Source organism: Pseudomonas sp. p99-361, from assembly GCF_003935475.1.
Taxonomy (GTDB): Bacteria; Pseudomonadota; Gammaproteobacteria; order Pseudomonadales; family Pseudomonadaceae; genus Aquipseudomonas; species Aquipseudomonas juntendi.
Map to the genome: position 1 here is coordinate 6390 of NZ_RHQO01000027.1, position 56810 is coordinate 63199.

Sequence of the window (56810 nt, forward strand, 5' to 3'; positions counted from 1 at the left end):
CACATAGCTCAGTTGGTTAGAGCACCACCTTGACATGGTGGGGGTCGTTGGTTCGAGTCCAATTGTGCCTACCAAATCGAAGAAGGGGTGATCCGCAAGGGTCACCCCTTTTTTCATTGGTTTTTCCGGCGGTTGGCTGCAACACCGGGAAACTGCGAAAGTTTTTGATTTTTCTGAAAAAAACGCTTTACAGGTGCGCACTTGATCACTAAGATGCGCACCACACGACAGGCACATAGCTCAGTTGGTTAGAGCACCACCTTGACATGGTGGGGGTCGTTGGTTCGAGTCCAATTGTGCCTACCAAATTCCAGAAAGGGTGATCAGCAATGATCGCCCTTTTTGCGTGTGCGCGTGAAGCAGCCTGTAACCTTTGGTCACGCTTCGGCCAGCGCGCAGCATGCTAGAATCCGCCCCTTCGAAACGGGAGGTACATGCGTGCGTAAACTGGCTGTAGTAATGGCAGTGCTCGCCCTGGCGGGCTGTGAGAACGAGGTCGAGGGCGTGCACAAGCAGGTGGCTGAACACTTGCACAACCCCAAAACGGCCAAGTTCGGCAACGTGCGGATCGACACCCAGGGCACCATCTGCGGCCAGGTCCGTGGCAAGGACGATGCCGGGCAGTACGAGGCCTACCGCAGCTACGTGGCGTTCAAGCGCGATGGCCAGTACGACATTATCGTGGACGAGACCGGCAACAACCTGCGTATCCGCGAACTGTGCGGCGGTGCCGACCTGCAGCGTCGCGCCGAAGCGCTGGCCGACCAGCCGGCACCCGAAGGCTGGGATGTGGAGGTGGTGCAGGGCGCCAACATGGGCGCGCTCAGCGACATGACGGCCCGCCTGATCGAAAAGGGCATCCCGTCGTCGGTGGAATACCGCGATGGCAAGCCGGTGGTGCTGATGGGGCCGTTCCCTACTCGCGAAGAGGCGCAGGCCCGTCGCGATGAAGTCATGGCCAAATTGGGCACCGACTCGGTGGTCATCCAGCACGGCGCAGCGCGCTGACCTGCGCGGCCAACCCGCTCCCAAGGCGCATGATAGGCACCTTGCGCCCAGCATTGGCTATGCTTGGGTAGGGAGAGGCTGAAATGGGGGGGCGCCTGATGTCGACACTGGAGCGGGCCATAGCCGTGGCCGCCAGGGCGCATGAAGGGCAATACGACAAGGGTGGGGCGGCGTATATCCTTCACCCTTTGCGTGTGATGCTGCGGGTTGCCACACCGGAACAGCGCATTGTTGCGGTGCTCCACGATGTGATCGAGGATACCCCGCTGACCCTCTCCGACCTGGCGCGGGAGGGCTTCGCGCTGAAAATTCTCGCAGCCCTGCTGGCGCTCAGCCGGCGTGAAGGCGAAGCTTATCAGGACTTTGTCGTGCGCCTGGGCGACGACCCGCTTGCGCGCACGGTCAAACTGGCTGACCTGGCCGACAACAGTGACCTTTCGCGTATTCCCTGCCCAGGCCCTGCCGACCTGGCGCGGCTGGCGCGCTATCGCGAGGCCAGCGCTTACCTGCAGGCACTTCGTTAGTTCAGCCGCAAGCCTTGAGGTTGACTTGGCATAAGATGCAGATTCAAGCATTCTGAACCGCCATACTCCGTGACCTCGACATAGCCCATGAGCAAGCCAGTGTTCCCCCAGCCCTTTCTAGCGATTGGCTGCTCCCAATGTCGTGACCTCGCTAGCCTGGGTTTCGACATTACCATGGCGTTCCAGCCCATAATCCATGTGCCTTCAGGCAGGCCGTTCGCCTACGAGGCACTGGTTCGCGGTGTGAACGGTGAAAGCGCTGCGCAAATTTTGGCCAAGGTAACTCCCGACAACCTGTACCGCTTTGATCAGGCCTGCCGCGTGAAGGCCATCGAGCAAGCGGCTGGTCTGGGCTTGGGGCGCCAGAAAGACTGTAAATTGAGCATCAATTTTCTGCCCAATGCCGTCTACCGTGCCAGCACCTGCATCCGGGCTACCTTGGAGGCCACAGTCACATTCGACTTCCCCGCCAATCTGCTGATGTTCGAAGTGACCGAAGGCGAGCGGATCGAGGACACCGAGCACTTGAAGTCGATCTTCAAGGAGTACGAGCGACAGGGCTTCACCACTGCAATAGATGATTTTGGCTCGGGTTACTCAGGGCTGAATCTGCTCGCAGAATTTCAGCCGGCTGTGCTCAAGCTGGATATGGCTCTCACTCGGGGAGTCAACCAGGATGTGGTTCGCCAAGCCATCGTCGCCGGTATCGTATTGGTGGCCGAGCGGTTGGGCATTACGCTGATTGCCGAGGGGATCGAGACTGACGAAGAGTGCCAAGCACTGGCGGCGCTGGGAATTGATTTGATGCAAGGGTATCTATTCGCTCGGCCGCAGGTGAATGGTTTGCCGTTGTTTGAGCGGCTGTCTTGACCTTGACCTGATGGTGCTCCCCTGGGCGGCACAGCAGGCGCAGGCCGGTAGCAGCGAAAAGTGCAGCGCTCATGCCTGGTCAGTCTTCCTTCGGCACCGTCCAGAAAATCTGCACGCCGCCATCGTCACGGTGGGCAAGGGTGACGTTGTCGTTCTCGGCAATTTCCCCGAGCAGGGTTTCCCAGTCGTCCGGGCTTTCCTGTTCCAGGCGGAAGATCAGCGCGGCGCGGCTGCGTTGGGCGGTGGGGCTGTTGATTATCTTCTGGATGCGAACACCCAGCTGAACGTAGCTGCTTGGGGTGGCGGAGGCGGTGCTGGACACAGGAATATCCTTGTTGTGCTGTATGTGCGTACAGTATTTCAGCGTAAGCAATTTCGCAACAGCTTGTCAGGGAAAATCCGGCGAGGCTGGCCAGAGGGTTCGCACTGTCGGTGCGGGTCTGGTGTAATGGCGGTCATTTTCGGAAGCTGCGCATGTATCGATTTCTTTCTCGTTTTCCTACCTCTACAGGCCTGGTCCTGCTGATTGCCGGCGACTTTGGTGCGCTTGACGATGCCTGGGCCGATGCCCCCACCGCCGTGGTGATCGAGCCGCTGGTGGTGAGCGGTGCCTACCTGCCCACCCGTACGTTCGACCTGCCGTTCTCGGTCGATACTATCGACTTGTCCCGTGGCACTGACGGCCAGTTGGGCGTCAACCTGTCGGAAGTGCTGGGCAAGGTGCCAGGGCTGGTGGTGCAGAACCGCCAGAACTACGCCCAGGACCTGCAGGTTTCTTCGCGAGGCTACGGCGCCCGCTCGGCCTTCGGGGTGCGGGGCATCAAGCTGATCAGCGATGGGATCCCGGCCAGTACTCCCGACGGTCAAGGGCAAGCGGCCACGCTCAACCTGGATGTGGCCGAGCGCATCGAGGTGTTGCGCGGCCCGGCCGCCACCCTGTACGGCAGCAACGCCGGTGGGGTTATCCAGATGTTCAGCCGCGACGGCCAGGGCCCTGCCCAGATAGGTGCCGAAACCACCTTCGGCAGCGACGGTTTCAACAAGAACCACCTGAGCGCCGAGGGCGGTAACGACACGGCCGGTTTCCTGCTGGATGCGTCGCGCATGGACACCGACGGCTACCGTGACCACAGCGCGGCGCGCCGTGACCAGACCTTCGCCAAGGTCCATTTCAAGCCGGATAGCGAATCGCGCCTGGCACTGTTCTACAGCAGCCTGGAACAGAACGGCACCCAGGACCCTCTGGGGCAGACCTGGGAAGCCTACAAGCACGACCCGCGCTCCAGCGCGGCAGTGGCGCAAACCTATGACACGCGCAAGAGCATCGACCACCAGCAGTTGGGCATGAACTATGAGCGCTACGTAGGTGACGCCACGTTGCAGCTGAACCTGTACGCCGGGCAGCGCCGGGTGGTGCAGTACCTGTCCATTCCCAAGACGGTGGTCTCGAACAGCCAGCGCGGGGGTGGCGTGGTCGACTTCGATCGGCAGTTCCAGGGCGGTACGCTGCGCTGGATCCAGCCGGTTGCCCAGGTGCCCGGCAATCTCACCCTGACCCTTGGCGCCGATTACGACCAGAGCAAGGATGACCGCCGTGGCTACCAGAACTTCAGCGCTGACCAGTTGGGTGTGAAAGGCGAGTTGCGACGTGACGAGCAGGACACCGCCACCAGCCTGGACCCTTACCTTCAGGCGCACTGGGAAATCGGTAACTGGACCAGCGAGCTGGGCTTGCGCTACAGCAGCATGAACATGCGCGTCGATGACCATTACCTGGCCAACGGTGACGCCAGCGGCTCCAAACGGTATCAGCAAGCCACCCCTTCGCTGTCTGTGATGTACGCCTTCACCCCTGATTTGCGTGGTTACGTGAGTGTCGGCAAAGGCTTCGAAACCCCCACGCAGGCCGAGATGGCCTATGCACCGGGAGCGGACGAACGCTTCAACTTCGGGCTCGAGCCTGCCACCAGCATGCAGTATGAAACGGGCCTGAAGTACCGGCTGAGCGAGCGCACGCGGCTGGACGCCGCCGTCTACCAGATCCAGACCGAAGACGAAATTGTCGTGGACCGTGCGACGGACGGCCGAACCAGCTATCGCAATGCCGGGCGTACCCTTCGGCGTGGCTTCGAGGCCCGCCTGCAGCAGGATTGGAACGACCAGTGGCAGGCCACTGTGGTGTACACCCGCACCGACGCGCGCTATGCCGAAAACGTCAGCCAGGCCATCGCACGTGGCAACCGCCTGCCAGGTGTGCCCCAGGACAACCTGTATGGCGAGGTGCTGTGGAAGCCGGTGGCGGCGGTCAGCATGGGCCTGGAAGGGCAGTATCGCAGCAAGGTGTATGTCGACGACAGCAACGCTGCCAAGGCGGCGCCGGCCTATGCCGTGTTCAATTGGCGTACGCGCTTCGAGCAGCATGTCGGCCCGTGGACATTCCACCAGCTGGTGCGCCTGGACAACCTGTTCGACCGGCAATATGTAGGGTCGGTGATCGTCGGCGACAGCAACGGGCGTTACTACGAGGCCGCGCCTGGGCGCTCATGGTACGCGGGGGCGGGTTTGGCGTACCGGTTCCAGTGACGGGCTACAGGGGCCGGGTGGCGCCTGCAGCGGCTGCCCAGCCACCGCTGGCAGTGCCGGTAGCGGTAGAATCAGCACCTGATCATACGCTTCAGAGGTAGATGCGGTGGAATTGCAGCAGGGCTTCGTCCTGACCCGGCATTGGCATGACACGCCCGAAGGGACCTGCGTGGAATTCTGGCTGGCTACCGATCAGGGGCCCCGGCAATTACGCCTTGCCCCTCAGGACTCGGTGGCTTTCATACCGCTGGCGCAGGCTGAACATGCCCGGGTGTTGTTGGCCAAAGAGCCAGGTGTACAGCTCAAGCCCTTGCAGTTGAAGGATTTCGAGCAGCGCCCGGTCATGGGGCTGTATTGCCGCCAGCACCGGCAGCTGATGCAACTGGAGCAACGCCTGCGCAACGCCGGCATCGACGTGTTCGAAGCCGACATTCGCCCGCCCGAACGCTACCTGATGGAGCGCTTCATCACCGCCCCCGTGCAGTTCACTGGCAAGCCTGATGCACAGGGCGTGCTCTGCGAAGCTCAGCTCAGGCCGCTGGCAGGTTACCGCCCACCGCTGCGCCTGGTGTCGCTGGACATCGAAACCAGCGAGCGTGGGGAGTTGTACAGCATTGCCCTGGAGGGCTGTGGCCAGCGCCAGGTGTACATGCTTGGCAAACCCAACGGCGACCCGGCGGGGGTGGACTTCGATCTGCACTACTGCGCCGACCGCGCCGAGCTGCTGGTGTGCCTGAACCAGTGGATGGCGCTGCACGACCCCGACGCGATTATTGGCTGGAACCTGATCCAGTTCGACCTGCGCGTGCTGCATGAGCACGCCAAGGCGTTGCAGGTAGCGCTGGCCTTGGGGCGCAGAGGCGCAGCCATGACCTTGCGAAGCCAGGGCGGCGGTGGCCACGTATTCGCCGACGCCCCGGGGCGCTTGTTGATCGATGGCATCGAGGCGCTGCGCTCGGCCACCTGGAGTTTCCCATCGTTCAGCCTCGAAAACGTCGCCCAGACGCTGCTCGGCGAAGGCAAAGCCATCGACACACCCTACCAGCGCATGGACGAAATCAACCGGCGCTTCGCCGAAGACAAACCGGCCCTGGCGCGGTACAACCTGAAGGACTGTGAGCTGGTGACGCGGATCTTCGCCCACACCCGCCTGCTCGAGTTCCTGCTGGAACGCTCATCGGTTACCGGCCTGGCGGTGGACCGCAGCGGCGGGTCGGTCGCCGCGTTTTGCCACTTGTACATTCCGCATATGCACCGCCTGGGGTACGTGGCGCCCAACCTGGGCAGCCGGCCGGACGAAGCCAGCCCCGGCGGCTTCGTCATGGACTCGCGCCCAGGTTTGTACGACTCGGTACTGGTCCTGGATTACAAAAGCCTGTACCCCTCGATCATTCGCACCTTCCTGATCGATCCGGTGGGCCTGGTGGAAGGTTTGCACCGTCCTGACGATGAGCACTCGGTGGAGGGTTTCCGTGGCGGGCGCTTTTCCCGCAGCCAGCATTGCCTGCCGGCCATCGTCGAGCGTGTGTGGCAGGGCAGGGAGGCGGCCAAACGCGAGGCTAACTCGCCGTTGTCCCAGGCACTGAAGATCATCATGAACGCGTTCTACGGTGTGCTGGGTTCCAGCGGTTGCCGCTTCTTCGACCCCCGGCTGGCCTCGTCCATCACCTTGCGTGGGCACCAGATCATGCACCAGACCCGGGCGCTGATCGAGGCCCGGGGTTTCGACGTGATCTATGGCGATACCGACTCCACCTTCGTCTGGCTCAAGGGTGCCCATGCCGAGGAAGACGCGGTGCGCATCGGTCGCGAGCTGGTGGCCGAGGTCAACCAGTGGTGGCAAACGCACCTGCGCGAAAGCATGGACCTGGATTGCGCCCTCGAGCTTCAGTTCGAGGTGCATTACCGGCGTTTCCTGATGCCCACCATCCGTGGTACCGACGAGGGCAGCAAGAAACGCTACGCCGGGCTCAGGCAGCGGGCTGATGGCACAGAAGAAATGGTGTTCAAGGGCCTGGAATCGGTGCGCACCGACTGGTCACCGCTGGCCCGGCAGTTTCAGCAGGAACTCTACGCACGCGTGTTTCGTGGTGAGCCGTACCGTGATTACCTGTGTGACTATGTACAGCGCACGCTGGCGGGTGAGAACGACGAGCTGCTGGTCTATCGCAAGCGCTTGCGGCGACCCCTGGCCGACTATCAGCGCAATGTCCCGCCCCATGTGCGTGCCGCACGCCTGGCCGACGACTACAACAAGCGCCTGGGCCGCCCGCTGCAATACCAGCGCGGCGGCTGGATCAGCTATGTGATCACCACCGCAGGCCCAGAGCCGCTGGAAAACCTGCAAGCCCCCATCGACCATGATCATTACATCAGCCGGCAGTTGCAGCCGGTGGCTGATGCCATCCTGCCTTTTGTCGGCGACGACTTCGCGCGGCTGATCGACCATCAACTGCTGCTGTTCTGAACGGGTAGTAGATAGCTAGCCGTCGGCATGCCCTGAACCTGCACAAACTCTAGCCTCAACGCCATCGCGGAGGCACAGATGCAGGGCAAATCCACTTCACCTTCGAATGCGGTCGACGCGCTTGCCATCGCGCAAGCCTGCCAGGACCATTACATTGCACAGCGGCTGCCGGCATGGATGGCGAAGCTGACGGTGGCCGACTACCGGCTGCTGAGCCAGGCACTGTCGCAGTTGCTGGCTTGCCGGGAAGGGCTGACGCAAGCCCTGGCACAGGTGCGCAACCTGGATGATTTCAGCCGGCCTTTGCTGCAGCAGGCGCTGGCCCGGTTTGGCACCCTGGATGCCGACCGCGTGTGCCTGCGGCAATGGTATTACTTCACGTCGCCGACCATCAGTTATGTGACCGGTCGGCTGCCAGTCGCCGACAGCGATTACTACGATACGCCGCTGCTGGAGGCAGCGCTGGGCAACTTCACCGAGGCCGAGCAGCATGATCAGCCCCGCAAGAATTGCCTGGTGGATGCGCTGGGCGCCACGCGTACTGAGCTATCGGCAACGGCCTTCGTCAGGCTGTGCCGCACGCTGGACCTTGGCCAGCAGTACCAGGCGCACCTGGCGGGTGTTTTTCAGCCAAGCGTGCGTGAGCTGCTGGTTAGCCGCCAACGCTATGGCATGCTGGCCGATGCGCTTGCGGCCCGCGCACAGGGCGTGTTGAGCGCGGCCCAGCTGCACTGGGTGGTGCAACTGTGCATGCATGACACGCTTGGCACCCTCGCGGGATCGCCGGTCAGCGTCCGCCGGCTGGAACTGTTTGGTTGCCGCATGCAGCAGATCGTGGTGCTGGATGTCATTGCCGAGGGGACGTTCTACAACACCAGCAAGTACGTCCTGGTGTATGTACCTGGCGACCCCGCAGGCCCCTGGAGCGTGTGCAACGACCTGGAACACTACGCCCGCCGGGTGCTTGGCAAGCGTTTGCGCAAGAACGACTACCGGCGTTTCTTCAGCCGCTTCGTGCGCCGTCGCGACAGCCAGCGGTTTTTCTCTGCCGTGGGTGAGCGGCTCGACGATGTCACCCACTGGGCGACCCGCAGCCTTGATGAACAGACGCATGCCTATGGTTTACCGCTGTTCGATGCCCTGGCTGATGACTGGATTGGCCAGGTCAAGGATGACGCGGCGATCATCGCCCCGCCAGTGGCGATGCTCGATCGCCAGGCTCAGGCCGAGCATGCCCGCCGTTTACAGGCTGAAGGGCAAACCCTGCTCGGCATCGCAGGGCTTTTCGTGCCCGCAATTGGCGCGGTGATGCTGGGTGTGATGGCCTGGGAACTGCTTGAGCAAAGCTTCCAGGCGGTCAGTGACTGGCAACAGAATGAACGCAATGCTGCGCTGGCCCACCTGCTGAATGTGGGCAAAGGGTTGTTGACCGTCGGTGCAACCGTTGCTGTTGTCGCGGCGGCGCGACGTGCCTGGAGCGTGGTAGACCCACTGGTGCCGGCGCAGCTGCCAGGTGGCGAGGAAAAACTGTGGAACACCGACCTGGAACCCTACCGTTGTGGCACCCCGCCGGCTACTGCGGTGCGGGACGAGCAGGGGGTGTATCGCCTGGCCGAGCGCTGCTGGATCAGCATGGACGGTCACTGGTATGAAGTGGCGTGGCGCAAGAACGATGAACAATGGCAGTTGCTCCCTTACCAGGGCTATGCCCCCTTGCTCCGCCACAATGGCGCCGGTGCGTGGCGGCTGTGGTGCGAGCAGCCCGCCGAATGGGCAGACGCGCGCCAGCTGTTCCGCCGCCTGGGCAAGCCCTACAGCGACCTCGATGACCTGCAGATCGACCAGGCGCTGGCCATCCACGGGCTGGACGACCAGCACTTGCGGGCATGGCATGTGTATGGCCGAGCACCTGAGGCAGCGCTGGCTGACACGGTGCAGCGGCTGCTGTTCGCTGGGCGGATCCACACGTTGGTCGGTCAACTGCGCGAAGGTGGCGCCACCGCCGATCAGCAATTGCTGGCGCGGGTGCTGAGCCTTCCCCGGGCGGCAGGCCTGCACGGGCGCGCGCTGGCCGAAGTGGCCTGGGCCGGGCGTCGGGAGCTGCTGCAAGCCATGTACGAGGAGCACAACACCGGCCCGCACACCCCTTGCCCTTTGCAACGGGCCTTCGCCAGCCTGCACCGCCTGGCGGCCAGGGAAGTGATGCGCAATGCCAGCGAGGACGACCTGCAGCACCTGCAAGAGACCGGGCGCGTGCCGCTGTTCATGGCCGAGGCGGCCAGGCTGCAGGTTACGCGGATTCGAACCGCGCGGGTCTTCGAGGCGCTGCGCATCGATACCCCACAGAATCTCGACCTGGCGCGGGTTGTGCTGAACCTGCTGGGGCAGGTGCCGGGGGCCGGAGGGCCAGGCTGGCGATTGTTCGACGGTGAGGCCAGCGAGCCGCTGCTGACAATCGAAGGCGCGGGCCCAACCTTCGATCTGCTGCACCAGCATGGGGTGTTTCGCTTGCACGACCGTGCTCAGCCCAACGCCGGTGCTGCCGGGGAGCTGTTCGAAACACTGGCGGCGGCGTACGACGCCGAGGCACGAGCGGCCAGCCGGCAGCCTGCTGTGTTCGCACCCGCCCTGCGCCAGGCGGTGGCAGACCTCGCCTTCAACCAGCGGCCAGCCGTGCTGGTCGCCCTTGGCCTGGGCCAGCGCCGTGGCGCCTTCGTGGCACCGCTGCGGCTCGCTGACGGCCGCATTGGCTACCCCATGGCCGGCGGCAGGTTATGGGCTGCGTTCGGGCGGCTCAGGCCGCGGGCGCTACAGGCACGCCTGCGCGACCTGTACCCGGCCTTCAGCGACGAGCAGGTTGGCCAATGGTTGGCGTCAGCCGATGCCCGGGCCAGGTTGAACGGCCTGGAGGCGCAATACCGACAGCTCAATAGCCACCTCGACAGGTGGGTATTCAATGCTGTTGCCACACCTGAACTGACTGCCCGACGTGAATTCAGAAAAGGCTTGATCGACTGCTGGCGCTTGCTCGTTCCCGAGTTGCAGGACCAGGCATCTGTGCAGGGCGGGCGCTTCATGCTGACCCAGACCCGCAGCCGTTTGCGCCAACTGCCTGGCCTGCCGGCCCAAGTGAGTTTCGCGCACGTGTCTATACTGGCCTTGCGCGCCATGCGGCTGGAGCAGGTGCCCGACGATTTCCTGCAGGCGTTTCCCAACTTGCGCAACCTGGAAATCACCAATTGCCGGCTCAGGCGCCTGCCGCTGCCTCAGATGCTGGCACAAAGGCTGGAGGTGCTCGACCTGTCAGGCAATCAGATCGCGCTCGACGAAAGCCAGGCGCTGGTCCTGGCCGGTTGCCGCTCCCTGGTGTACCTGAACCTTTCGGACAACCCGTTGCGCCGGGCATTTTCCGTGTTCGCCATGACCGAGCTCAACGCCTTGCACCTGTCACGCACGCAATTGCCGGAGTTTCCCTACGGCACGCTGGACGCGCCGCAACTGCACACGCTGGACCTCAGTGGCAACAGTATTTCAGTGCTGCCTGACGACCTGCATCAGTCACACCTGTGGCGCGCGGGCCGGGTCGAACTGTCGGGCAACCTGCTGGCGGCTGCATCACAGGCGTCTTCCAGCTGGCATTGGCTCGAGGCGAGTCGCGTGCCGTATCGGTTCCGTTATCTGGACCTGGTGGCGGCAGAACGTCGCGATGAAATGGCCGCGTTGTGGGTTCATCTGGAAGCCGATGAGGTATCGGACGACTTCTTCAAGACGTTGTCCGTACTGACCACCTCCGGCGCATTCAAGTTTTCCTCCACCGCTTGCGCGCTGGCAGCCCGGGTACTGGAAATGTTCGAAGCCATGAGTGAAGACACTGCGCTGCGGCTGGAGCTGTTCAGGCACGCCGCGGCGACGGATTGCCAGGACAACGCCACTGCCCGTTTCGCTGACCTGGAAGTGCGCTTGATGATATGGCGTACGCGCCGCCAGCAGGGTGGGCGCCCCCCGGAGCAGGGCTTGTTGTGGCTCGGCGGGCAGTTATGGCGCTTGGCGTTGCTCGATCAGTTCGCGGCAGAACATGCCCGCCGGTTGGGGGCCGGCAGTGAGTCACTCGAATTCGCCCTGGCTTACCGTGTTGCCTTGCGCACGGCCCTGGATTTACCCGCCCAGCCCGGGGAGATGTTGTATACCGATATTGCCCGGCTGCAGGACACCGACCTTCGTTCGGCGCGTGCCTTCGTGCTGGCAGCGCAGACCCGCGACGGCATGGCTGAATACCTTTCCAGGCAACGCTTCTGGCAGGACTACCTGCGGGGCAGTTTCCCCGATCGCCTGCAAGTGCCGCAGGACATGCATGATGAACTGGAGCGGCTGATGGCGCTGGGCAACCAGGAAGCGCAGGTCGAGCGGCTGCAGATTCGGAATCAGCAGCGTGAGCATGCCCTGCTGTTGCAACTGACCCTCAAAGCCCTGGACAGAAACGCGCCCGGCGACAGCACGACGGGGTAAAACGGCCAGCGCAGCGCTGCCGGCCGCTGGCTATGCGCTATGCTCAGAGCAGGCGGCGATGTTTGCAAAGGCCTCGCCGCCCGGTCACGGAAATCGGAAGTTACCTTTGTGGCAAGCACGCCATGGGCGGTTGGTTTAGGCTCCCGCGTCGGATCTTTCTCCATGATCTGTAGTCTTTGGTTTATCGTGAGAATAAGGAGATATGCATGCTCGTCCGCTCACTGACCCTCGCCACCCTGCTCGCGCTGGCCGGCCCTTTGCATGCCGCTGACAGTGACGCACCGTTGGCCAAGGAACTGGGCAAGGCGCGGCCATTGGTGGTCATTGCGCCGAGCAGCGCCGACCCCACCCTGCGTGGGCTCAACAAAGCGCTCGAAGACCCGGCTACCCAGGCAAAATTCAAGGAGCGCAGCCTGGTGCTGTACAGCGTGGCGCAAATGATGGGCAAACGGGAGGACAAGAACCTCGAGCAGCAAACCACCATGGCGCTGATCCGCGAACTGAAGCTGGGGGCGAGCAAAGGCACCAAGGTGATTCTGGTGGGCAAGGATGGTGAGCGGCATGTGCTCAAGGATGACGAAGACAACACCGCCCTCGATCCTCAGGTGATCTTCGAGGCAGTCGATGCGCTGCCCGCGAGCGAGAAGGCGGTAACCGCACCAGAGCCGGTGGCGGCCGCACCGCAAACCAAGGCCAAGGACAGCAAACCTGCCAAACCGGCCAAGCCTGCCGCCCCGCCCAAGCCGCTGGAAGACTGACCGGGTGCGGCCCTGAGCTTGCTCAGGGCCGTTGCCACGCAGGCCTGGCTCAGTCAGGAGAAGCTGGCGAAATGTGCCTGCATCCGCGCGGCGTCAGCCTGCCGGCCGCTGAACAGTTCGAATGCTTTCACAGCCTGGAACACCGCCATGTTGCTACCGTCCAGTGTGCGGCAGCCCAGCGCCCGTGCAGCGCGCAGCAGTTCGGTTTCCAGCGGGAAGTAGATGATCTCCGCCACCCACAGCCGTGCATGCAGCAGCGCCACTGGCAGCGGCGTGCCGGGTAGCTTGGCCATGCCGACCGGGGTGGTGTTGACCAGCCCGTCCGCATCGGCCAGTGCCGTGGCCAAGTCACCGCCAAGCATTGCCCGCCCCGCACCGAAATGCGCATTCAGGTTGTCGACCAGTGCCTGAGCGCGGGCGGTATCCACTTCGAACAACACCAGCTGTTCAACCCCTTCGCCCAGCAAGGCATGCGCCACCGCCGAGCCCGCGCCGCCAGCCCCCATCTGCACCACCTTGCGGCGGGCCACATCGGGCAGGCCGCGGCGCAAACCTTCGGCAAAGCCCAGGCAATCGGTGTTGTGGCCAACCCGCTTGCCGTCCTTGAGTACCACGGTGTTGACCGCGCCGATGCCGCGCGCTTCATCCGACAGCTCGTCGAGCAAAGGCAGGATCGCCTGCTTGAACGGGTAGGTGATGTTCAGGCCGGTAAAACCCGTGTGCTGCGCAGCGTCGAGCAGGCCGGGCAGGGCGCTGTCGTCCAGTTGCAACTGGTCGGCGTCGATCAGCCGGTACAGATAGCGCAGGGCCTGGGCATCGCCTTCGTGCTCGTGCAGGGCCGGGGTGCGCGACAGTTGGATACCCCGGCCGATCAGGCCAGCAAGGATGGCAGGCTGGCTCATGCTGCACGCTCCTTGAGTAGTTCGGCGAAGTGGCTGATGGCCATGCGGTAGCCGTGGCTTCCCAGGCCGCAGATGACGCCGACCGCGATCGACGAAACGAACGACACGTGGCGGAACGGTTCACGTTTGTGCACGTTGGACAGGTGCACTTCGATGACCGGTACTTCGCTGGCCACCAGCGCATCGCGAATGGCTACCGAGGTGTGGGTCCAGGCACCTGGATTGATCACGATACCGGCGCAGCGATTGCGCGCGGCGTGGATCCAGTCGATCAGTTCACCTTCATGGTTGGTTTGCCGGAATTCGACTTCCAGGCCGTGGGCATTGGCAGTGTCGGCGCAGTGTTGGCCAAGGTCGGCGAGGGTTTCGTAACCATACTGGGCCGGCTCTCGGGTGCCCAGCATGTTCAGGTTGGGGCCGTTGAGCACGAGAATGAGGGGCGTCATGACGGGCTTCGCTTTGTTGTTGTTGGATGTGCCTAGTTTTGTACTGACTGGTTAGTTCCGTCAATTGAGGGGAGCCGCCGTGCTGGGAAAGTGGGCGATTATCGAACCGCGTTCGCCGCCAAGGCGCGCTGGCGCACAGGCTGCACGCCTTACAGAATTGTAATTTTCATGCCACCACCCCGATAACCAGCCCTCTCTACAGTCCCTCGCCACCCTTCGTCGACGAGGACCTGTTCCGTGCTCATCCCCCGCAAGTTCGCCTTGCTCTGCCTGCTGCTGGTTGGCGCCACGAGCGCCCACGCCAGCCAGCGCTTGAGCTTGCCCCAGGCGTTGGCCGCCGCTTTTGCCCAGAACCCGGAACTGGCTGCCACCAGCCGCGAAATCGGCATTGCCGACGGCGAGCGGCGCCAGGCCGGGTTACTGCCCAACCCCGAGCTGGCGTGGGAGGTGGAGGACACGCGCCGGGACACCAGCACCACCACCATCACCCTCAGCCAGCCGCTGGAACTGGGCGGCAAGCGCGCTGCACGCATCGCTGCGGCCGGCGTCGGTCAGGCGATCGCCCAGCTTGACCTGGAACGCCAGCGCAATGGCCTGCGTGCCGATGTGGTCCAGGCGTTCCATGCCGCCTTGCGGGCACAGACCGCGCTGGAGCTGGCGCAGCAATCCCAGGCCTTGACCGCCCGCGGCTTGCGGGTGGTGCAGGGGCGGGTCACTGCCGGCCAGTCATCGCCCGTGGAGGCCACCCGCGCCCAGGTGCAAATGGCCCAGGCCGAGGCCCAACTGCGCCGCGCGCAAACCCAGCGTAGCGTGGCCTACCAGGCCCTGGCGCGTTTGACCGGCAGCCCGCTGGCCAGCTTCGACAGCTTGCAGGCGGCCAACCTTTCGCCTGGGGTCGCGCCCAGTCCTGACACCTTGCTCGCCCGCGTCGAGCAAACGGTCGAGTGGCGCCTGGCCGCCGCCCAGGTCGAGCGTGGCGATGCGGCGTTGGGCACGGAAAAGGCCCAGCGCATTCCCAACCTCACCGTCAGCCTTGGCAGCCAGTACAGCCGCGAAGAGCGCGAGCGGGTGAACGTGGTTGGCCTGTCCATGCCGCTGCCGTTGTTCGACCGTAACCAGGGCAACGTGCTGGCGGCTGCGCGCCGTGCCGACCAGGCGCGTGACTTGCGCAATGCCGTAGCCCTGCGCTTGCGCAGCGAAACCCGCAGCGCCGTCGACCAATGGGTCACGGCCATGCAGGAGGTGGCGGCTTACGACCGCACCATCCTGCCGGCTGCACAGCAAGCCGTGGACACCGCCACCCGTGGTTTCGAAATGGGCAAGTTCGCTTTTCTCGATGTACTCGATGCCCAGCGCACGCTGATCGAGGCCCGTGGCCTGTACCTCGAGGCCCTGGCCACGGCGGCCGATGCACGCGCGCGGGTCGAGCGTATCTACGGCGACCTCGATGACCTGGGCAACCCAATGATCAGCAGGAGCAGCAATGACTAACCCACGCAAGTTGGCCCTTCTGGCAGCCACCCTGGCCGCGTTAGGCCTCGGTGGCCTGGCCTGGACCGGTACGCTCGGCCAGGCAGCCACTGCCCAGCCAGCTGAAGACAGCCATGAGCATGGCGAGGCGGACGCCGCCGAAGGCCATGCAGAAACAGAGCACGACGATGAACAAGGGCAGGTGCACCTGTCCATCGCCCAGATCGAGGCTGCCGGGGTGCAGTTGGTTGCTGCCGGGCCGCGCGCGCTGGGTACAGCCATAAGCTTCCCCGGGGAAATCCGTTTTGACGAGGACCGCACCGCCCACGTGGTACCGCGGGTGCCGGGTGTGGTCGAGGCAGTCCAGGCCGAATTGGGGCAGGCGGTCAAGCGCGGGCAGGTGCTGGCGGTAATCGCCAGCCAGCAGATCTCTGACCTGCGCAGCGAGCAGCAGGCTGCCCAACGCCGCCTTGAGCTGGCGCGCCTGACTTTGCGCCGCGAACAACAGCTGTGGCAGGAGCGCATCAGCGCCGAGCAGGATTACCTGCAGGCGCGCCAGGCGCTGCAGGAGGCCGAAATAGCCTTGGCCAATGCCCGGCAGAAGGTCGCGGCGGTGGGGCCGGCAGGTGCCGGCAACCGCTATGAACTGCGCGCACCGTTCGACGCCGTGGTCGTGGAGAAACACCTGAGCGTGGGTGAGGTGGTCGACGCGACCAGCAACGCCTTCACCCTGTCTGACCTGAGCCGGGTGTGGGCGACTTTCGCCGTGGCACCGCGTGAGTTGGACAAGGTACGCACCGGCCGTACGGTCATGGTCAGCGCGCCAGACCTGGGGGCCCAGGTCGAAGGCAAGGTCAATTACGTTGGCAGCCTGCTCGGCGAACAGAACCGTGCCGCCACCGTCCGTGCCAGCCTGGCCAACCCTGACGGCGCCTGGCGCCCCGGTTTGTTCGTCAATGTTGCGGTCAGCATCGAACGTTTCGAGGCTGCGGTAGTGGTGCCTGAAATCGCCCTGCAAAGCCTGGACGCGCAGACCGTGGTATTTGCCCGTACCGAGCAGGGCTTCGAGGCCCGCCCCGTAACCACCGGCCGTCGCGATGCCGGGCAGGTGGAAATCACCAGCGGCCTGGCCGCCGGAACCCAGGTGGCTGCCGCCGGCAGCTTCGTTCTCAAGTCGGAGCTGGGCAAAGGCTCGGCCGAGCACAGCCATTGACCAGGGGTACGCCTGCATGTTCGAACGCCTGATCCAATTTGCCATCGAGCAGCGCCTGGTGGTGATGCTGGCTGTGGTCCTGATGGCCGCGGTGGGCATTCACAGCTACCGGCAGTTGCCGATCGACGCCGTACCGGATATCACCAACGTCCAGGTGCAAATCAACACGGCCGCACCCGGTTACTCGCCCCTGGAGACCGAGCAGCGCATCACCTTCGCCATCGAAACCGCCATGGCCGGCCTGCCCGGGCTCAAGCAGACTCGCTCGCTGTCGCGCTCGGGGTTGTCACAGGTCACGGTGATCTTCGAGGACGGCACCGACCTGTTCTTCGCCCGCCAGTTGGTCAACGAGCGCCTGCAAGTGGCGCGCGAGCAACTGCCCGAGGGCATCGAGGCTGGCATGGGGCCGATCTCCACCGGGCTGGGGGAGATTTTTCTGTGGACGGTGGAAGCCGAAGAGGGGGCCCTGAAGGAAGACGGCACCCCCTACAGCGCAACCGACCTGCGCGTGATCCAGGACTGGATCATCAAGCCGCAGTTGCGCAACGTGCCCGGGGTGGCAGAGGTCAACAGCATTGGCGGGCACGCCAAGCAGTACCTGATTGCGCCGGACCCCAAGCGCCTGGCGGCCTACAAGCTCACCCTCAACGACCTGGTCGCGGCGCTGGAGCGTAACAACGCCAACGTCGGCGCGGGTTACATCGAACGTAACGGCGAGCAGTTGCTGATCCGCGCGCCTGGCCAGGTGGCCTCGGCCGATGATATCGCCAACATCGTCATCTCCAGCGTGGACGGCACCCCGATCCGCGTCAGCCACGTTGCCCAGGTAGGCCTTGGCGAGGCGTTGCGCTCGGGGGCGGCGACCGAAAACGGCCGCGAGGTGGTGCTGGGCACGGTATTCATGTTGATCGGCGAAAACAGCCGCACGGTATCCCAGGCAGTGGCTGCCAAGCTGGTGGAGATCAACCGCAGCCTGCCCAAAGGGGTGTCGGCGGTGACCGTGTACGACCGCACCAACCTGGTGGAAAAGGCCATCGCCACGGTGAAGAAGAACCTGATCGAGGGGGCCATTCTGGTGATCGCCGTGCTGTTCCTGTTCCTGGGGAACATTCGCGCGGCACTGATCACCGCCATGGTCATTCCGTTGTCGATGCTGTTCACCTTCACGGGCATGTTCGCCAACAAGGTCAGCGCCAACCTGATGAGCCTGGGCGCGCTGGATTTCGGCATCATTGTCGACGGCGCGGTGGTGATCGTGGAAAACGCCATCCGCCGACTGGCGCATGCCCAGCAACGGCATGGCCGCATGCTGACGCGCAGCGAGCGCTTGCACGAGGTGTTTGCCGCCGCCCGTGAAGCACGGCGGCCACTGATCTACGGGCAGTTGATCATCATGGTGGTGTACCTGCCGATCTTTGCCCTGACCGGGGTCGAAGGCAAGATGTTCCACCCCATGGCCTTCACCGTGGTCATCGCCCTACTTGGCGCGATGCTCCTTTCGGTGACCTTCGTACCCGCTGCGATCGCCCTGTTCGTCACCGGCAAGGTCAAGGAAGAAGAGGGCCTGGTAATGCGCACCGCGCGGCAGCGTTATGCGCCGGTGCTGGCCTGGGTGCTGGGCCGGCGCCGGCGTGCATTTGCCGGGGCAGCGGCCTTGGTGCTGTTGTCCGGGGTAATGGCCAGCCGCATGGGCAGTGAATTCATCCCCAGCCTCAGCGAGGGTGATTTTGCCCTGCAGGCCCTGCGTGTGCCGGGCACCAGCCTGTCGCAATCGGTGGACATGCAGCAGCGCCTGGAGCAGGCCATCATCGCCCAGGTGCCCGAGGTGGAGAGGGTGTTTGCCCGTACCGGTACCGCCGAGATCGCTGCCGACCCGATGCCGCCGAATATTTCCGATGCCTATGTGATGTTGCGCCCGCGCGAGCAATGGGTCGACCCCGGTAAGTCACGCGAGGCGCTGATCGCCGACGTGCAACGTGCCGCCGCCAGTGTTCCCGGCAGCAATTATGAGTTGTCGCAGCCGATCCAGTTGCGTTTCAACGAGCTGATTTCCGGTGTGCGCAGTGATGTGGCGGTGAAGCTGTTCGGTGACGACATGCAGGTGCTCAACCGTACTGCCGCACAGATCGCCGGCAGCCTGCAGGGCGTACCCGGTGCGTCCGAGGTGAAGGTCGAGCAAACCACGGGCCTGCCGGTGCTGACCATCGACATCGACCGCGACAAGGCCGCACGCCATGGCCTGAACGTGGGCGATGTGCAGGATGCCATCGCCACCGCGGTGGGCGGCCGCAAGGCGGGCACCTTGTATGAAGGTGACCGGCGGTTCGATATGGTGGTGCGCCTGTCGGAAACCTTGCGTACCGACGTGGATGGGCTGGCCAGCCTGCTGATCCCGGTGCCGGCCAGTGGGGCTGCGGGCACCGGGCAGATCGGCTTCATCCCGCTGTCGCAGGTGGCCACCCTTGACCTGCAACTGGGGCCGAACCAGGTCAGCCGCGAAGACGGCAAGCGGGTGGTGGTGGTCAGCGCCAACGTGCGGGGGCGCGACCTGGGCTCGTTCGTGCAGGAGGCCGAGCAGGTATTGCGTGGCCAGGTGCCGATACCGCCTGGGTACTGGACACGCTGGGGTGGCCAGTTCGAACAGCTGCAATCGGCGGCCGAGCGCCTGCAAGTGGTGGTGCCAGTGGCCTTGCTGCTGGTCATGGCGTTGCTGTTGATGATGTTCAACAACCTCAGGGATGGCCTGCTGGTGTTCACTGGAATTCCGTTCGCCCTCACAGGGGGCGTCCTGGCCCTGTGGTTGCGCGACATTCCCTTGTCGATTTCCGCTGGCGTGGGCTTCATTGCCCTGTCGGGGGTGGCCGTGCTCAATGGCCTGGTGATGATTGCCTTCATCCGCGGCTTGCGTGAGCAGGGGCGAACGCTGCGTGCGGCGGTCGAGGAGGGCGCGCTGACCCGTTTGCGGCCGGTACTGATGACCGCGCTGGTGGCGTCACTGGGCTTCATTCCCATGGCCTTGGCGACGGGCACCGGGGCTGAGGTGCAGCGGCCGTTGGCGACCGTGGTGATTGGCGGAATTCTGTCTTCGACCGCCTTGACCTTGCTGGTATTGCCGGCGTTGTACCAATGGGCTTATCGACGCGAAGAGGCGCAGGAGGGGTAAAGCCCTGGGGCCGCTGGGGCGGCCCATCGCGGCACACCTCCACCCTGCAGGGTGTGCCTAATTGGAGTAACTGTCTTTCTCAAAATTTGAAAAGCCTGCGCGATTCGTTGTGGGAGCGGGCTCTAGGCACCTGCGGCATTCAGCTTGTCATTCGCCGCTCTCACTCCAGACTCTAATCCCCTCTCAAGACACACGCGGCCTTGTGTCGCGATGGGCTGCACGGCAGCCCCAGGATCTCAAACCGAGCCTTGAACGCCTTGGCCTACACCCTCGGCGTTGGGTTCATCATGCAGCGATATCCGGGACGTTTCCGGCAACGCCAGCCCGCCGAGCAAAGCCACCAACGCAATCACCACCAGGTAGAACGCCGGCGCCAGGCTGCTGCCGGTCTGCCCGATCAGCCAGGTCGCGACCAGCGGCGCGGTGCCACCGAACAGCGTATAGGCCACGTTGTAGGTAATGGCCGAAGCGGTGTAGCGGGTCCGGGTCGGGAAGCTCTCCGACAGCAATGCCGCTGTCACCACCCCGCTGCACAGTGCCCCGACCGCCAGCAGAATCACCCCCACCAAGGCCCCCGGCATCGAGCCGGAGCTGGCCAGCCAGTAGGCCGGGAACACGCACAGCATCACCCACAGGCAGGTGAAGCCGATGGTCTTGCGCCGCCCGAACCGGTCCGACAGCGCCCCCGCCAGCGGGCAGCCGATGGCGGCGAACAGCAGGGCTACGGTGGTGACCAGCAGCGACTGCGCCCGGGTCAGGTTGCCGACCAGTTGCAGGTAGGTGGCGAAGTAGGTGGTGAACATGTAGAACGACAACGCCGTCAGCGAAATGAACGCCCCCAGGTTGCGAATGGCCCGGCCGTGGTGGCGCAGGGTTTCCTTGAGTGGCGAATGCTCGTGCTCCTTGCCCTGGGCCACGGCTTCCCGGAATGCCGGGGTTTCTTCCATGCGCCAGCGCAGGTACAGGCCGACCAGGCCCAGTGGCGCGGCGATCAGGAACGGAATGCGCCAGCCCCAGGCAGCCATGGCTTCGCTGGACAGGCTGGCTTCCAGGCTATAGGCGATCACCGCCGCACAGGCGAACGCGGAAAAGGTCGAAACCGGTACGAAGCTGCCGTAGAAAGCCCGCTTGTCGTTGGGCGCGTGTTCCATCAGGTAGGCGCAGGCCCCGGCGTATTCGCCACCGGCAGAAAACCCCTGAAGGCAGCGCGCCAAGGTCAGCAATACCGGCGCGGCCAGGCCGATGCTGGCGTAGGTCGGCAGCAGGCCGATCAGGGTGGTGGAGCCGGCCATCAGCAAGATGGTCAGCGAGAGGATGCGCTTGCGCCCCAGCCGATCGCCGAGGGCGCCGAACACGATACCGCCCAGGGGGCGCAAGGCGAAGGCCACCGCGAACACGGCAAAGGTCTTGAGCAAGGCGACGCTGGAATCTTCGCTGGCAAAGAACTGGCTGGCGATCAGCGTGGCGAGAAAGCCGTACACGGCAAAGTCGAACCATTCGACGAAGTTGCCGATGGCCGAGGCGGCGATCACCCTGCGCAGGGTGGCGGGGGATACCTCATGAGGTGCGGACATGCGGGTGCTCTCCGATTCCATTGGCAGGCATGATGAACGTGGTGCGGTCTGGCCGCGCCATCATTGTTATGCCTGCCAGTAGATAACCGGGCAGCGCAAGGCGCTTTGTCGAGGACGACCTCGGGATACCTGAATCAACCGCCATCGACACGGCGTGTGCCCGGCAGCGCAGCGGGCGCCAGGCAATCAGGCGACAGCGACGCGATTGCGCCCGTCCTGCTTGGCCCGGTACAGCGCCAGGTCAGCCTCGCTCAGCACGGTTTCCGGCTCGCGCCCCGGCTCGCCGTTCCAGTGGGCCACCCCCAGTGACAGGGTCACCGCGCCCACCGGCTGGATCGGCGTTTCCTGCACCGTCACCCGCAGGCGCTCAGCGACCGCGGCGGCCACCTCCAGGCTGGCCCCAGGCAGCAGCATGAGAAACTCTTCACCGCCGGTGCGGCAAAGCAGGTCACCCTCGCGGCAACAGCGGCGCATCAGCTCGGCCAGCCGCTGCAGCACCTGGTCACCGACCACATGCCCATGCTTGTCGTTGACCTGCTTGAAGTGGTCGATATCCAGCACGATGGCTGCAAATGCCCGGCCTTCGGCTTCCAGCAGCGACAGGTTGAGCTCCAGGCTGCGGCGGTTGCCCAGGCCTGTCAGGGGGTCGGTCTGGGCATCGCGGTTGAGCCTGCCGATGCGCGCCTGCAGCAAGTTCAAGCCGAACAGCAAGGCGCGCTTGAGCTCTGCGGCCTCGAAGTACCAGGCCCGCACGCGATGCAAGCGCTCAGCGGTGCCGGGGCGGTCCATCGAGCGGGCACCTGCAGCCAGTTGCCACAGTGGGCGGGCGATGGTCAGGGCCAGCCACCACAGCAGCAAGCAGCCTATCAGGGCCAGCGGCGCGGAAATACCGACCACGTTCAGCACCAGGCGGCTGAGCGGCATCATGGTTTGTGCCAGTGGCTGCTGTGCCACCACGCCCCAGCCGGCGCTGGGCACGGTGGCGAAGCCGGCGACCATCTCCACACCTTGGCTGTTGGTCAGCTGGCGGGTGCCGTTGCCCAGGTTGGTCAGTTGGTCGATCAGCTCATTGCCCTGCACGACGGTACCCACCCGCTGGCTGTCGGGGTGGTAGAGCAACCGGCGATTGCGGTCGACCACATACAGGTACGAACCGTCCTTGTAAAAGTGCTCGCCGAGAAGGCGGTTGAGGATGTTGCGTTCCCGCAGGTAAAGGCTGCCACCGACATACCCCAGGTAGCGGCCGTTGGCGTCGACGACCGGTTGCGTCAGCGCCACCACCAGGTTGTTGGCCGCCGACAGATAGGGTGTCGACACCAGCGCGCGGCGCTCCTGCAATGCCTCCTGCACACCGGGCGATTGCATCCGGGTGCCGACCATGTGGCGTAGCGGGGCGGGGGATATCGCCAGCAGCACGCCATTGGCATCGATCACGAACGTGGAATTGAACGCCATGCTCTGGCCCAGCACGCGGTCGGTCTCGCGCTGCAAGGCGGCGGGATCGTCCAGTTGCCGGCCTTGCTCGCTGGCGCTGAACGCCAGTTGCTGCAAGGCATTACCGATGAATGCATCGGTGATGCTGGCCAGCTTGGCCGCATACACCCGGTTGGCTTCCAGCGCGTGGTCGATCAGCAATTGGCGCTGCACCCGGTAGCTGGCGAAATAGCTGGCGCACAGCATGACCACGGCAGTAAGGGCGCACAGCACCAGAATGAGTGTGCGTAGATCCAGGCGCAGTCCGTGCTTGGCGTGTGGCAATCCTGACCTCGAGTGTTCGAATAGGGCTACGAAACGTAAGCGACCGTGCCGGCCGCGCTCATGAACCTGCCTTGTCCAAGGCGTTCAGTTCGTCTTGCACCTGCTGCATGCGCTGCTCGGCCAATGCTTGCACCTTGGGGTCACGGGCGGTTTCACGCATCAGGCCGGTGAGTTTGTCGCTCAGTTGCCGGCCAGCATCGGTGTCTTCCAGGGCACGGGCCTTGGCCGGGTCCTGGGTGGCCGCGACAATGGTGGCGAACTCGGCGTCACTGAAATGCTCTTTGCTGTAGAGGCGGAACAGGTCCTGGCGCTGGTCTTCTACCGTCAGGTGCTTGCGCAGCACATCTTCGATGGTGGTACGCGCCAGCCGTGGGTGCTGGCGGGCCAGCAGCCCGGCCATGCGTTCGATGTTGTGGTCGTAGGCATCCTGCAGCGGCAGCTGGGCAAGAATCTGCTCTTCACGGGAGGGCTTCTGGTCGCAGGCGGTAACGGCAGCAATCAGCAACAGCGGCAACAGCAACTTCTGGATGCGAGGCATGGCGTGGCCTGGTCGGGCAGTGAAGGCTGCCGATTATAGCGAGGTCAGCCCTGCCGCGACGAGCCCTGCGATTTGCCTTGTACGGCCGGCTGGGTTAGAACCGTGCACCCAACACTCAGGCTTGAACCTTATGCCGAACTGGACGTTGCAACCTGTGACCCGCGATGCCATTGGCCAAGTGCTGGCGTTTGTCGACAGCGCGCGCCGCGAGCTGTTTCCTGCGCTGGCCAATGCACCGTTGCCCCGGGACCTGGCGCATTTCAGCGAAACCTACCTTGAAGGCGAGGGCTGCTTCCTGGAAGCCCGGGTTGATGAGCGCCTGGTCGGGGTGATCGGCTACCTGCCCTACGACCACCGTTTCAGCCAGCTTGATTATGCTGGCGAGCGGGTAGTTGAAGTGGTGCGCCTGTTCGTGCTGCCGGCGTACCGCAGGCGCGGGCTTGCCGCCGCGTTGTTCGGCGCCTTGCGCCAGCAGGCGCTGCAGGCCGGCATCGGTTGCCTCTACCTGCATACCCACCCATTCCTGCCGGGGGCCATCACGTTCTGGGAGCGGCAAGGCTTCGCTGTCGTGGACGTGGAGCCAGACCCGGTCTGGCAAACCACGCACATGCAACTGCGCTTGGGCTGAGCAGGCCAGGCGCCTGGGCTACCCAGGCTTCTGCCGGTAGCTCAGGGGGCGCGAAAGCGCAGGATGCGTGTGCCGTCCCAGGGGTCGGTGAGGTAATGGCCATGAACACCAAAGGTGTGCAGCAGGCACTCGGGGGTCAGTACCTCGAACGGCGTGCCGAGCGCGACCAGCCGGCCTTTGTCGAGCACTGCAACGCGGTCGCAGGTCAGCGCCTGGTTGAGGTCGTGCAGGGCCACCAGGGTGGTCACCTGCAGGGCTTGTACCTGTTGCAGCAGGCTCAGCTGGTGCTGGATGTCCAGGTGGTTGGTCGGTTCGTCGAGCAGCAGCACCTGCGGCCGTTGGGCCAAGGCGCGGGCGATATGCACGCGCTGGCGCTCGCCACCGGACAACGACCCCCAAAGGCGAGCGCGCAGGTGCAAGGCGTCGAGGTCGGCCAGTGCCTGCTCGACAATCGCCCGGTCCGCGCTGGAGAACGGCGCAATGGCTGACAGCCACGGCGTGCGGCCCAAGGCGACCGCGTCGAACACATTGATTGCATCGAGGGTGTCGGCCTGCTGTTCAACCAGTGCCAGGCACTGGGCCACACGCCGGCGAGGCATGCCTGCCAGTGGCTCGCCCATCAACTGCACGCTGCCGCAGGCCGGCGGGCGCAGGCCGGCCAGCACCTTCAGCAGCGAAGACTTGCCTGAGCCGTTGGGGCCGACGATCGCGAGTGTTTCACCCGCCACCACGTTGAGGTGGACGTCGTGCAGCACCCGTTTGCCGGCCAGTTGCAGGCCGAGATCCTGGCAGCTCAGCGGCGCCAGTTGGAATGCAGCCATGACCGTCATGGGCGCCCCCGGCGGCTGACCAGTATCAGCGCGAAGACAGGCGCGCCAAGCAGCGCGGTGACCACGCCCACCGGTATGACCTGGCCGCTGATCAGCGTGCGTGAGAGGATGTCGGCGGCAATCAGAAACAGTGCCCCGCCCAATGCACTGGCAGGCAGCAGCCGGCTGTGTCCGGGGCCGAGCAGCAGGCGCAGAGCGTGTGGAATGACCAGCCCGACGAAACCGATGGCGCCGACGATGGACACCATCACGGCCGTTACCAGCGCCGCGCAACTGATCAGCAGTAACTGGGTGCGCCGCACCGGTATGCCCAGCGAAGCTGCCGAGTCGGCGCCGAAGGTGAAGGCATCCAGCGCGCGGCGATGCCACAGGCACACCAGCAAACCGAACAGTGCCACTGGCACGGCCAGCCATACTGCGGGCCAGCGCACGCCACTGAGGTTGCCCAGCAGCCAGAACAGGATGCCCCGTGCCTGCTCGGCGGTGGCCGACTTGGTGATCAGGAATGCCGTCAGGGCATTGAACAGTTGCGACCCGGCGATACCGGCCAGAATCACCTGGGCGTTATTGCTGCCAGGGCCTGCCGCGCGGGCCAGCACCAGCACCAGGGCAAAGGCCGCCAGGGCACCGATGAAGGCGCCGGCCGACATGCTCAAAGCCAGGCTGCCCAGGCCCAGCAGGCCAACCAGTACGGCACCGGTCGAAGCGCCGGCCGACAGCCCCAGCAGGTAGGGCTCGGCTAGGGGATTGCGCAGCAGCGCCTGGAGGATCACGCCGCAGGTGGCCAGGCCGGCACCGCAGGCCGCCGCAACCAGTGTGCGGGTCAGGCGATAGTTCCAGATGATCCCGGCGTCGATCGGGTCGACCGGATAACCGGCTTGCCACAGCTGGTTGGCCAGCACCTGGCCGACCACGCGCGGTGCCAGGCCGGTTTCGCCAATGGCTGTGCCGGCGAGCAGGGCCGCCAGCAGTGCGGCCACGGCCAGGCCGATACAGGCTGACAGTCGACTGATCACTGGCTGGCTTTACCGCTGGCAAAAGCGGCCGCCAACGTCTGCACGCCACGGAACAGGCGGATGCCCGCCTGCATGGCGTCGGCGTCGAGGATGATGATGCGGTCGTGTTTCACCGCGTCCATATTGCGGGTTACCGGGTCGCTGCGCAGGAATGCCAGCTTCTTCTGGTAGTCGTCGGCGGGGAAACGCCGGCGGTCCATGCGGGCGATGATCAGCCAGGTGGGGTTGGCCCTGGCCAGGGTTTCCCAACCTACGGTGGGCCACTCCTCGCTGGACTCGACCACATTGCGCACCCCCAAGGTGCGCAGCATGAAGTCGGCGACCCCTTGGCGGCCCGCGACGTAAGGGTCGATGACCAGGTTGGCGCTGGAGAACCAGAACAGTGCCGAGGTGCCCGACAGGTCCTTGCCCGCCAATTGCGCGCGGGCGCTGTCCAGGCGGCCTTTGAGCTCGGCGTTCAGGGCCAAGCCGCGCGCCTGCACATCGAAGATCTCCGCCAGCTGGCTGACGCTCTTGTAGATACTGTCGACCTGGAAGGCCTGCAGGCGGGTGCCGTCGGCACCGATCAGGTTGTCCTTGCCTTCACAGTCCGAGGGCAACAGGTAGGTGGGGATGTTCAGTTCGGCGAACTGTTCGCGCGTACCGACCACACCCTGCGGCCCGACCATCCACTCGAACTGCACGGCCACCAGTTGCGGGCGTTGGCCAACCACCGCCTCGAAACTGGGTTCGTTGTCGGCCAGGCGCGGTACCGTGGCGTTCACGGCCTGGTATTCGGGCAACACATTGTTGAACCACAGCGAGCTCGCCGCGAGCTTGTCACCCAGGCCCAGGGCATAGAGCATCTCGGTGCCGGCCTGGCCGATGGTCACGGCGCGCTGTGGCGCCTGGGCAAAGGTCTGCGGCTTACCGCAGTTGTCCACCGTCAGCGGGTACTGGGTGGCGGCGGCCTGGGCCAGGCCGCTGAGGCTGAGGCCGGCAAGCAGGGTGGCGAAGCGGGGCAGCATGCTGGGCGATCTCCTATCGGACAGTTCACGGAATGAACGCACGGACAGACATCGCCGCGCCCTTGCCAGCGGCAAAGGCAACACAATGGCCAATCCCGGGCACCCCGCCGGTTGGTGAATGTTGGCCGGCAGGTCTCCTGACTGGTGCGTCACGGCCCGGCTCCGGCCTTCCCGGGTAGTACACCCAGTGGCGTCGATGGAGCAGGCTCGGCACTTACAGTTGCGGGGGCAGTTCCGTTTGGCCCGTGTTGGCGGGCCGGGGATTCCCTATTGATTCCGTGATGGAAACCGGCGGCCCGCATGGTAGACCATCGCGCCGCCGGGTGAAAACGCTTTTCAGAAGTACTTCAGCCAGCGGATGTCGCGCCGCCGCTGTTTCAGCCGGGCGAACCAGTGCACCGGCCGGTACAGCGAAGCCGCCAGCAATAGCGCCACGCACCATACCGTCGCGACGCCGTCGAAGCCGAAATAGCTGCCGTGGTTGTTGCCGAACAGCGCCACGCAGGCCAGGTACAGCAGCTTCAGCACATACAGGTGCAGCAGGTAGAGGAACATCGGCGCTGCACCGAACACCGCCAGGGCGCTGATCCAGCGGGCCTGGCCGGCGCGCTCGAATGCGCGCAGCAACAGCAGGCCGCAGCCCAGGGTCAGTGCCAGGAACAACAGCGAAGGCGGGTACTTGGTGAGGTTGAAGAAGCTCATCAGGGTGTGTGTGAGCGTGGGGTAGCTGCTCCACGCGGCTTCGCCATAGCCGTTGAATACGCGCAGCACGAAAAAGCCCAGCAGCGCCAGCAGCCCGCCAAGCAGCAGGCAGCGCTGACGTGGCCCGGCCTGGCTGCCGCGGGCAAACCATGGCCCAAGGCAGTAGCCCAGGGCGATCACCCCGATCCACGGCAGTACCGGGTAGGACGTGCGCAGCCGCAGCGTGTCGTACAACGTCAGCCAGCCGCGGTCATGCAGAATCGCCCAGGGCACGTGCAGGGCAGACCCCGGGGCAAAGTGCAGGCTGTCGAGCAGGTTATGCCCGGCAATGATGACGGCACTCAGGCCGAGCAGCGCCGGGCGTGGCAGCCACACCAGCAACGACAGGGCGAGCATGCTGATGCCGATGGCCCAGATCACCTGCAGGTAGATCACCGTGGGCGGCAGCTGGAACGTCCAGGCAAAGTTGACCAGGGTGAACTCCAGCGCCACCAGAAACAGCCCGCGCTTGAACAGGAACGCCGCGACATCGCCACGGCCCTGGTGCTTTTCGCCATACAGCCAGGCCGAGAGCCCGGTCAGCAGCACGAACACCGGCGCGCACAGGTGCGCCAGGGTACGGCTGGCGAACAGTGCCGGCTCGGTGGTATCGATGGCCATCGGGTCGCTGACCTGGCGGTGCAGGAGGAAGGTTTCGCGCACGTGGTCCAGGAGCATGAACAGGATTACCAGACCGCGCAGTGCGTCGATGCTCTGCAGGCGCTGGTTGAGTTGGTTGGGGGTGGGGCTGGCGCTTGTCATGGAGGGTCGCTAGTGAAAAAAAGCCTGAATGAAATGTTATGTTATATCCATATGGCCATGGGCAGGTAGGTTTTTTGCTCAGCGCCGGGTTGGCTTGTCGCGGTGAAGCTGCGCTACGCCAATCCGGGCTGCTCACTTCAGAAGCTGTAGTCCAGCGTCGCAAAGTAGGAACGTGGCGTTCCCATCAGCCATTGCTGGCCGCTGAACGCCGCCTGCACATATTCGCGGTCGAACAGGTTGTTCACCTGCAACCCCAGTTTCACCTGCGGCAGAACCTGCCAGCCGATCGTGGCGTCGACCACGGTATAGCCTGGGGCGCTCTGGGTATTGGCGTTATCGGCGTAACGTTCATCCACATAGCGCGCGCCCACCCCCACCTCGATCTGCTGGCCAATACCTTTGCTCAGCCACAGGTTGGCGGTGCGCCGAGGCACGTTGGCCGGGCGGTTGCCGGCACGGTCCTGCACCGCTGCGCCCACCTGTTCGTCAAACGCGTCATACCGGGCGCGCAGCAGCGCTGCGTTGGCAGACACCCGCCACTGGTGGGCCAGCGCCAGTTCCACGGTTGCCTCCAGCCCATCCGACGTCTGCTGGCCAGCCTGTTGGGTTTGGTGCGTGAGGGGGTCGTCTACCAGCAGCTTCTGCTTGACGATGTGGTAGGCCGCCAAGGTCCATTCGCCATCCCCGTCCCAGAAACGTTGCTTGAGGCCCACCTCGGTCTGTTTCGCCTGGGTGAGGTCGTAGTGCATCTGGTTGGGGCTGAGGCTTATCAGGTTGTTGACCCCATCCTCGCTGGTGGAGTACTGGCCATACAGCGACAGCGCGTCACTGAGTGCATACACCAGCCCCGCACGCCAGTTGCCACCTTGCAGGCTGCGGTCGCTGCGGCTGGCATTGGTCAGGTTGTCGCGGTCGATGTGGTGCTGGTCGCGGCGCACCCCGGTCACCAGCGACAGGCGCTCAGTGAGTTGCAAGCGGTTTTCGCCGAACAGGGCAAAGGTATGGGTGGTGGACAGACTTTGCGGGCGCAGCGGCGACCCGCTGTGGAATACGCCCGGCTGCGGCTGCCACGGGTCGATGTAGTCACCGCCTACGTCGTTGTAGGGGCTGTTGCTGTCGACGTTGAAGCGCACCTTGTTGTACTCGGCGCCGAGCACGGTTCTGCTGGCCAGGCCGAACAGCGAATGGTCGAGGGTGAAGGTCTGGCGGTCGCCGAACTGCTCCTGGTCGTGCTTGATTTCCAGGTAGCTGCCGCGCAGCAACTGCTGGCGCCCGGCGTCCCATTCATACTGCTCGGCGTTGCGCCAATGGCGGCGGCTACTGATGTAGTACAGCTGGTTGCTGGCGCTGAGGTGGTCGTTGAGTGCCCAGTCGGTGGTCAGGCGGGTCCACTGGTCGTCGTAGCGCTGCACGTCGTTCTGCAGGTTGTAGTTTTTCTTGCGCAGGCTGCTGCGGTAATGGCCGTCGATCAGCGGCGTGCCGTAGTAGTTTGCAGGCTGCGCCGCACCGCGCTCATGGGCCAGGGTGAAGCTGAGGTCGTCACTGGCATCGAAGCGCAGGGCCGCGCTGAGCGCCAGGCTGCGTGAGGGGGTGCGGTCCACCCAGCCATTGCCGGCTTGCTGGTTCAGCGTCAGGCGATAGCTCAGGCGCTCGCTGAGGCTGCCACCGCTGTCCAGGCCGAGTTGCTGGCGGTCCCAGCTGCCATACCCAAGCCGCAGCTGGTTGCGCACCGTACCGGCAACCGGTTTTTTCGGGATGACGTTGACCACCGCGCCGGTGGCGCCTTCGCCGTAGAGCACCGATGCCGGGCCGCGAAGCACATCGATACGTTCGACCATCCACGGGTCGACCGGGAAGGTCTGGGTGCCGGCTCCGGTGAACAGGCGGGCCCCATCGAACAAGGTCATGACCGAGCCGTGCCCGGCAAAGCCGCGGGCGGACAGGCCGGTGCCACCGTCGCCGGGGGAGCCGATGAAGGTAATGCCCGGTGAGCGGGTTACGGCATCCTGCACGGTCAGGTTGTTGCGCTGCTGGATCTGCTCGGCGCTGATGCTGCTGGTACTGGCTGGCGTTTCCAGGGCGCTGAGCCCCAGGCGCGAGCCGGCCTGGGTCGGCGTGGCCAAGTCGCTGGCATGGCTGTCGAGGGTGTCGGTGATGGCCGTGGAGGGCAATGCCAGGGGCTGCGGGCCGCGGTCATCGGCCAGGGCCGGGAGCGTGACGGCCAGGCAGGCCGCCAGGGGGTGAAGCTTGAACATACGGGACATGTCGTTCCACTGCTGCAGGAATGAATGGATCCCGGTGGAAAACACGCAAAGGAGGGCTCCGTACAGGCAGGCGCGCGCACGGATACCGGCCTGCGCCCGCCCACCGCGGGGTGCCAAGTGAAGCCTCAGGCCGGTCTCCGGGCTTGCGAGGGGCATGAAACCTTCACCTTCCCATGCCTGAGCACAGTGGTATCTCGAAGGGTTCGCTCACTTACCGTTGCGGGGGCAGCGCCGGACTTGTCGTGATCAACACGACGCACCGGCTTCCCGTTTCACCCTGCGCGCGGCGGCGTAGGGCACCTGAAACTGGCGCGCATCTGAGCACCTGGCGGTGCCTTCGTCAAGGCAGATCGTGAAGAACGATCAGCGCCCACGCCGCCGCGAAACCCGGGCTTCGATATTCTTGCGCCCGATCAGCAGCGGCGGCTTCTCTGCCACTGGCTCATCGGCCAGCCACTTGTACATCACCAGGCAGTCCACCAGCCCCAGCCGGGCATGGCGATAGGCCTTGGGCAGCCGGCCGACCGTTTCGAACCCCAGCTTGTGCCACAGGGCGACTGCCACTTCATTGGTGGCCACCACCGAGTTGAACTGCAGGGCCAGAAAGCCTTCCTGGCGCGCCAGTTTCTGCGAGTGCTCGCACATCAACCTGGCCACGCCGCGCCCGCGCGCTTGGGCGCAGACCATGTAGCCGCAATTGCCGACATGCGCACCGGGCCCTGCCGCATTGGGCTTGAGGTAGTACGAGCCCAGCAGTTGACCCTCTTCTTCGGCCAGCAAGGTGCGCAAAGGCAGCTCCAGCCACAGGTGGCGGGCCTGTTCGAAGCTCAGGGCCGGGTCGTAGGCATAGGTTTCGCAGGCCTGGACAGTGGCCTGGAAAGTGGGCCAGAAGCGCTCGAAGTCTTCGGCCGTCATGGGGCGGATGTGGATCATGCGGGTTCCTGCGCGGGTTTAGCCGCCCAGTCTGCGGGGCACGGCGCCGTCGCGCAAGGGCGGCGCCGTTCGGGTTCAACCGTTGGCCTTGCCCACTGCATCCAGGGCCCTGGCCGAGTAGACCAGCGCGGCACCCGCGTTCATCGCCACCGCCACACCCAACGCCTCGGCAATCTCCTCACGGGTGGCGCCATGCTTCACCGCTTGCTGCGAATGCACGGCGATACAACCGTCGCAACGGGTGGTTACCGCCACGGCCAGGGAGATCAGTTCGCGGGTCTTGGCGTCCAGATGACCGGTTTTGGCCCCGGCGCCGCTGGCGGTCATGTAGCCGGCCACGGTGTCGGGGGAAAGTTGCTTCAGATCGCCGATGCCGGCCATCAACTGCTTTCGGTAGGCATCCCAGTCCATCATGCTCATCGTCGTCACCTTGGGGTGGTTGCGAATGGAGCTTTCAGGCTAGTCGAAGCGTGGCGAACGTGCGGCTTGTACTTTGGTGCATGCCCAGTCATGCCTTTGGCTACACCATCTGCACAGGCCGCTGGCAACACACGGACTCAGATGTAGATGAACACCAGCAGCAACGCTGCCACCACCGCCCACTTCTCCAGGTAGTAGCGCGTGCGATTGCGCTTTTTCAGCGCCTTGCCGCGTTCCCGGATCTTGTAGATCCGAGTGAACAACCGGTTGATGCCGCCCGTCTTGTCTCCGGCGGTGTTGGGGGCTGCGGCAGCCGCCATGACATTGCGGCTGAACCAGCGGTTGAACGCGCTGGCCCAGCGGTACTTGAGCGGGCGTTCGACATCGCAGAACAGAATGATGCGGTTGTGCTCGGTATTGTTGGCCGCGTAGTGGATGTAGGTTTCATCGAAAACCACCCCTTCACCGTCGCGCCATGAGTATTTCTCGCCGTCTACATCGATGTAGCAGGCGTCGTCGTTCGGTGTGTCCAGGCCCAGGTGGTAGCGGTAGGAGCCGGCATACGGGTCACGGTGACGCACCAGCTTGGCCCCCGGTGGCAGGGTGGCGAACATGGCCGCCTTGACCGTGCCGATGCCTTGCAGCAGTTCGGTGGTGCGTGGGCACAGGGCCATTGCCGACGGGTGGCTTTCGCCGTACCACTTCAGGTAAAAACGCTTCCAGCCGGTTTTGAAGAACGAGTTGAAACCCACGTCGTCGTAGTTGTCAGACTTCTTGATTTCGCCTACCTGCAGCAATTGCCGGCCTTCTTCGCGAATTTCCTGCCAGTGCTCCTGCAGCGGCTTCAGTTCGGGAAAGGCCTCGACCGGCAGGTATGGCTTAGCCGGGTGTTTGGAAAACAGGTACAGAAAACTGTTGATCGGGGCCAGAAAGCTGGAGTGGTCGCCCAGTTGGCGGGTCAGCTTGTGGCGGACCCGACCGCGCAGGTGAACGTACGCGATCGAGAGAACGAAGAGGAGGACGAGTGCAATTTTCATGGACGGTTACTTGTCGAAAATAAGGCCATGCGCCATGGCATAAGCCCGCCAGCATAAACAATCATGTGGGCAGTTTGTACTTATTGTTACGAAACCGTGGGCCGACATTGGTGTAATGCCCTACAGTCGTGCGCAAACGTTTCATGCCCAGGAGTCACCATGGTTCATGATGTACGCCCCAGCGGCAGCCCGTTCAAACGGCTGTTTTTCGCCTTGCCGGTCAGCGATGTCCAGCGCCGCGCTCTGGCCCAGTTCCGTCGCGGCCTGAACCTGCGCAGCGGCAAACCGGTGCCGGCCGCCAACTTTCATGTCACGTTGCTGTTCCTGGGCGATGTGGATGCCGCCCTGGTGCCGGCAATCTGTGCGGCGGTCGATCAACTGGCGCTGCCGGGCAGGGTACCCCGGTTGACACTTGACCGCTTGCAGGTGTGGCAGCGCTCCAGTGCCCTGGTACTGGTGGCGCAGCAGGTGCCAGCAGCGCTGATGCGGCTGGTGTACGGCCTGCAGCAGGCGCTGCTGCCTTTTGCCGGGCAAGCTGACAAGCGCGACTACCGCCCGCACCTGACGCTTGCCAGGGATTATCGCGGCGATTTGCCAGAGGCCGGCAGTGCGCCGGCATTTTTCCTCGGCGCCCCGCACTTCACGTTGTATGAGTCGCGCAAGGGCGCCTACTGGCCGTTGGCGCAATGGCCACTGGCGCCCTCAAGTGCCACGCCTGGTGACTGACGGGTGATTGCCCGCCGCCCTTCAGTCAAACCGGCAAGCTCTGGTAAGGCAGTTCATCCCCTGGGCTGCGTTCGAACTGGCGCTTGTATTCGCGGCTGAACTGCGACGTGCTCTGGTAGCCCACCCGGTGCGCCGTCTGGGCTACACCCAGGCCTTCGCCGATCAGCATTTGCTGGGCCTTGAGCAACCGCAGGCGTTTGAGGTATTGCATGGGCGCCATGTCGGTGCAGCGCTTGAAGTGTTCGTGAAAGGTCGAAACACTCATGTTGGCCCGTGCCGCGAGCGCCTCCACGCTCAGGGGCTCGCTATAGTGCTCGCGCAAGTGGGCGAGGGCGGCGCCGATACGGGCAAAGTGCCCTTGTTGTTCCACCAGCGCCCGCAACACCCCAGCCTGCGGGCCGCGCAGCGCGGTGTAGAGTACTTCACGCACCCTCGCCGGGCCCAGGACCTTGGCATCCAGTGGGTCCTGCAGGCACTGCAGCAGGCGCTCCACACTGTCGCGCATAGGCGCATCCAGTGCTGCGGAAGTCATCGATTGCGGTGTCTGCGCCTGCACGGCAGGGTCTGGCGCCAGGTCCATGCTTTGTACCAGTTCACCCAGCACACCACGGTCGATGTCGACCGCCACGCCCAACAACGGCGCCTCGCGGGTGGCGAAGGTTTCACACATGAAGGGCACCGACAACGCCTGCACCAGGTAGTGGCCGGCACCGTACTCAAGGGTGCGTGGCCCCAGGCGCGCCAGCTTGCTGCCCTGGGCCAGGATCATCAGGCTGGGCTCGTAGATTTGCGGGCTGCTGGCGACATAGTGGTCCCAGCTCAGTACCTGCACCTGGGGCAGGTGCGTAGGCACGAAGCCCGGCCCCATTTTTCAAAGCGATCAAAAAAATCGCCTTGGATTTTAAAAGGTTTTTTCAGAATGACTGCAAACGGAATGTCATAAACAGTTAGCTTCTAGTAATTTTCATCAGAATGATTGGTTTTTTGCACGCCGGTAATGCAAATCACTAGCCGTGGGATAGATGCTGATAGAGGGGGTGTAGAAGAAGGGTAAAGTATTTTTAACAGTATTGGACCCGCTTACAAATCGGTTTTTGAGGCAATGTATGCGAGCAAGGTGGCTCGATCTATCATTGGTAGGTTGGAATGTGGCAAAAGGGGGTGCGATGGCTTCAGTTTATTCTGATGCACTAAGCATTTGGTAAGGCCGTAGTGACCAAAAAGTTTATCGGCTTGGCGGAAAGTTAGATATTTATCTAGAATTCTAGAGATTTTCCGAGCATTGCTTTTTGTGAAGTGATAACCCTTGGGGCCCTGTCGAGGTAATTCCAAGTATGGGGCGAATCCCGAATAGGTGAAGAATTGAGAAAACTGTGGTGTAGATATGTTGTATTTTTCCATGAGTGCAGATGCACTGACCAGATGGCTGCTAGGTTTTTTTTTGTTTGTCCTAATCAAGGTTTCAATCAAAGGGTATACCTCCCTAATGGCGTTTATCTCATAAATGTGTTGGCCAAGTCCCTTTTGCTGAGTTCCCGCGATCGGGCTTATTCCTTTTTTATTCAATTCTTGCCGGAGGCAGGGCGTCGAGATATTCAGCGCTTTTGCAATAGTGTTTGCGGTGGAGTATGTTGCGAAGAAATTATCAATGCTAGTCTTGTCAAGCGCAATGTCCTGTCCTCCAGTGAAGTTGCACGAGGGTAGGGCCCCAGCTTCTATAAGCGTTGCTAGTGTTTTTTTTGAAAGTCTCAGTTTTTTACACGCGTCTTCGATATTGTAATATTGTGTTTTTTTGTTGTTAAGGGTATTGAGTTTTTTTGCATGAGCCGTAACGAACTTTCGCAAAAAAAAGTTTCTCTCGCCGCCGTCTATGTCTGGCCCAGTGATTGGCAGGATGCCTGAGGCTTTTAGTATTCTAGATGTAGCATGTAAATTGCACTTGAGAAGACCACAGGATTCCGTTGTGCCAATATATGTTTTCTTGAACTGCAGGAGTTGTGCTTTGTTAAGTGCGTATCCGTTGCCTCTTAGTTCTCGATAGTCGCATGGCAACAATCCTTTTCTGATAAGATCCTTCAGGGTAATAGGGGCTACGCCTATTTCCACTGACGCTTCCCTGGCTGATAGCCAAGTACCTTTCTCTTTGCCTGTTAAGTGCGGGAGTACGTGGTGGGGTTGTTTGGAATGAAGAACTCGAATTTCCGTGCGGCTAAGCCATTCCATAACAGCATCTTTCTGTTGCTTACTGATAACGTAACGACGAAAAGCTGGCTTGCGAACGCCAACATCCAAATTGCGGAAGCGTTTTAACGCCTTTCGTATGGTCTTTGGCGGCAGTGCTAGTTGAATCGATAGCAGTTGAATGGAAATAAACTTGTTAGAGAATTGCTCAACGTCTTCTGTTGAGAAAAACCACTGATGGCGCGGACCTAAATAAGGTGAGAGGAGTTTCTCTGATACAGCTTCTTGGATGCATATTGCCGATACTGCAAACTTTTCCTGCAAGGTTTTTACAGTGTGTCGATTAACAGGTTGTTTGATGTTTCGCTCATCTGCTGTTCGAAATTCTAGTACCCTTTGCTCCATTATTTCAATTTTACTAACTGGGTATTTGGCGTTGAGTGCAGAGAAGTGCTTTTCATTACTCAGCAGTCTGCGCTCTTTGTGATTTACTGAGAGCCATGCATATATTTGCGACCGATTTAAGTGGAAGCTTGATTTTAGGGGTAGGCTGCCATGATCGGATTCAGGGCAGAAGTTGTGTTGTTGGGTCAAAAAAACTTTAGTGCAGTGCTCCGTTTCCTTGGTTCGGATTCTTGCGAGTTTTGCGCAGATAATGCGCCTTGGAATTTCAGGGTACAAATAGTTTAGATGATTTAACTGCTTTAGAATGTTATATTCGTCACGATCCATTATCGCTAAGGCTAATAGAGTAATGGCTCTTGTTGCAGAGCATTGGCTTTCGTCAGTGCGGCGGTAGCCTAGCAAGTTTAAGTATTTGAATAATTCCTTGAGGCTCTCTGTTTCTCTATTCTTAAAAATACTGAGAAGTCGTTGCTCGAATGTAAAATCTTCGACGCTACAGAGATCGGACTCAGGAAGTTCTGGGCAGCGGCAGTGGTCATCAAGAATCCAGTGCCAAGCTAAATTGTATCCGCATTGAGGGCACTTGCGTAGGTATTTGCGGGAGTGGTACGGGCAATAAAGCGTTAAAGTAAGATCCTTGATAAAATATTCGTGATCGCTAGCTCTGCATTCGGAGCAATATGCGGTTTCCGAGGTTCGGATAAATTCTGCAGGTACCTCCATGCCCGAGAGAATAACTTTAGGTTTTTTTAGCAGCGCAGAAATAGGGTGGTAAAATCCGCTGAGAAAGCTTTCTCGGTCTTCAGGAGTCGAAATCGACTTTGCAATTTCTTGGGGGATTGGGTGGTTTCTGTAAAGCAACGGACCGATGTAGGTGGACGGAATAGACATCAGAGAAAGGTCAGATTTTTTAACTAAACCATGGCGTTTCGCCATGCGCCTCAGTATGCTACTAGGGCTTTCATCTGGGAGAGGTTTAGGGATAAACAGAAATTTATTCATTAGTTTTTCTCCGCGGAGCTGCTAATTGTCAGCAGATTTTCATTCAGATCAAGGGCGAATGGATTTTCATCGGTAAGCCTGTCTGGAAGGGAGAGGCATTCGCATGCCATGTAAAAATCTTCAAGCTTCAATTCATTCGCCCCCTCTCGCTGTAAACAAGACTTTAGCGCGTCGCTGATGATCAAGCGCATGATCTTGAAGTTTCCAGAAGTTGCAACGAATATCGCCGCTGCAATGGATGGGTCATTCAGGTGGACGCCACTTTGGATTGAGGCGATGGAGTACATTGCTGAGTCGAGCTGCTTCAAAACTGTGAGGTAGTCACTGTCGCTGTGACTTTCGTAACTGAAGTTAGTGAGCTCGGCAACGTAAGGGTAACGTTTAGCAAAGGTATCAAGACTGTTGCGGATGTCGCGACATAGCTCGGTTCCAGATAAGATAATCGGAATTCCGGATTTATTCAGCAGCGTGACAATCCAGTTCAAAGTGTCGAGCTTCACCTTCTGGCTTATGGTTGTCACGCAGAGTAGTTGAATTTCATCTAAGAAAATCACCTTTACATTTGCTGTATGTAGGCAGGTCGAGAGTTGTTGGGTTAATTTCACAATAGTCCCCTTGGGTTCCTGGCCTATCAATGTGGTTAGCATGTTTCCTATCAGACCTCGTACAGTGGTGGGGGCAGGAACTTCACAGTAAAAGATTGGGAGTTGTACATAGGTTCCATCATCCCGTCGGATAACAGGGTCGCTGCTGTGATATTTTTCGAAGTATTTACAGAGTGTGGATTTGCCAGAGCCACTTACTCCATAGAGTATGGCGCATAACGGTTCTCCCAGTGTTTCGGTATTCTCAATTGCATTCTCGATCTGGGAGAAAGCGAACTTGTACTGACTGTGGAATACTACCTGACGTTTAAATCGAGCTAGGATTTGTCGAGTTTGAGCGTCCATTTGAGGGGCTCCGCTTGTATTTTTACAACGAATGCTATGGTGAAATTCCGTAATTTTGCATTTGTACACGAACGAACTAGGAGTTGAAGGACGCGGGGGGCGGGTTGAAGTCCGCATCTCTCGGGGCGCTCTGCGTTGCAAAGCGCCGGATTACGCCGAAAATAGCCGCGGGGCGAGTGGTTGTTGAACTAGCTACAAATATCGTTCAGACTTCCACTGGAGCATCGTCTCCAGGCGTCTTGCCATGAAAACGATAGTTTCGGACTTTTTGAGGTTTATTCGGCCTAGGTAGCCTGAGCTTCTGCGGTCGCTCCAGGGAAATGCGTTCCTTGGTTTGGTGATATTTTCGACGTTTGGCTGAAGTTTTGAGCTCCGCCAATTCTCGCAGTATTGCAATACGAGCCTGTCGGGCACGGCCGGAATCAAAGTTCTGATTATTCGTCCGCAAACGTTTCACCGTCTCTTGATGCAGATCGAGCGTCAGACCTTCCTGATAATCAGGATCTACGGCCTGCAGTTCCATCAGCTCATCCGGATAGCTGGGATGACTTGCCCACGCTTTCCCTAGGTCGCTTGGATCATAAAAAACGACCAGTTTTTCGACCTTAGGCTCCCGATTGGCGAGGTAAGCCACAGCCGGCCCAGTCCAAAACAACGACTTGTGGCGAAGTCGACCCTGCTGTGCGGATGCGGTAAATGCCCTGAGAAAAAGGTGATGCAATTCTGAGAGAGAGTGCCGTCTAGGCGGAAACATTGGGTTTTGAGCTGCTTCCCATGCCATTCTTGGCGAAGTATTAAGGCTGCTGTGAGTGCGCTCACAGTACACCTCTTTTACCCAGCGGCTAAAGATGTCGTCCAGTGCCTTGAGGGTCAAACAGGCGTGATCTTCGGAATGGTAGTCACCGCGAGAGACTATGTTTGAGAATGTAGTGCCAGGCATTACATGGGCGATCTCTTTCGACCAAACCCCAAAAAAAGCCTCAATATGTGGCTTTTGATTGCCAGTACCTGGCTCGCAATAACAAACTTCCCCGCCAAGCATGCCTATGATTCGGCGCAGGTTATCCCCAATGAATTCGGAGCCACTGTCGAATACATAGCGTTCCGCCACGCCTCCGAATGGGTTATCCGACGACATTGATAACTTCAGGGCTTTCAAGGTCGTATCGAGCGATGGCGGATTAAAGCCGATGGTCCAAGCGATCGGCATCCGCGTCGATATTTCAAGAAAGGCGGTAAGATAAGGCCGGCCAATGACCTGATTGTCTTCATCCACAAGCAAAACATGCATCTGTTGAGTGTCACCCTCCACCAACGAAAACAATCGAGTGGGCCGGGGCCGCTTGCGCGTCCATCCGTGTTGCTTCTGAGCGTACTTGCTACCCTTCTGAGCAACTGTGCGTTCATATGCATCATGCTCGAGGAGAATGCGGTTGAGCGTCGAGGGTGATGGGACTTTCAGCCTGTCGTGAGAGGGGCGGTTGTCGTTGGCTTCATTCAACGCCAGAGTAATGGCATCTATTAACTCAGTCTTAGAGGCAGGTTCCGGCACCAGGTAAAGCACGTCCATCTGTTGCTGGATGATCTGTTGGACCTCCCGAGGCTGACGTTCAAGGCGATGCTTGGACTTTTGGCGCTTGCGCGGAATGAGCGCGGTTGGCATCAGACCGGAGGTACAAAAGGCTTGGATCCAGCGGCGCGCCGTGCTGAAACTGGGAATGCTGATGTCGTTGATACGTTTCGCCAGCTCACTGATTTCTAATGTGGCACGACCTTTGGGCATATGCCCGTGGAAGCGCGCCATCAATCCTTGTACATAGTGCAGGCGACGATCAAAATCCAAGAGGTAGCGCTTGGGCAAGCCGGCCAGGATTTTTTGTGGGTCAGCAATAAGTGCTGCTTCCTGGCTCTTGACCAAATCTCCGCGTTTCATTGCTCTGGCCAAGATATCAACTGTCTGACGAAGCACAACCCTTTGTCCTTCTGTCGCCCGCAGTTGTACCGTGTCTTGTCTGACATCCAGCACTTGGAATCGCTGACCGCGATAGCGGTAATGCTCGCCGATCTTGAAATCAGAACCGTTCATACCGACCTCCCGTACACCATTGATTGTGGTGAGAGTTTTTGGTCGAGGCGCACATGCAGGCCACCCGAGAAAATGGCTTGATAGATGTTCGCCGTGCAAGCGCCGTTGGCGAGAAGCGTTTCTATTGTTGCCCGTTGGTCCTTCAGGCCCATGACATACTTGCAAACTCTTTGCGCCAGCCGCCGGTTCGCTCCAAAACTGTAGTAGTAGAGACTGCGCAGATTTGACGTCAGCAGGGGGCTGGGCAGGTCTTCAGGTGCGAGCCAGACGACCGTGTTGCCCTCATCTAGCAGGCGAAGTTTGAGCTTTTGCCACTCGCCTTCTTGCTCATGGTGCTGAATATCGTATGGAATGACTTTCAAATACGATGAGGATCCATCATCGAGTTTGACTAGGAAATCTGCCTTGAAGTGTATGCCGTCAGCTTGCAAGATTGGCGGCCGACATTCATAAAAGCTTACATGATGGCTGTATTCGAGATGGATACAAAGGTCCGCTTGTATCAGATTGCCGCAAGCGATCGGGTGGCCAAGCTTTCGAGAGGGGAAGAACGTAACACGGCTGCCCGGGCGCCCTTTATTGAGAGCTTGGCGAGGCGCTTTCTGAACTTGAGATGAACTGGATACGAGCATGATGACGCCTCCTTTTTTGGAAACGTGGCGATGGGGTCAAATCGAATAGGCTCAGCATGCAGTACGGCGCCGTAAGTGTCTTCGATACGACTGAGTATCTGAAGCCGAGCCTGATCAGTCAGTGGGCTTGTAGAAGAGCGAAGCCCTATACACTCAGAATCAGTGGAAAGTGTATCGGGTGGGGTGGTGATACCACATCGGCGTCAGATCGGGTTTACGATCCGGGACGCTGAAAAATACAATTTTCTGGCTTCCCCTTGCTCCCCTGATTCGGATCATGCGTTGCAGACTTGGGAAGGGCGAAAGCCGTTCATCAGCTTCTTGAAGTTTGTTGGCCTCGAACAACCTCATTGAAAGAGTCCTGCAAATCGCCACGTCAACGGAGGGGAAAGAAGCTACCGACCAACTGCCTCCTCGAACTCGGCAGCGCACCATAAAAGTCTTGGATTTCGACGTAAAAAACCACTTCAGGGTTAAAGGCGAGTTCAGCCCTTTTTGAAGTGAATAATCTCTATAGGTTGGAAGGTACCATCCGCCAAGTTGCATGGATGGCCTTGATGAGAACCCTCGGTAGATGGATCGCATGAGCGGAACCTCCAATTGGACCTAGCAGGGTGGGGAGGGAGGCTAGGCCGGAGAGCAAGAATGCGCCCATACGTAATAAAAATCTTGAATCGTTTCGTGGCAGGTTAGGCGGAAGGTAATAAAAATACTCAGGATAATCATGAGGTTATAGGTAGCAGTTTTCGCATCGGGAGCTGAGGGCCGCATCCTGTCCCGGGAGGGTACTGATCACCCGCCGGTAATAACGATTGATAAAAGCTATTTTCAAGAAAATCATATGCTTGCAAGAGAGCAGATTTCGCATTGCTCGCTGATGACTTGGGCGCGTTTGTTCCTATGGATGCATTCTTATGTAATAGGGCCTAGACTCTCAAACGGGGGATTGTGGAGTGGAGGTGACAAGTGTCGACACTTTCGATTACCGCCATCAAGCGCTGCCGCATGCGGTTTATGGGTGCATATCTTTTCGATCTTTTGCGCGCAAAAGATCGGAAAGACTTCGCCTACCAGTGTGATCGTCTCTATCGTCCTGATTTTTACGCGGGGTTGCGCCCCGACGAAGCTAAGGCTGTTCACCTCAATCCGAAGTGGCTTAAGTTGCTGGATGACGGAATTCAGTTGCGGGAATGCTGTGTCAAGAGATTGGTAGAGGCCAAGCCGGAACTGGATCGAGTACTCAAGAATCCGCTTTGGGAGGTACTCGAATGGGACGATTGCGATCCCTGTGCCTCCATCCATTACCTCGCGTCTTTGAAGACTCTCACCCGAGCATTGGAGGGTTCCACTTATCGTGACCGAATGAACGCAAGGATGAGGTGGGCGATGGGAATCCCCGACTGGGAGCGGCTCGCTTTTCCATTGGCCCTGTTAGATACAGTGAAGTATTCCTCGCAGAGAAGTTGGCTTAATAAGCATTTTTGCAATTACCTAGCTTTAGCAACTCTCCACCCTGCCTATCATGGGTGCTATCGGGACCTGTGGAAGCTGATTGATGAGTGGTTGTCTGCAAGAAAGCCACTGCGGGGGGCGACACCCGCACTGAATTGGCCCGTTGACATTTTGGCTTTTAACAAACGTCGAGAAGTACTCAAACAGGGGCGCGATTTTTTAGTCGAAAGCGGCTGGCTGCCTCCAGAAGACGGTTCGTATCAAATTCACGCTGCAATGCTCTGGTGTATCTGTCTGGGCGGCAAGCCCCTCATGGACAGGTTCATGAAGAGCATTCTGAGAGGCGTTAGGCGTTGCCCTGACTGGTTGCGCCGAATGATGCGAGAATTGGACTCTCGTCTGAACGTTAAGTGTTCTTAGCTTGCCGGCTGGAAGGCATCTCCCAGATGCAAAAAACCGCCTTCATAGGCGGTTTTTTGCTGACCTAGGTTTTAGAGCCTTGGTCAGCAGCATTACTGGATGCAACCACGCAGTGGAAGCGTAAATAGCGGTTTAGCAATCGTCAATCTGACAGCGCTCGCACTTCGCGGAGCGACAATGCGAACACCGGCCTGCGTTCTGTGGGATTATCGGTCTTTATTAAAAGGCAATACTACACCGCTTACATGGTGCGTGGAGGCTTGTCGGTTCACCGTACTCTTGAGCCTGGCTAAGTGTGTCACTGTTGCTTTGTTGGTCAGGTAGTTGCGAGGAAGACCGGTCAGATTCTCCACGTCGTGGGCGGCCAAGCCTACGTAGCCCGCTACCGATTCCAGTGGCAAAACGCCAGAGGATGCAAGAAGCTCAATGGTGCGTTTGAGGAGGCGAACTTGTTCAGGTGCGCGGCCATCGTCACCTGGCTCAGCTTTCACGCCCCATCGCGCGGAGCGACGCTTGAACAACAGCGATTTGGCATCGTCATCAATGACCTTAAGTGCCCACAGTCGCATCACCATAGCCGCAACCGAGACCCCCCATCGCTGCTTGTGCAGTAGGAGGCTGTCCAGGGTAACCGGTGTTTTTACATCGGCTGCAAAGGTTTCTGCTGGTAGCAAGAACGCGCCGGCGAACCGATGCGCTTGATCTTCCATGAGTTTGTAGCGATGGGGGTCCGTTGAGCGCTCAATCCCTTTGTGGAGGATGAGGTGGCCAAGTTCATGCGCCAGGTCGAAGCGGCTGCGAAAGCCATTGCCTTTGTCGGCCGACAGCAAAACAAATGGACGGCCAAGCGCATGACTCCAGGCCGAGAGGCCTTCGATTGTGGCCACACCAGTTTCTTCGCGCACGACGATCACACCGGCACCTTCAACGGCCAGAGCAAGGTCTGGGATCGCACGACGGCCAAGGCCCCAAAGATCTCGACACTCAATAGCCGCTTCTTCAATGTCACTGCTACTGATCTGTTCGGGGTCAGTGAACGATCGGGTTGGCAGATTCACTTCAGGAAAATCCACAAACTCACCCAGGGACAACACCACGTCCTGAGCCCATTCTAGTCGGGCTTCCAGCATCGTACGTGCAGAGGCATGAGCGGACGCGTTACTGCGAAACAGTGGCAGCGAGCACTTCTCAGGCAACGGACGCGTGAACCACTCCGGGCTCACACCCACAGCTGCAGAAAGGTTCGCGAGCGCTTCCGCCTCAGGAGCCTGCAAGCCGTTTTTCCATTTGCTGACCGTAGCAGGGGAAACCCCGACCATGGATGCGAGCTGTACTTGAGACAGTGCACGCGCAGCGAGCGCCTGTAACAGGCGCTCGGGTTTGAAGTCGATGATTCCACGGCTCATGATGCTGTTTGCCGTTCCGTGTTGAGCAGCTTCGTCTTGAGTTTGGGTTGAGCCAAATCCACTTGTTTCGGTGCCTCATCATAACGAGAGAGAAAGAGCCCCAGTTTCTCGCGGAAAAGCCAGCCTTCCATTTTTTCGTCTGGCACTGCGATGTAGATCTGGGTTGGTTTCTCAGGATGGATCTGTAGCGAGCCGCTGAAACACGCCACGATAAAAAGGGTACCGGCGTTGACTTCCACTGGGTCAAAGAGAGATGGGAGCAACAGATGCTTCATTCCCTTGTTAGCCTCAGCAAGCTTGCGGCGGGTCACGCTGCGGTTGCTGTTGTTCCAGGCCGACTCCGAAATATTGAGACGGCTCAGTTGGAGAACACCAGACTTACCCACCACCACTCCGTTGCCTCTCAACGGAACCATCTCGGCATTCGCGGCGAGCAATGCTTCGTTGAACGTTTCGTTCATCTGGAAGTGGCGCATCTGGCCCAGCGCACTCTTCCGATGCCCTTTTGCCAGATCCTTGGTCTTTGAGAAGGCTCGCATAGCGCCCGCCTCAAGAGCGTCCTCGATACCCATAAGCAGGTCGCGCGGAATGTTGGCCATGATCAGGTCGGGGATGGTATGAGCTGGGTTTTTAGTCATTCTTTGTGGGCTCTGGTTTCGATATTCGGGATTTTACCTTAAAAAAATTTCGTGTAAATGGGTCTTATGCTTTTAGGCTTTCTTATGGGCGTGATTGGGGCGGAATCTATTGACGGGGGAGCAGCTGAAAACACAATCAGGCCTGTTGGTCCCAAACACCTTCGTTCTGCTGGTTCTGTTGACCATCGGGCAGTGTTTGCTGGGTCTTGAGATGGCTCTCGGCTAACAATTGTTTCTGCTCCCTATAAAGCCCAATCAGTTCTCGTTGGGTTTGCAGGAGCGACGCTTTGAGGCTCTGTTGCTCCTCCTTCAGCTGTTGAATCTGCTGCTCGTCATGCTGGTGATTGAGCACGGCCGGTAAATGCGGCTGATCGCGCTCCTGGTCTAGTAACGCTTCTAGGTGACCGTTGCGCTCACTGAGGGCATGGTTGGTGATTTCCTTCTGACTAAGCATTTGCTGCAGGGCTGTGCATTGGTGCTCCAGGCTGATCTTCTGCCTGTTAACGTTTTCCAGCGCAGTGCGCTGATCGGCAAGTTGTTTTTGCAGGTTGGCAATCAGCTCCTGACTTTGAGCTTCGGTCGGGGTGAGTTGTCGCCCTGCCTCGTCCGCTTGGGGGAGCTCGGTAGCGTTCCGCAGCCGAGTTTCCTCGAGGAGGCGCTTGGCTACGATCTCCACGTAGTGAACGAGTTCGTCGCTGAGCGCAGAGACGGCCGTCGGTAGGTCTGCCGTAGTAAGCTCTTTGAGGTAACGCTGGATGGTTGTCTTGGAGCCGGTGTTGCCCAACTCGACACGAATAGCATCAACACTGGGATGCACGCCGCGGGCGAGGAGCGCTTCGCGAGCGATTTGAACGACTGCTTTGTTAACTCCTGCGCGGGGCATGGCCGCTACTCCTGTGCTTTCCGCCTGTCTTAAGAGTATGGATTTATCGAGGTAAAAGCGCTCGTGTGAGCTTGAAGGCAGCAGCGTCAGCGACGCAGTAAAGTAGTCCCCAAGGTGACAAACGGTTTTCATTGCGAGCCAGAGGAGCGTCGCAGCTGCCAGCATCGCAAGAGAATGGAAGGCGACTGCAGTACGGGATGTTGTTGAGGTACTGGCAAGCGTCCATCGGCAATCAATGAACGGGCAGGAGAGGCGCTTGTCAATCACGGGGAGCTGATGGCGAAGCGCGGGCTACTGTCAAAGTCAGTGATCTCTTAACCGTTCACTTTCAGGTGTGCGTCCGGCGAGTGTGCGCGTGGGGAGTCATGCCAGAGTGCGTTGGCCATTCCGCTTGCTCCCGTCGTGTTGTTCAGAGCCCTGATGACTAGGGCCGGCTGGAGCGGAAGAGCTAGCCGCTTGGCGGTTCAAGCCCGTAGTGTGGTCATTTAGGATGCCATTATGAGTCAAATGTTGCAGTGCGCAGCCGAAGCCTCGTCGGTCGCCGCGAGCAACACCCCCCCTCGATGACTGCAGGGCAAATGTGCACATTTTTTTGCACAGATTCCCAGCGGCTCTAATGCAACAGGGGCGGGGCCTGCGTCGCTATCCCACAGACGTATTGTGAGAAATTTCTACACATTTTTTTGCAGATTTAATGTGTGTTTGCGCGGGGCATTCCAGGGGGAGTCGAGAACTGGCTGAACCATGATGCGATCACCATTTTGGCTCCGATTTCCTAAATTCTCGCATCTATGGCAATAGCCGCTATTAGAGGTGTCATCTCGGCCCGCTGATCACGGTACAGTACACGGCACAGAATTTGCGGGCGCTTATCTGGCGCGGCAGGCCAAGAATCAGGATCGGGTAGATGAGTGGGAAATTCGGGGACGGGGTAAGACGCTATTGGTGGGCACTGGTAGCCGGTTACCGGGCGACACAGCGATCCTTTGCAGCGTGGGGAAGCAAAGACGATCGCTTTTTCGAGCCGTTGACGCCCGTGTTGGTCGAAAAAGACCGGGTTGCCCGATACGAACGCGAGCTTCTGAGGGCGCTTCACAATGATGAGGTGCTTAACATCGCCGTCACCGGTGGTTATGGCGCAGGCAAAAGTAGCGTCCTAAAGACATTTTTCGAACACCATCCCGGCTTCAAGCACACCTTTGTATCGCTAGCCACATTTACCAAGGCGAACACACCCGCTGCGACCGGCTCCATGGCGCCTGATGCCGCGGATGGAGCATCTAGCACAGCGTCAACGGTAACGGCGACCAACGAGGGCGCGGCCAGCGCTGATTTGCTGAATCGTATCGAGGAGACGATCGTTCAGCAGTTACTGTATGCGGTGAAAGCCGATCAGTTGCCCAAGACAAGGCTCAAACGCATCACTCATGCCTCAACGGCGCGAGTATGGTGGCGAACGATATGTCTTGCCGCTATTGGCATCTGCACCCTGCGATTGGGCGCGCCGAAGCTGCAGACACTTTCTGAGGTTGCCAAGGAATGGGCGTTGAAGGGGGTGATGTGGATACCCGAGCCTGCTGCGCTGCTTGTCGTAACTGCTGGCTGCGTGTGGCTGTTGTACTCAGCTCTGAAACTGTTTTCCCAGTTCAGCATCGACGGTCTGACGCTCAAAGGCGGCAAGCTTGAGGCTACCCATCACGGGTCGGTGCTGCACAAGAATGTCGATGAGATCATCTACTGCTTCGAGCGCAGTGACATCGAAGTGGTGGTGATTGAAGACCTGGACAGGTTTGACATTCAGGAGATTTTCTTCAGGTTGCGCGAGATCAACTTCATCATCAGCCAGTCACCGCAGGTCACTCGTTCGATTCATTTCATCTACGCGTTGCGGGATGAGATGTTCGCTGCCACTGACAAGACGAAGTTTTTTGACCTGATTATCCCGATCATCCCGGTCGTACACTCGGAGAACTCGCGGGAGAAGCTTGTCGAGCTGCTGGGCCAGCGAAAGGTAGGGGATCAGCTGCTGAGTGCCGGCTTGTCGCCCAAGCTGATCGAGACGGTGGGATACCACATCGACGAGATGCGGCTGATCAAGAATATCGTGAACGAATTCGATCTCTACGCGAACCTTCTTGCCGCCGACGGCCTAGTGCTCGATCCCAATAAGTTGTTCGGGATGGTTGCGCTAAGGAACCTGCACCCTGAGGCCTACTCCGACCTCCTGAAGCGCAAGGGTACGATTTACCAGGTGATTGAGGGTTATTCGGCGTGGGTGATAACCGAGACTGACCGTCTTCAGGCGGAGATTGCAGATCTGAGGCAAAGTCGAGCCAAGCGCGAGGCGGAAGTCGCCACGGATTTGGCCAGTCTGCGTGCCTGCGTGTGGTTTGAGATTTTCCGCAAGGGCGGACTTCAGCAGGCTACCACGCTGACCTTTCAGGACGGCACCTCCGTATCGCTGCTGGCATTTGTCGAGGAAGAGGTGTTCAATCGGGCGCTCAACCAGCGGCAGGTTACGCCTCAGGTTAATGTTAGGCATTACGGCACTCAGACCGGGGAAGCAGTCAATCCCAAAGCTGTGCTGCAGGGTCTGAAATATGACGAGCGAGTCACAGCACTACAAATGCCGCTGGGTGACATCGACGACGAAACCATCGAGCTTCAAAGGAAAATTGCAAGGCTCAAGACCATGCCATTCCGCCTCGCATGTAGCGTGGGCTACGGGGAGTCGTTTGCTCCGAAACTCACGGGCTACGAGCTGATCATCTTTCTGCTTCACCGGGGCTACCTGGATACCGACTACACCGACTACCTGGGATATTTCTACGAAGGCTCGTTGTCCCAGGCGGACAAGATGCTCACCATGGCCTTGGCCCGCGGCGAAACACTAGAGGTCGGCACACCAATCCGAAATCCGGAGCGCGTGGCGAGTAAGCTAGACTTGGACTCCGTCGACAAAGGCAAGGGCTTGCTGGTTTACCTGGTCGCTGAACTGGCTCAGTCTCGTCAGGATGAAGTCCAAGCCCGAAAAGAAAAGCTGTCAGTGATCCTCAAGAGCGGCCACCAGCACATGGGACGACTATCCGAAGTGGTTGTCCTACTGCCAGTCGAGGCAAGAGCTGCTTTCATCAACGCGCTGTTCGAGAACGATCCAAACCTCATCAACCAGCTCCTTTCCTACGAGAAAGCAACCTTCGCGCGCGAAGACCTCGTGGTCATGGTGCTTGACAGCCTGGCTGCAGAGCAGGTTGAGCAATTGCATGGCCGCAAGGGGACACTGCTCAGGATCATCAACGAATTGAGAGACGTCAGCAAATTGGTATCTGGACTCGCCACTAATGAGATGGGCTGGGCTTGGCTGCGGAGCAAACCTGCACAGTTCGTTAACGCAAATGATGTCATCACTGCCGAGGAGCTCAAACAGCTGGTCGAGTGGGGCTGCATCAGCCCAGGATTACCGATGTTGAAGTTGCTCTGCAGATCTCGGGAGCCAGGCAGCGAGGTAGGTACTGTGTCTCACGCCCGCCTCGATGCTCTAGGCCTTACAGGTTTCGGTGACATTGTTGCTAAAGCACCGACGAAGTATGTGGACGAACTGCTGAGCCAAGAGGGCGCTCTGGAGGAAACGGAGCAATCGCTGTTAGGCTTGCTTGCGCTCATAAAAGGCGAGGATGATCTTCAGCTAGCGCTTTTTGAACGTACTCACTGCATTGTGGATGACTTAGACAACCTGCCGGTAGCGCTGTGGTTGCCGGCCCTGGAGTCTGAGCGAATCAGTGCGAAGGGCGACAACGTCTGGAAGTTCTTTGACAGCGTTGTCATGACGGCTGACGACACCAAGTTGTCTGGTCAGGAGGTGCGTTACGACCTTGGACAAACGGCGGTGCCGACGTTCATCGATTTTATCGCCCGAAACGCTTCAGGGTTGGCGCAAGATCTGTGGGGCAAGGAGAAGGAGGAGGAATTACAATCTTTCCTCATTGAAAATGAGCGCGTCACGAATGCTACGCTCCACGCATTATTCTCCAAGATTATCCTGGAGCCTTCCGCATTGGTGAAAAGCACCGTGCCCATCGGACGATGGGTCGCGTTCTACAACGCGCCATACGTAGGGTACAGCTTAGAAATCAGAGAGTTGATTTCGAAGTATGACCCTGCGATCGAAGCTCGATACATAGCTCACCACTGGAAGGCAGCTCGAGACACACTGGACTTGACGACGCTGTCGATCATGCTGGTGGTTTTGCTGAGCCGTTCGAGTGCCGTGTCCCTGACAGACGCCATGATGATGTGGCAGGGCATCACCATAGAGGCGCTGAGCACAAGACAAGGGGCGATCGACGATTTGGCTTACACGTGCGCGCGAGCTAACGATGTCCAGGCTGTCTTCCCAACCAGCTACTTGCCCGTGCTCGTCCAGTGTAGTGTTGACGCTTCATTGAACGCTCAACTGCGGACAGCGCTACTGATCCAGATGCTGCAGATGAACTGCAGCTGGCAGCACGTGGCTGCGGTGCTTCCTCTTCTTGGCGAGGATCACGCACAGCTCATCAACAAGGCCCGTGCGCACTTTTCCACCTCCGAGGATGACATCAGACTTGCGGAGGCTTTGAAGCGGCGGGGCTATGTGGGGACTGTCAAATGCGAAGCAAAGCGCACTGTCGTTTATGGCAAGCGCAAGCAGATGATCTCCTGATCCCAGCGAGCAGAGGTGACCAGTAGTCACCCTTGCTCGCCATCCAAAGGCCAATCATGGAGTAACAGCGTTAAGCGAGACTTTGTGAAAATGTATGTCGTGAGCCAACCGCTAGCCCAGCAGGCCGTGGATACCTTGAGACGTTACCTTGAAGCCTTGGCCGCTGGCATCCCAGATTAGGACGTTGTGTCGTCACTGCGTTAGCGGTTTAATGGCGTTGTAGGAATTTAGAGATTAGCGATCAAAATTTGCCCCAGAGCTCCGGTGTTGCAACGCTTGTTTACTACTTTTGTTATGCAACTGTGCTCAAAGCGGCGGATGTGCGATACGACGTCCGTGGCTATCTATTATCGGAGCTAGTCAGCCTTTGCTTAGGCAATCGCGCTACCGTGCCTCTGGCCTATCGCGCCCGTTACGAACGCTACGTGCAAAGCGAGGCTATTGCGTTCGTGGAGTCGTTCACCGCTGAGTTGCTATTTGGCTCGGGACGATTCTCTCCCCATGAATACCGTTACAGGGTAAAGGACCGGCAGCCCCTGTGAGACATCACCATCGCAAATCAGACCTCCCCGACGCAGTTCGGGTTTACCACTCGGGCGTTATGCAGCATGACTGTATTTAGGATCCTCGTACTCAGCTCGCCATTTCCTGACAAGTGTTGGAGCCTAAAACACCGCTGCTTCATGAGACGTCGCGAACAAATTTCGATGACAGCTGAGCAAGTGTTGGGCAATCCTGAACTGGCTGAAGCATGGCTCACCAAGCAGGCGATCGGACTTAACCGACGTCTGCCATGCATGCTCTTGGAAACTGATCAGGGGTACATGGAGGTTGCGGATTTCCTGGTACGGCTCGATTACGGTGTCTATTGATCGCCACGTATACTCTAGGTAGCAGTTGCTGCCTGCCCCGATGCTGCCCCATTCGAGTACGAGGCGACGAAGCGCTTGGGCAGGGTCGCTGAGCGTAATACTATCCACCTAAATGTCATGACACGCGGGGTGCCCATGAAGCAGATCAAACACGAATCCAAGCCTCTGATGACCGCCCGTTTGCAAGTAGAAGCCCGCCAAGCACTGGCCAAGCGCAGCAGCCAAAGTCGCTTTCTCGACATTGCTGCCTCCAAAGACCGGAGTTGGGAGCCAGTAGGACGTCTGGCAGGTTAAGTCTACCTGCGAAAAAGCGCTCTGCCGGGTCCAGTGCTGAGCTTGTTGTGTCAGCTGCTTCGCTTACGCTGTTATGCGTTTTTTGGTCTGGTGTGCCTACGAATTGGGCTAGTCAAACCGTTGGGCGCCGATCAACCCTGTAGCGCCCCGTACCCCTCGCTTCGGGCTGCATCCAGTACCCGCGCCGGGTCGCTCACCATCACATCCTTCGGCATCTGGCCCCCCAGGTAGCTATTGGATGAGCCGAACCAGAGCGCCACAGCCCAGTCAGGCTTGCTGGAACAGAGCGTCGTGATGATAGCTGCCAACGACGAAAATGGGCGGAAACTCGAAGCGGGATCAAAGGCATAGAGGGGAAAGTATTCCTTGTCCTCATGAACTAGCGAGAAGATGTTGCCCGCGCGTTTCCACTTCTCGAGTTCAGCTCTGGATTGCTCTGTGCCCAGCTGAGCCAGCACTGCGAACGCTTCGGCGGTCAAGAAATCACCGCTTCTCAGGAGGCGTACTTTGCCCCTCTCCAACATGGCCGTTTCACGGGAAAGGGTAGGGCGCATAGACATGGATATCCGTCTGTTGATCAGTGGCCGCCTACTACCCAATTTAACGATGTGATCCGTAAGCCCACAATCCGGCCTGTGCGGGCAGGACTCTGCGTCGTGAGTAGGGACCGCCAGGTCGCTGTAGATGGCTAAACTAGTGCTTGAGTGGTATGAGGCTATCCGGGAATTTTCTGTTCAGAAAGACTCGGGCGTCAGATTTTTCTTAAGCGGCCCCTGAAAATCTTCAGTTTTGGCGTTTTGCTGCATTTTTTCTTAACTTCCCTGCCCCAGCGTGCGCTGACGCACACACCGACGCTTGCGTGAGGTGTGGACGACTCCGCGCCAAAGCTCGATTCCTCATTGAGTTGGGCTGTCGGATGATCCCGGCTCGACCAAGCCTTGCAGGCGTGCCAGTTGTTGCACCTGCGCCCGTAGGAGGCGCTGGTCATGTCGGTGGGCCAAGAGGTAAGACCTGGACTTCTCGCGTAGCAAGGTGATCTCGCCCGCCATTATTTCTTCCTGCTGATGCGCCTGGTTCATGAGCCGCTTCTCGGCCGCCAAGTGCTGCTGCGCGGCGTTCAGCTCACGCTCGAGCTGACGGAGCTGTTGCTGCTGGTAGCCCTGCGTGCTGGTAGCGCGTTCCAAATCCCGGTAGAGCTGTGTCAGCTCTTCCTGGCGGACGGCGAGCTGTTCACGCAATCCCCGCACCTCGGCTTGTAACTGACTCAACTGCTGATCATGCCGTTGCAGTTCTTCCTGGCGTTGTAACTGATGCTGCTGGCGAAAGTGCTCCAGCGATTCACGCGCCTGCTGGTGTTTGGACTCGAGCGAGTGAATCGTCGTCGCTCGCTCTTCGAGCAGCTGCAGCTGTTGCCGGCAAGCCTCTTCAAGACGCCGTCGCTCGCCTTCGGCCAGTTGCAGTTGGCCCGTCAGCTGCACTTCACGTAGACGCAACTGCCGGTGGGCCTCCATCTCTGCGGTATGTGCCACCTGCAATTGCTCGAACCGCGCCGCCTCCACCGCGCGCTGCTGCTGATAGGCCGCTTGTTGCCGTTCCAGGCGGGCGCGATCGGCGGCGACCGTGGCCTGCGCTTCGTTGGCCAAACGCTCAGCTAGACTCTGCAGCAGTGCCTGTAATTCTTCCGACAGATTCACCTGTGGTGGATGGGGTTCAGCCACGTCCAGCTCACGCAGGTAGCGAAGGATGGTGGTCTTTGAACCCGTGTGACCGAGCTCTGCTCGCACGGCCTCAATGCTGGGTGACAAACCACGGGCGAGGAGGGAATCCCGTGCGCGCTGCACGAGGGCTTTGTTGATACCAGCGCGGGCCATGGTTCTGCTCCGACTTTTTCGTACTGTTCAGTCAGTATGGAAGTACACGTGTACAAGCGCCTGATCCGATACCAATAATCGGACAGACTGACGTTTGAGAAGCCAAGTTTCTCGAACGTGATACCGCTATTAACGGCTTTTTAGCCGAATGAGGGGTACAGCCGGAGGCGGTTGTGGACACTTCGCCCGAGCGCTATATCCGGGCTGCACGTCGAGCCAGTACCGAGCGACGTTATGCCCAGGCCATCGAACACTTCGAGACGGAGTGGGGCGGGTTGCTGCCCGCCTCCAGCGAAAGTGTCGTGCGCTACCTCACGCACTATGGCGACCAGCTCACGACTAGGACCCTGCGTGTGCACCTGGCCGCCTTGGCGCGCTGGCATCAGCAACTGGGCTTTGCTGACCCCACCAAGGCGCCGCGGGTCCGCGATACGTTAAAGGGCATCCAGGCACTGCACCCTCAGCCGATAAAGCAGGCCGAGGCCTTAGCCTTGAATGAGTTGGAACGCTGTATCGCGCAACTCGGTGACGAACTGGCTGGGTCGGCGCCGGCAGTGAGACTGCGCGCTGCGCGTGACCAGGCGCTGATCTTGCTCGGTTTCTGGCGGGCGTTTCGCAGCGATGAATTGTGCCGGCTGCGTATCGAGCATATTCAGTTGCGGAAGGAGCAGGGGTTAGAACTGTTCTTGTCGAGTAGTAAAAGCGACCGCAGCAACCGCGGCCGCGTCGTGAAGGTTCCGGCACTGAAGCGCTTGTGCCCGGTCGCTGCTTATGAGGTTTGGCTGAATGAAAGCGGGCTCACCGAGGGCGCGCTGTTTCGTTCAATCGATCGTTGGGGCCATATAGAGGTGCATGCACTCCACCCCAACAGCCTTTCGCGTATGTTGCGTCAGATTTTTCTGCGCAGCGGCGTCGACCCGGAAGGGTATTCGGCACACTCACTGCGTCGAGGCTTTGCTACCTGGGCGAGTGAAAACCAATGGAGCAGTAAAGCCCTGATGGACTATGTCGGATGGCGTGATGTGCAAACGGCTGCGCGGTATATCGAAGGCGGCGCGCCTTTTGGGGAGTGGGTTCGCTGAGCGAGCAAGATTGCGTTGGAGCATGCACAGTACTCCGTTGCTCCTTGCTTGCCAGGTTCTGGAGGTAGTGTACTCAGGCGTAAGGGCATTTCAGACCGCGATAGACAACCCAAATCATTTATAAGTCAGTGGTAGTGGCACACAGCCACTCTTCTGTGTAAGTATTTGCTTTCACTTGGGACACAGTGCGCCCACCGGGTGTCTTGGCTACGAAGAACAGTAGGCGTTGTAGCCGTCTAGCCAACCACATGATTAATCTCGTGCGCAGGCCGGTCAGCGTTCTTATCGTGGCTGGCGGAAACCGTGCATGGCGGAGCGTTGCTATTGCTCTTATTGCCTTCGTTCGGATCAGCCTGGTTGATGCGTTGGTTGGCAACCGTGAAACCCATGGTCTTTAGAAATTTGAACTTGCCGCAGGATAATAAGGAAGGGATACCATGAAGATCGATTTTCCCAAGCAATTGGACAAGGATTGCCTAGGTGATTTTTTTGCTCAGTTGGCCGACGCTAAGGATCACCCAGAGCGGGTAACCATCAATTTTAGCAGCCTCGAATTTTCCACACCAACCTCAATGCTCGTTGTCGGTGTGGTTCTGCGAAATTGGGTGGACTACCGAAAATCGCTAGGTTTAGAAGTTTGGCGCTCTGAGCTTACCGATGCGAATGTGGCTCAAACCTATTTGATGCATTTGGGCTTCTTCGATTTCATTGGTGTCCAACAGGGTAAAAAGGTCGGTGAGGCAAAAGGCTCGCAGACCTACCTGCCCATCATCGCGATCGAGAAGCCCGCCGATGCAGCAGAAGCTGGTGAGTTGGAGGTCTGGTACGATTCGATTCAGACAGTGTCTAGGAAGCTGGCAGGCGTTTTGGCTGGTTCGCACGATGAAAGTAACGAACTACGCCTCTACACCTACGCCATTCGTGAAATCATACGAAATGTATTTGAACATTCTGGAGCTTCCGAATGTTTCGTTTGTGGTCAGCGCTGGTCCAATGGGGCAGCTGAACTCGTAGTTGTGGACGAAGGTATGGGTATAAGTCGTTCGTTGCGTGCGGCCTATGAAATTGGTGATGATCAAGAAGCGCTAAAGCAGGCAATTCGACCGGGGGTGAGTCGTACAGCGAACCTAAGTCAGGAAGAAAATATCTATGATAATTCTGGCTTTGGGCTTTTCGTGCTAAGTGAAATAGGTAGTAATTTCGGTTGGTTTCTACTGGGCAGTGGTCAATCCAAATTGCTAGGAGAGAAAAAGGCTTGTTCAGTGTCAGTATCTTCATTTGATGGGACTTATGTCGGCCTCCGCTTGAACAAAACTCCGTCCGATATGATTGGGCTTTTAAAAGATATTATTAGTGCTGGGGAAGAAGAGGCTGGGCTCAACGGCATTGCGAAGAAAGCCTCGGCTATGTCTAAATTGGGGTGAGTCGATGCTCTGTTCATCATGGATGAAAGGGTATGCGAAAAATTTTTGCGTCATATTAATTTGCACGTGCATAAGCGGATGCCTAAACCTCAGAGGGCATGCGGTAGCAGCTTTAAAGGGGGGAGGGGCACTTTTGTTAAACAATAGGTGCGTATGCTAACAATCTGGAAAGTGGAGTGTGAAAGTAATCCCGCACTCGCAGATGCTTTTACTCGGTTAAGATACAATTATTCAAGGGTGAAAAATCTTTGCGCTTTGTATAAGAGTACATTAGCAAAAAAACAAGGTCGGGTGAATCGCCCCTGGTTTTCTAGACACTCTCCAAGCTCAGGAAATAGCGTTTCTCATACTCTACTGGAGACAGCTGCA

At 59.9% G+C, this 56810-nt stretch carries 41 protein-coding genes, 1 tRNA gene, 1 pseudogene and 2 riboswitches; of the genes and pseudogenes, 19 read left to right on the plus strand and 24 right to left on the minus strand.

What is annotated here, in order from left to right; all coding sequences use genetic code 11:
- The first annotated feature begins 229 nt into the window (after window positions 1-229).
- From EGJ22_RS13855 to EGJ22_RS13870, 4 genes are all read left to right on the plus strand, one after another.
- Window positions 230-306, plus strand: a tRNA-Val gene (locus EGJ22_RS13855).
- Window positions 307-438: 132 nt separating this feature from the next.
- Window positions 439-1008, plus strand: a complete 570-nt coding sequence (locus EGJ22_RS13860) for an SPOR domain-containing protein (protein WP_029884966.1) — start codon at window positions 439-441, stop codon at window positions 1006-1008.
- A 98-nt stretch (window positions 1009-1106) separates the two neighbouring features.
- A complete protein-coding gene (locus EGJ22_RS13865; protein WP_009682779.1) occupies window positions 1107-1532 on the plus strand; it encodes a hypothetical protein in 426 nt (141 codons plus the stop codon).
- 87 nt (window positions 1533-1619) lie between these two features.
- A complete protein-coding gene (locus EGJ22_RS13870; RefSeq protein ID WP_009682780.1) occupies window positions 1620-2402 on the plus strand; it encodes an EAL domain-containing protein in 783 nt (260 codons plus the stop codon).
- Window positions 2403-2481: 79 nt separating this feature from the next.
- Here EGJ22_RS13870 and EGJ22_RS13875 read toward each other — a convergent pair whose 3' ends face one another.
- Window positions 2482-2724 carry a DUF1654 domain-containing protein gene (locus tag EGJ22_RS13875; protein WP_009682781.1) on the minus strand — a complete coding sequence of 81 codons (243 nt, stop codon included), beginning with the start codon at window positions 2722-2724 and terminating at the stop codon, window positions 2482-2484.
- 152 nt (window positions 2725-2876) lie between these two features.
- On the opposite strand from EGJ22_RS13875, the gene EGJ22_RS13880 reads away from it, so the two are divergent.
- From EGJ22_RS13880 to EGJ22_RS13895, 4 genes are all read left to right on the plus strand, one after another.
- Window positions 2877-4985, plus strand: a complete 2109-nt coding sequence (locus EGJ22_RS13880; RefSeq protein WP_080709153.1) for a TonB-dependent receptor — start codon at window positions 2877-2879, stop codon at window positions 4983-4985.
- Window positions 4986-5091: 106 nt separating this feature from the next.
- Window positions 5092-7452 (plus strand): DNA polymerase II, encoded by a 2361-nt coding sequence (locus tag EGJ22_RS13885; RefSeq protein ID WP_029884968.1) that lies wholly within the window; start codon window positions 5092-5094, stop codon window positions 7450-7452.
- A gap of 78 nt (window positions 7453-7530) precedes the next feature.
- Complete coding sequence (locus EGJ22_RS13890; protein WP_029884969.1) at window positions 7531-11958, plus strand: NEL-type E3 ubiquitin ligase domain-containing protein; 4428 nt, start codon at window positions 7531-7533, stop codon at window positions 11956-11958.
- Window positions 11959-12164: 206 nt separating this feature from the next.
- On the plus strand, window positions 12165-12716 hold the full coding sequence (locus EGJ22_RS13895; RefSeq protein WP_009682785.1) for a DUF4174 domain-containing protein: 552 nt from the start codon (window positions 12165-12167) through the stop codon (window positions 12714-12716).
- 53 nt (window positions 12717-12769) lie between these two features.
- On the opposite strand, the gene EGJ22_RS13900 is transcribed toward EGJ22_RS13895, so the two are convergent.
- Window positions 12770-13618, minus strand: coding sequence for a shikimate dehydrogenase (locus EGJ22_RS13900; protein WP_009682786.1), 849 nt, complete (start codon window positions 13616-13618; stop codon window positions 12770-12772).
- Window positions 13615-14064, minus strand: a complete 450-nt coding sequence (aroQ, locus tag EGJ22_RS13905; protein ID WP_029884970.1) for a type II 3-dehydroquinate dehydratase — start codon at window positions 14062-14064, stop codon at window positions 13615-13617. Before aroQ ends, EGJ22_RS13900 begins: the two co-directional genes overlap by 4 nt.
- 237 nt (window positions 14065-14301) lie before the next feature.
- Here aroQ and EGJ22_RS13910 point away from each other — a divergent pair, with 237 nt between their 5' ends.
- Genes EGJ22_RS13910 through EGJ22_RS13920 form a run of 3 tightly spaced genes read left to right on the plus strand, consistent with a single transcriptional unit; the run spans window position 14302 to window position 19910 of the window.
- On the plus strand, window positions 14302-15555 hold the full coding sequence (locus EGJ22_RS13910; protein ID WP_029884971.1) for a TolC family protein: 1254 nt from the start codon (window positions 14302-14304) through the stop codon (window positions 15553-15555).
- Window positions 15548-16747: an efflux RND transporter periplasmic adaptor subunit gene (locus EGJ22_RS13915; protein WP_029884972.1), complete on the plus strand. Its 1200-nt coding sequence runs from the start codon at window positions 15548-15550 to the stop codon at window positions 16745-16747. The genes EGJ22_RS13910 and EGJ22_RS13915 overlap by 8 nt, the downstream gene beginning before the upstream one ends.
- A gap of 16 nt (window positions 16748-16763) precedes the next feature.
- Window positions 16764-19910: an efflux RND transporter permease subunit gene (locus EGJ22_RS13920; protein WP_009682791.1), complete on the plus strand. Its 3147-nt coding sequence runs from the start codon at window positions 16764-16766 to the stop codon at window positions 19908-19910.
- 236 nt (window positions 19911-20146) lie between these two features.
- Here the strand turns inward: EGJ22_RS13920 and EGJ22_RS13925 are convergent, their stop codons facing one another.
- From EGJ22_RS13925 to EGJ22_RS13935, 3 genes are all read right to left on the minus strand, one after another.
- The gene (locus EGJ22_RS13925) at window positions 20147-21484 is read right to left on the minus strand and encodes an MFS transporter (protein ID WP_029884973.1); all 1338 of its coding nucleotides are present in this window, start codon (window positions 21482-21484) and stop codon (window positions 20147-20149) included.
- 186 nt (window positions 21485-21670) lie between these two features.
- Window positions 21671-23242 carry a sensor domain-containing diguanylate cyclase gene (locus EGJ22_RS13930; protein ID WP_029884974.1) on the minus strand — a complete coding sequence of 524 codons (1572 nt, stop codon included), beginning with the start codon at window positions 23240-23242 and terminating at the stop codon, window positions 21671-21673.
- 58 nt (window positions 23243-23300) lie between these two features.
- Window positions 23301-23780 (minus strand): hypothetical protein, encoded by a 480-nt coding sequence (locus EGJ22_RS13935; protein WP_029884975.1) that lies wholly within the window; start codon window positions 23778-23780, stop codon window positions 23301-23303.
- A 130-nt stretch (window positions 23781-23910) separates the two neighbouring features.
- On the opposite strand from EGJ22_RS13935, the gene EGJ22_RS13940 reads away from it, so the two are divergent.
- Window positions 23911-24408: a GNAT family N-acetyltransferase gene (locus EGJ22_RS13940; protein WP_009683983.1), complete on the plus strand. Its 498-nt coding sequence runs from the start codon at window positions 23911-23913 to the stop codon at window positions 24406-24408.
- 41 nt (window positions 24409-24449) lie between these two features.
- On the opposite strand, the gene EGJ22_RS13945 is transcribed toward EGJ22_RS13940, so the two are convergent.
- The 8 genes from EGJ22_RS13945 to lpxO all read right to left on the minus strand — a co-directional run bounded on the left by EGJ22_RS13945 (window position 24450) and on the right by lpxO (window position 33418).
- A complete protein-coding gene (locus EGJ22_RS13945) occupies window positions 24450-25238 on the minus strand; it encodes an ABC transporter ATP-binding protein (protein WP_029884976.1) in 789 nt (262 codons plus the stop codon).
- Window positions 25235-26251 (minus strand): iron ABC transporter permease, encoded by a 1017-nt coding sequence (locus EGJ22_RS13950; RefSeq protein WP_029884977.1) that lies wholly within the window; start codon window positions 26249-26251, stop codon window positions 25235-25237. The genes EGJ22_RS13945 and EGJ22_RS13950 overlap by 4 nt, the downstream gene beginning before the upstream one ends.
- Window positions 26251-27261, minus strand: a complete 1011-nt coding sequence (locus tag EGJ22_RS13955) for an ABC transporter substrate-binding protein (RefSeq protein WP_029884978.1) — start codon at window positions 27259-27261, stop codon at window positions 26251-26253. Before EGJ22_RS13955 ends, EGJ22_RS13950 begins: the two co-directional genes overlap by 1 nt.
- A 109-nt stretch (window positions 27262-27370) precedes the next feature.
- Window positions 27371-27569: riboswitch (cobalamin riboswitch) on the minus strand.
- Window positions 27570-27597: 28 nt separating this feature from the next.
- Complete coding sequence (locus EGJ22_RS13960) at window positions 27598-28764, minus strand: DUF1624 domain-containing protein (protein WP_029884979.1); 1167 nt, start codon at window positions 28762-28764, stop codon at window positions 27598-27600.
- 137 nt (window positions 28765-28901) lie between these two features.
- Window positions 28902-31028, minus strand: a complete 2127-nt coding sequence (locus tag EGJ22_RS13965) for a TonB-dependent siderophore receptor (RefSeq protein WP_029884980.1) — start codon at window positions 31026-31028, stop codon at window positions 28902-28904.
- 110 nt (window positions 31029-31138) lie between these two features.
- A riboswitch (cobalamin riboswitch) is annotated at window positions 31139-31347 on the minus strand.
- Window positions 31348-31391: 44 nt separating this feature from the next.
- Entirely contained in the window at window positions 31392-31961 is a 570-nt protein-coding gene (locus EGJ22_RS13970; protein ID WP_029884981.1) for a GNAT family N-acetyltransferase, read from the minus strand.
- A gap of 75 nt (window positions 31962-32036) precedes the next feature.
- Window positions 32037-32381 carry a carboxymuconolactone decarboxylase family protein gene (locus tag EGJ22_RS13975; protein ID WP_029884982.1) on the minus strand — a complete coding sequence of 115 codons (345 nt, stop codon included), beginning with the start codon at window positions 32379-32381 and terminating at the stop codon, window positions 32037-32039.
- Between the two features lie 137 nt (window positions 32382-32518).
- Window positions 32519-33418, minus strand: a complete 900-nt coding sequence (gene lpxO / locus EGJ22_RS13980) for a lipid A hydroxylase LpxO (RefSeq protein ID WP_029884983.1) — start codon at window positions 33416-33418, stop codon at window positions 32519-32521.
- 159 nt (window positions 33419-33577) lie between these two features.
- Between lpxO and thpR the strand changes: the two genes are divergently transcribed.
- Window positions 33578-34144 (plus strand): RNA 2',3'-cyclic phosphodiesterase, encoded by a 567-nt coding sequence (gene thpR / locus EGJ22_RS13985; protein WP_029884984.1) that lies wholly within the window; start codon window positions 33578-33580, stop codon window positions 34142-34144.
- Between the two features lie 25 nt (window positions 34145-34169).
- On the opposite strand, the pseudogene EGJ22_RS13990 reads toward thpR, so the two are convergent.
- From EGJ22_RS13990 to EGJ22_RS14010, 5 genes and pseudogenes are all read right to left on the minus strand, one after another.
- A pseudogene (locus EGJ22_RS13990) lies at window positions 34170-35006 on the minus strand (AraC family transcriptional regulator N-terminal domain-containing protein); the annotation flags it as partial.
- A gap of 218 nt (window positions 35007-35224) precedes the next feature.
- Window positions 35225-37732, minus strand: a complete 2508-nt coding sequence (locus tag EGJ22_RS13995; protein WP_080694528.1) for a helix-turn-helix domain-containing protein — start codon at window positions 37730-37732, stop codon at window positions 35225-35227.
- Complete coding sequence (locus EGJ22_RS14000; RefSeq protein WP_028697362.1) at window positions 37732-38682, minus strand: TniB family NTP-binding protein; 951 nt, start codon at window positions 38680-38682, stop codon at window positions 37732-37734. Before EGJ22_RS14000 ends, EGJ22_RS13995 begins: the two co-directional genes overlap by 1 nt.
- 205 nt (window positions 38683-38887) lie before the next feature.
- A complete protein-coding gene (locus EGJ22_RS14005) occupies window positions 38888-40768 on the minus strand; it encodes a DDE-type integrase/transposase/recombinase (RefSeq protein WP_028697361.1) in 1881 nt (626 codons plus the stop codon).
- Window positions 40765-41400, minus strand: a complete 636-nt coding sequence (locus EGJ22_RS14010) for a hypothetical protein (protein ID WP_125920300.1) — start codon at window positions 41398-41400, stop codon at window positions 40765-40767. Before EGJ22_RS14010 ends, EGJ22_RS14005 begins: the two co-directional genes overlap by 4 nt.
- A gap of 966 nt (window positions 41401-42366) precedes the next feature.
- Between EGJ22_RS14010 and EGJ22_RS14015 the strand changes: the two genes are divergently transcribed.
- A complete protein-coding gene (locus tag EGJ22_RS14015; RefSeq protein ID WP_125920301.1) occupies window positions 42367-43272 on the plus strand; it encodes a hypothetical protein in 906 nt (301 codons plus the stop codon).
- A 206-nt stretch (window positions 43273-43478) separates the two neighbouring features.
- Here the strand turns inward: EGJ22_RS14015 and EGJ22_RS14020 are convergent, their stop codons facing one another.
- The 3 genes from EGJ22_RS14020 to EGJ22_RS14030 form a co-directional block, all read right to left on the minus strand.
- Window positions 43479-44678 (minus strand): XRE family transcriptional regulator, encoded by a 1200-nt coding sequence (locus EGJ22_RS14020; RefSeq protein WP_125920302.1) that lies wholly within the window; start codon window positions 44676-44678, stop codon window positions 43479-43481.
- The gene (locus tag EGJ22_RS14025; protein WP_053870419.1) at window positions 44675-45316 is read right to left on the minus strand and encodes a hypothetical protein; all 642 of its coding nucleotides are present in this window, start codon (window positions 45314-45316) and stop codon (window positions 44675-44677) included. The genes EGJ22_RS14020 and EGJ22_RS14025 overlap by 4 nt, the downstream gene beginning before the upstream one ends.
- 136 nt (window positions 45317-45452) lie before the next feature.
- Window positions 45453-46466: a DNA-binding protein gene (locus EGJ22_RS14030; protein WP_125920303.1), complete on the minus strand. Its 1014-nt coding sequence runs from the start codon at window positions 46464-46466 to the stop codon at window positions 45453-45455.
- Between the two features lie 640 nt (window positions 46467-47106).
- On the opposite strand from EGJ22_RS14030, the gene EGJ22_RS14035 reads away from it, so the two are divergent.
- The 3 genes from EGJ22_RS14035 to EGJ22_RS26155 all read left to right on the plus strand — a co-directional run bounded on the left by EGJ22_RS14035 (window position 47107) and on the right by EGJ22_RS26155 (window position 52064).
- Window positions 47107-50898, plus strand: coding sequence for a hypothetical protein (locus tag EGJ22_RS14035; RefSeq protein WP_050439928.1), 3792 nt, complete (start codon window positions 47107-47109; stop codon window positions 50896-50898).
- A 707-nt stretch (window positions 50899-51605) separates the two neighbouring features.
- A complete protein-coding gene (locus tag EGJ22_RS26930) occupies window positions 51606-51770 on the plus strand; it encodes an MbcA/ParS/Xre antitoxin family protein (protein WP_182387691.1) in 165 nt (54 codons plus the stop codon).
- 135 nt (window positions 51771-51905) lie between these two features.
- Window positions 51906-52064, plus strand: a complete 159-nt coding sequence (locus EGJ22_RS26155) for a hypothetical protein (RefSeq protein WP_177432066.1) — start codon at window positions 51906-51908, stop codon at window positions 52062-52064.
- A gap of 131 nt (window positions 52065-52195) precedes the next feature.
- Here the strand turns inward: EGJ22_RS26155 and EGJ22_RS14050 are convergent, their stop codons facing one another.
- Together EGJ22_RS14050 and EGJ22_RS14055 are read right to left on the minus strand one after the other, a co-directional pair.
- The gene (locus tag EGJ22_RS14050) at window positions 52196-52543 is read right to left on the minus strand and encodes a hypothetical protein (protein ID WP_125920305.1); all 348 of its coding nucleotides are present in this window, start codon (window positions 52541-52543) and stop codon (window positions 52196-52198) included.
- 417 nt (window positions 52544-52960) lie between these two features.
- Window positions 52961-53935: a DNA-binding protein gene (locus tag EGJ22_RS14055; RefSeq protein ID WP_028697353.1), complete on the minus strand. Its 975-nt coding sequence runs from the start codon at window positions 53933-53935 to the stop codon at window positions 52961-52963.
- 173 nt (window positions 53936-54108) lie between these two features.
- Here EGJ22_RS14055 and EGJ22_RS14060 point away from each other — a divergent pair, with 173 nt between their 5' ends.
- On the plus strand, window positions 54109-55017 hold the full coding sequence (locus EGJ22_RS14060) for a site-specific integrase (protein ID WP_028697352.1): 909 nt from the start codon (window positions 54109-54111) through the stop codon (window positions 55015-55017).
- A gap of 437 nt (window positions 55018-55454) precedes the next feature.
- On the plus strand, window positions 55455-56441 hold the full coding sequence (locus EGJ22_RS14065) for a hypothetical protein (protein ID WP_028697351.1): 987 nt from the start codon (window positions 55455-55457) through the stop codon (window positions 56439-56441).
- Window positions 56442-56810: the final 369 nt, after the last annotated feature.

Coding starts and splice junctions, on each gene's coding strand:
- EGJ22_RS13865 (WP_009682779.1), top strand. CDS start 1,107: ATGTCGACACTGGAGCGGGCCATAGCCGTGGCCGCCAGGGCGCATGAA.
- EGJ22_RS13870 (WP_009682780.1), top strand. CDS start 1,620: ATGAGCAAGCCAGTGTTCCCCCAGCCCTTTCTAGCGATTGGCTGCTCC.
- EGJ22_RS13880 (WP_080709153.1), top strand. CDS start 2,877: ATGTATCGATTTCTTTCTCGTTTTCCTACCTCTACAGGCCTGGTCCTG.
- EGJ22_RS13890 (WP_029884969.1), top strand. CDS start 7,531: ATGCAGGGCAAATCCACTTCACCTTCGAATGCGGTCGACGCGCTTGCC.
- EGJ22_RS13895 (WP_009682785.1), top strand. CDS start 12,165: ATGCTCGTCCGCTCACTGACCCTCGCCACCCTGCTCGCGCTGGCCGGC.
- EGJ22_RS13900 (WP_009682786.1), bottom strand. CDS start 13,618: ATGAGCCAGCCTGCCATCCTTGCTGGCCTGATCGGCCGGGGTATCCAA.
- aroQ (WP_029884970.1), bottom strand. CDS start 14,064: ATGACGCCCCTCATTCTCGTGCTCAACGGCCCCAACCTGAACATGCTG.
- EGJ22_RS13915 (WP_029884972.1), top strand. CDS start 15,548: ATGACTAACCCACGCAAGTTGGCCCTTCTGGCAGCCACCCTGGCCGCG.
- EGJ22_RS13920 (WP_009682791.1), top strand. CDS start 16,764: ATGTTCGAACGCCTGATCCAATTTGCCATCGAGCAGCGCCTGGTGGTG.
- EGJ22_RS13925 (WP_029884973.1), bottom strand. CDS start 21,484: ATGTCCGCACCTCATGAGGTATCCCCCGCCACCCTGCGCAGGGTGATC.
- EGJ22_RS13935 (WP_029884975.1), bottom strand. CDS start 23,780: ATGCCTCGCATCCAGAAGTTGCTGTTGCCGCTGTTGCTGATTGCTGCC.
- EGJ22_RS13940 (WP_009683983.1), top strand. CDS start 23,911: ATGCCGAACTGGACGTTGCAACCTGTGACCCGCGATGCCATTGGCCAA.
- EGJ22_RS13945 (WP_029884976.1), bottom strand. CDS start 25,238: ATGACGGTCATGGCTGCATTCCAACTGGCGCCGCTGAGCTGCCAGGAT.
- EGJ22_RS13955 (WP_029884978.1), bottom strand. CDS start 27,261: ATGCTGCCCCGCTTCGCCACCCTGCTTGCCGGCCTCAGCCTCAGCGGC.
- EGJ22_RS13960 (WP_029884979.1), bottom strand. CDS start 28,764: ATGACAAGCGCCAGCCCCACCCCCAACCAACTCAACCAGCGCCTGCAG.
- EGJ22_RS13965 (WP_029884980.1), bottom strand. CDS start 31,028: ATGTCCCGTATGTTCAAGCTTCACCCCCTGGCGGCCTGCCTGGCCGTC.
- EGJ22_RS13970 (WP_029884981.1), bottom strand. CDS start 31,961: ATGATCCACATCCGCCCCATGACGGCCGAAGACTTCGAGCGCTTCTGG.
- EGJ22_RS13975 (WP_029884982.1), bottom strand. CDS start 32,381: ATGAGCATGATGGACTGGGATGCCTACCGAAAGCAGTTGATGGCCGGC.
- lpxO (WP_029884983.1), bottom strand. CDS start 33,418: ATGAAAATTGCACTCGTCCTCCTCTTCGTTCTCTCGATCGCGTACGTT.
- thpR (WP_029884984.1), top strand. CDS start 33,578: ATGGTTCATGATGTACGCCCCAGCGGCAGCCCGTTCAAACGGCTGTTT.
- EGJ22_RS13995 (WP_080694528.1), bottom strand. CDS start 37,732: ATGAATAAATTTCTGTTTATCCCTAAACCTCTCCCAGATGAAAGCCCT.
- EGJ22_RS14000 (WP_028697362.1), bottom strand. CDS start 38,682: ATGGACGCTCAAACTCGACAAATCCTAGCTCGATTTAAACGTCAGGTA.
- EGJ22_RS14005 (WP_028697361.1), bottom strand. CDS start 40,768: ATGAACGGTTCTGATTTCAAGATCGGCGAGCATTACCGCTATCGCGGT.
- EGJ22_RS14010 (WP_125920300.1), bottom strand. CDS start 41,400: ATGCTCGTATCCAGTTCATCTCAAGTTCAGAAAGCGCCTCGCCAAGCT.
- EGJ22_RS14020 (WP_125920302.1), bottom strand. CDS start 44,678: ATGAGCCGTGGAATCATCGACTTCAAACCCGAGCGCCTGTTACAGGCG.
- EGJ22_RS14025 (WP_053870419.1), bottom strand. CDS start 45,316: ATGACTAAAAACCCAGCTCATACCATCCCCGACCTGATCATGGCCAAC.
- EGJ22_RS14035 (WP_050439928.1), top strand. CDS start 47,107: ATGAGTGGGAAATTCGGGGACGGGGTAAGACGCTATTGGTGGGCACTG.
- EGJ22_RS26930 (WP_182387691.1), top strand. CDS start 51,606: ATGACAGCTGAGCAAGTGTTGGGCAATCCTGAACTGGCTGAAGCATGG.
- EGJ22_RS26155 (WP_177432066.1), top strand. CDS start 51,906: ATGAAGCAGATCAAACACGAATCCAAGCCTCTGATGACCGCCCGTTTG.
- EGJ22_RS14055 (WP_028697353.1), bottom strand. CDS start 53,935: ATGGCCCGCGCTGGTATCAACAAAGCCCTCGTGCAGCGCGCACGGGAT.
- EGJ22_RS14065 (WP_028697351.1), top strand. CDS start 55,455: ATGAAGATCGATTTTCCCAAGCAATTGGACAAGGATTGCCTAGGTGAT.